Raw genomic sequence first — 56667 nt, forward strand, 5'->3', positions numbered from 1 at the left:
CCCGAGATCGCGTCGACGCCGTTCGCGACCAGATCCCACAAACCCTGCGCGGACTCCACATTGCCCGGATAACGGCACGACATTCCGACCACCGCAATGGGCTCATGCGCACGGTCGTCCGCCTCCTGGATCTGCCGTCGCGCAGATTGCAGTTCGACCGTGACCCGCTTGAGGTAGCCAAGCATTTTATCATCCGTCATGGAGCAACACACCCTAAAACGCGGTCTATGGAATTGGCGCGCCCAGCGAATACCCTGTCTGCGCCATATTTCCGGTGGCCAGAAGAGCGAACACCATAATTCGATCCCGTTCAATACCGCTCGGCGCGGGATCGGAAATAGGAGAACTGTTCCAGCAATCTACTCGCGCCGACCGACCACGGGCAAAGTAGCGACGCCATCGGCGGTACTGTGCCCGTGGTCCGAGAGATATCCGGCACCGGGCGGTTCCGCCCGCCGAGATCTACCGACGCCGGGAGACCGGCACACCGTGCCGGCGGCCTGCGCGGTTACGCCGACCTGAGTTCGGGACCGTGCCCCGCCTCGAGGACACCGGTTTCGCTGTCCTTCAGATGAAAACCACAGTTCGGACAGGTCGGTTTGGGGTCTGGCACGTCCTGGTCAGCTGGATCCGCCGGCGACACGATGGCGCTGTCACCATCGCGCGACCTCGCGGCCGCCTTGCGCCGCTCGGTACGCAACGCCTCCCGCAGACCGCGCACCGACAGTTTCGACTCATCGGCGTGGCGCAGCCAGCGATCCTGGTCCGCCTCCGGCAACGCGGCCACCTCCGCATGGTGACTCCACGACAGCCGCTCTCGCCGACGTCCCGTCGAGAAGCGTGACGCGACATAGGCCATATTCATCAGGCTTTGTACGTCATAACCGGTTATCCGCGCGGCTCGGCTATATTTCTCACCGAACTTGACATTGCCGAAGTTCACCCAGTCGCCGATCCACCACGCGGCCGCACGTCCGATGGTTCCCAGCTTTTCCCCGTGCCGTAGCCACTCTTCACAGTGTATCGCCGCGACCGGTTCCCAAGCCACCGCGCTCACCGATACGCGGGAGGGATTATTGCGCGCCAGCGCTCCTGGAAAGTCCGGTTGTGAGGAATTATTCATCATCGTCCCCCTCGGGGTTTCTCGAAAGAGCAAGCCGATCTTCCGGAGGCAACCGGATAGTAAAACCGGTCATCGCCGGGAACAGTGGCCAACGCCCCACCGTGCACCGGCTTGCTGCCGGAACCGGGAGAACGACCACCTCGGCCGGAATCAGGACGGTGCTGTGTCGGGCTCGTCGCCGAGCGGTGCGCGGTGAGGAAAGGGGTTGATTGTGGGTCGATGGATACTGTTGTGACGCGGCATCTTTGGGCTCGGCGTGTGAGGGCCCTACCCGACGGTAGTAGCTCCGGGGCGATCTGACGAGTCCCGGTGCCTAGCAGATTCCTGTGCCGGAACCGGCTCGCGGTCCAGCGGATTCCACCAATTCCAGCGCTTCATCAGTTGCATGGCAGCCGGCACGATGATCACCCGGACCAGGGTCGCGTCGATGGCCACCGCTACCGCCAGCCCGATGCCGAGCTGCTGGATCGGCATGATCCCAGCGAATCCGAACGCCCCGAAGACCACGATCATCAGGACCGCTGCGCCGGTGATCATCGGCGCTGTCCACGCCATCCCACGGGCAACAGCCTCTCTGTTGTCCCCGGTGCGCAGGTATTCCTCACGGACTCTGCTGAGCAGGAAGACCTCGTAGTCGGTACTCAGGCCGACGATCAGGGCGAGCACAACGAGCGGACCGATGAAGAACAGGGCACCGGCGTGGTCGAGTCCCAGCCAATCGGGGGCCCAGCCGTACTGGAAGATCATCACCAGCACGCCGAAAGTGGCACCGGCACTGAGCACATTGGTGGCAATAGCTTTGAGCGGCAGGAATACTGAGCGGAACGTCACCAGCAATACCAAGTACACCGCGACGAGCATCAGGGCGAACACCAACGGCAACGCGCGAGCGACCTCGGCGTTCGAGTCGTCACCGCGGGCGGTCTCACCGCCTACCACCTCGTCCAGCGATGGCACCTGTGCGGCCCGCGCCCGCACCCGGTCCAGCAGCTGCATGGTCTTGTCGTCGGAACTGGGCTGCGCGGGTATCACTTCCACGACGAAAGTGCGGTTGTCGTCGGCGGCATAGTGGCGCAAGCCGGCGCCGATATCGGGCGGAACACGGGCCGACACAGCGGGATCGAGCGCGGCGCTCGGATCCGACGGTGAGACTGCCCGGAGGAAGGGCACCGCCGAGTTCACCGCCGCGACGTCGGGCAGCGCGCGCAGATCGTCGGCGAGGCTCGTCAGGTCACCGATGGTCGCTGCGTCGGGCCGGTCGGTGCGCGCCTCGAGCACCACCACGATCGGGCTGGCGGCACCGGGCCCGAACTGTCGCGCGACAGTGTCGACGCCCGCACCCACGGTCGAGGTCGCGGGTAGAATCCGCGCGTCCGGGGTGAACAATCGCATGCCGAGGACCGGTATCGCCAGCGCTACGAGAATCGAGACGACCGCGGTCAGCCACCACACCGGCCGGTTCATCACCCGTTCGGTGATCCGATACCAGCGGCTCGTCTCCGGACGTACCTGGTCGTGGCGCAGCGCGGCCGGGAGCCACACACGTCCCGCGTCGATCCGGGTACCGATCAGATGTAACAGGGCCGGCAGTAGCAGCAGCGCGACCAGCATCGCCATCGCCACCGCGAGCGTGGCCCCGAGCGCCAGCGACGTCACTGTGTCCAGCGGCACCACGAACAGCGCTGCCACCGCGACGACGATCGTCAGCGCCGAAGCGATCACCGTGTGCCCCGCGGTGGCCACCGTACGTTCGACCGCCACACCCACCGGATTCCCGGCGCTCAGCTCCTGAGTGAAGCGCTTGAGCATGACCAGGGCATAGTCGACACCGACACCGAGGCCGAGCATCACGACGATGTTCTGGGCGAAGATGTTCAACTGCACGAATTGCGCCACGATATCGAGGACGCCGAGGGTCAGCACAACGCCGGTCATCGTGGTGGTCAGCGCGACCATGGTCGCCGTCACGCTACGGAAGAGCAGCAGTAGCACCACGACGATCGCCGGAAGCGCGATGATCTCCGCCTTGGCCAGCGCGGCGGCGCTTTCCTCGGTCAGTTCACCCTGGAATGCCTGGATATTGACGAGCGATACCTCGAGGCCCTGCGGCCGGAACCGATCGTCGAGCTCCTTTTGCAAGGACGGCAGTGTCGTGGTCGCCGCCGCGTCGTCGATGCCGATGCCGATGGAGGTGAGAACCGTTCTGCCGTCCTTGCCGACGAACGGGAGCCGTTGCTCCGGCGAGGCCGTATCCCAGCCGTAGCTGGTCGTCGCGCCCAGCCGGGGATCGCCGAGCACGGCGGTGATGGCGCCCCGGACCCGGCTGTCGAAGGCCGGTTCGCTCATATCATGGTCCTGGTCGCGCACCACCATGGCGATCGTGACCGCACTGCGCCCCTGAAACCCGTCCTCCAGCAGCGCATCTGCTTGCACACTGCCGGCCCCGGGCGGTGGTCCCGAGCCGGCACTCAGCCGATCCGCGAGCGACACCGCGCCCATGCCACCGAGGATCAGCAGGATCAACCAGACAGCCAGGATCATCCAGCGACCCCTACCACTGAGGTCCGCGACCGTGATGGCCCACTGCCGAGCTCCGGTTCCGGGTGAATCCGGTTCAGGATGCGAACGCATGTAGTACTCCCTCGATCTGCGATGGCCGACCTGGATCTGCGCCGGTGACAGCGTTGCCGTTGGAGCCTTACCGCATCCAAGGGTGCGCGGGCTTGCGACAGCCGACATCGTAACAAGCTCTTACACAACAGTTTTCGAGTTCGGCATAACCAACAATTGCTCCACCGCGCGCGGCGGGCCACCACGGGCGCGAATCAGCTGTCAGGCCCGCACTCCCGCCGCCACACCAGAGTGAAGACGAATCGCCGGACCCGCCAGCCCGCCGCCGTCCGCACGACCGCGGCCGTACAGTGCCCACCGATCGCGAATTGCGCCGACGAGTCCGCGTCACCGCGCACGTGCACGGCGGTGAGGTGTGCGGTCACGTCCGCCTTGTCTCCGTCGAGTACGACTCGGTGATTCGCCATGACGTGGTGTGTGTGGGCAGCGGCACTGTTGGCCATCTGTCCGAACTCGCTCAGCTCGGCGAGGCCGCGGTAGACACCGGTCGGGTAGACCACTTCGACGTCGTCGTCGAACACCGATGACAACCAGCTGTCGGTGTCTCTGCTGAAGTCGAGATGGTGAACGTAGAGATCGAGAACCTCGACCACATCGGCCTTGTCGAGCAGTGCGAGGACTCGATCGAATACAGCTTCCTTGGCGTCAGTCATAGTGTGCGAATTCCTGATTCAGCGAAACAGCGCCGGCGTTGAGGCACGACAGTAGCGTCCTGGCCTGCACATTCAGGTAGTGCCCGTGCCCGGCGAGCCAATTGAGCTGCGCGGGCGTAGCCCAGCAGTAGCCACGCGGCACCTCCAGCGGAATGTCGGCCTCGACGAACATGTAGCGGCTCTCCGCGTTCAGAAAGCGTCCGCCCTCCTCTGAGTGCACGACGTCATAGCGAACGCGGTCCGAACTCGCCTCGAGCACCAGCTCCAGATAGGGCGGTCGCTGGTCCCAATTCGACGGCACGCACTGCACCGTCGGCGCCAGCTCGACGGTGTCGAGGAATCCCGCCTCCAGTTTCGCCTGGACCAACAGGTGCGGCAGCCCGTCGATGCGGCGGAAGATGAACGCCGCGATCCCCTGTCCGATCGGTTCGAACAGCGGTTGTGTCCAGGTGGCGACCTCGCGGCTGCCTGCTTCTACTGCGACCGCGATGAGCCGGAAGTACTTCTCGTCGACTCGGCTCAGCTGTGACTCACCGAGTTCCCACCCCGAGACTTCGGCCAGCGGTATCCGCATGATCTCGACATCGTGGCCTGCCCGCTCGACGGTGAACCATGACTGCAGCTCGGCATCGGAGTGCAGGGCGACAGAGCTCGTCCCGTGCATCGGGAAGGTCGCGACCACCGTGCGCGAGTCCATGTTCACGACGTTGTCCTCGGACAGTAGCCGGCCGATCTGCCCCAGCGTGAGCCAGCAGAAATCGGGATGTGGCTCGACTTCGCTCATGGTCTCTACCAGCATGTTCCGATTCGATTTGCGATAGAACCAGGCGCCGTGCTCGGACTGGAGCACATCGGCAAGGACCTGACCCGCGCCGGAATCCGTGAAATATGAGAGGTACCGGACGTTTGTACCGCGGTGCACGCCGGTGTAGTTGCTTCTGGTGGCTTGCACAGTCGGGGAGAGCTGGAGCAGGTTGCGGTTGCCGGGCTCCATCTTCGCCTGCATCAGGAAGTGCAGAACGCCGTCGAACTCCTTGGCGAGGATGCCCAGGATTCCGACCTCGGGCTGGACGATGATCGGCTGCCGCCAGGAAGACACCACACCCTGTTCCACCTGCACCGACACCCCCTCCACGCTGAAGAACTTGCCGGTTCGGTGGTGCAAGTTCCCGGTGCCGGGCGCGAAAGACCATGCGTCCAGGTCGCGGAAGGGGATTCGCCGGACCTCGAACCGATTGGCCGCGGCCCGGCCCGCCAGCCATGCCGGGAAGTCGCTGGTGCGCATCCAAGCGCCGGCCCCGGTGGCCGCCGCCGACCGCGCCAACCGCTCCGACAGGTCCTGATCGGACCGGGTCCGCACCGAACGCGTACTCACAGCCCCGCCAGCACGGTCCGCAGTGCATCGATGACATGGTCCTGCTTCGACTCGGCGAGTGTCGGATACATCGGAAGGGAGAAGATTTCTTTGGCCAGGCGTTCGGTGACCGGCAGCTGCCCTTCGCGCCACCCCAGGTGGGCGAAGCCGGACATGGTGTGGACCGGCCACGGGTAGCTGATGTTGAGGGCGACGCCGTGCTCGTGCATCGCCTCGATGATCGCGTCGCGTTTCGGATGCCGCACGACGTACACGTAATAGACATGGGAGTTGCCCAGGTTCGTGCTCGGCAGCAGCAGTCCATGCGATTCGGCGAGGTCTCCAAGCCCCTTTTCATAGCGCCGGGCCACCGCGTTGCGGCCAGCGACATAGTCGTCCAGGCGAGTCAATTTGCGCCGCAGGATCTCTGCCTGTAGCTCGTCGAGGCGCGAGTTGTGACCGGGGCTACGGACGACGTAGTACACCTGTTCCATGCCGTAGTAGCGCAGCTGTTTCATGGCGTGGTCGACATCCGGGTCGGCAGTGACCACCGCGCCGCCGTCACCGTAGGCGCCGAGCACTTTGGTCGGGTAGAAGGAGAACGCCGCGGCATCGGACATGGTGCCCGCCAACCGATCTCCGTGCCGGGCACCATGTGCCTGCGCGCAGTCCTCGATGACGAGCAGCCCGAATTCGGCGGCCAGCCGCTCGATCGAGGACATATCCACACACTGGCCGTAAAGGTGTACCGGCACGATGGCTTTGGTGCGTGGGGTGATCGCCGCGCTGACCTGGTCGGTATCCATGAGAAAGTCGTCGGCACGTACATCGACGAATACCGGGGTCGCGCCCGCTCCCACTATCGCGATCACCGTCGGAGCGGCGGTATTCGATACCGTGATCACCTCGTCGCCCGGTCCGATCCCGAGCGCCTCGAGCGCCAGTTTCAACGCGTTGGTGCCGTTGTCTACCGCGGTGCAATGCGCGATGCCGTGATATGCGGCGAACTCTTTTTCGAAATTGCGGCCGCTGTCACCGAGGATCAGCTGGCCGGACTCGAAGACGGTGCGAACGGCGTCCGCGATATCTTCCTTTTCCTTCTCATATTCAGGGAGGTAGTCCCACACACGAATGCCCATCGGCGCACTCCTATACTCGTCGGCTAATAGTTTGTCGGCACAAACGCGGGCATTCGGTCAGCTGCCGCGACATTCATGATGTATTGACCGTACGGCGATTTCGCGAGCCGCCTGCCCAGTCGATGACACGACTCCTGGTCGATGTATCCCATGCGGAACGCGATTTCCTCGATGCACGCGATTCGGACACCCTGGCGACGTTCCATGATCTCGACGTATTGACCGGCCTCGATCAGCGCTTCATGGGTGCCGGTGTCCAGCCAGACGAAGCCGCGACCGAGTGACACCAGGCGAGCGCGGTTCTGCGCCAGGAAACTTCGATTGATATCGGTGATCTCGAGTTCGCCGCGCACGGAGGGCTGAAGATCCTTGGCAAGAGCGACCACGTCATTGTGGTAGAAGTACAGGCCGGTCACCGCGAGGTTCGACCGAGGACGTTCCGGTTTTTCCACGAGGTCGACCACATTGCCGTCGGCATCGATATCGGCGACACCATACCGCTGTGGATCGTGTACCGGATATCCGAACAGGATGCAACCGTCGACATCGCGGCTGTTCGTTTGCAGGATATCTATGAACCCGTGGCCATGAAAAATGTTGTCGCCGAGCACCAGAGCGACCGAGTCATCCCCGATATGACGCTCCGAGACCAGGAAGGCATCGGCTAGACCTCGTGGTTTCGCCTGCTCGGCATAGCTCAGGCACAGGCCGAGCGACGATCCGTCACCGAGCAGCGTTCGAAAGCGCGGTAGGTCCTCTGGTGTGGCGATTATTTCGATATCGGTGATACCCGCGAGCATGAGGACCGACAGCGGATAATAGATCATCGGCTTGTCATAAACCGGTAGCAGCTGCTTCGAAATAACGAGAGTGATCGGTTGCAGCCGTGTGCCACTGCCGCCGGCCAGAATGATCCCCTTCATAGAACGGCCTCCATATCTGCTTGCCCTGTCCGCCGGTCCAGACACTTTTCGAGAAAGCCGAAACATCGGAGATGGTAGGAGCTCGCGGCCCAGCCGAGGCTGATGTTGTGCCCTGCCCCGGGCGCCCGTTCGACCGAGACCGGGTGCGCCGAGGAGAAGTGGGAGGCCAAATCCCGGAGCGTGTCCGGGTCATGCCGCCACAGTGATTCGTGCTCGGCGAAGGTGAACCGAACCGGCACCGTGACCTTGGCGGCCAGTCGCGGGAAGATCATCGGCCACCGCAGCGCGATGCCCAATTCCAGCGGCGGGACGGGTGCGACGATCGCCGCACTGTCGCGGAAGGTCGACGGTGGGTAGAGCCGGGGTGGTCCCCAGCTACGCAGCGCCCGCCGCCGCACGTCCCGGAATTCGTGAATGTACGGATCGGGGCGGTGCCCGCATCCGGAGACATCGACGCCGAGCAATGGCACCGAGCCGAGCCCACGCTCCGCGGCGCGCAGCGCAAGCATCCCCCCGAAGGAATGCCCGAGCAGCAAGACGCCCGCGCCGATGTCCTGCGTGGCGGCGAAGTCGACGAGCGCCAACCGCAACGCGCGAGCCTGGGCGGTCAACGACCGCCCCTGCGGCCGGGAGCGGAAACGGCCGTACCCGGGCCGGTCCACCGCCAGCACCGCGTAACCGAGACGGGCTCCGGACGCCAGCAACGACACGTCGGGTGAGGCTTGGCCATCGAAATACGCCGCGGTCATACCGGTGCCGTGCAAGGCGACCACCGTCGCCCTCGGTGCCCCGGAAATAGGACGACTCAGCAAGGCCGACATCTTCATTGCCCCGGCCCGCAGCGTGATCGGGCGGACTTCCTCCGAGTGCGCGATCTGTGCGGTAGTCACTGTGCCAACTCCGGGTCGACCGCAATATCTGGTCCCGCGAGGGGATCAGTGGGAGTGCCGAACCACCGGTACAGAGCGGCGGTCAGGGTTGTGGCGTCACGATCGGCTCCGGCCGCCCAGGCGATATAGCCGTCCGGGCGAACCAGCAGCGCCGTGACATCGTCGAGGCCGGCGCGCTCTGCCCATTCGGCCCCGACAAACCGAACCCGGTCCCGCCATGGCGCGGCGACCTTGCCCAGCAAATCCTCGGTACCCAGATCCAGCAGCAATCCGCGCGCCGGATGAAGTAGTTCAGTCGTAGTGGTGCCCATCGCAGTGCGCAATCGCCGCGGCGGAAGCCGGCTGCCGGTCAGTGGATGCGAACCAGGGGCGCTCGGGTAGGTGATGTCAAGCCCGCTCACCGTCCCGGCCAAGTGCCTTTTGACCTCGTCGTAGCCGATCAGCTCCGTGAACAGCTCACGCACCGGGTCCGCCTCGGCTCCGGTGATGTACAGCATGCCCTGCACCCGAGTGTTGTCCAGTAGCCGCGCACCGACCGGATGGCGCTCGTCGTGATAGGTGTCGAGCAGGTCCGGCTCCGCCACGCCTCGAACCACGGCGCCGAGTTTCCATCCGAGGTTTGCCGCGTCCTGCACCCCGGTGCTCAAACCCTGCCCCCCGGCCGGAAGGTGAATATGAGCCGCGTCGCCTGCCAAAAGGACACGCCCCCGACGATATTCGGTGACCTGGCGCGTCGCGTCGGAGAACGAGCTGGCCCACTCGGCGCGCCCGTGCGCGATGGACTCGCCGGTGATGCGTTCCCAGGATGCGGCCAATTCGGTGAAGCTCACCTCGATCCCACGTTCGGCCACCGGGGCACCGAGCTCACACACCACCACCCGATCCACCGTCGGACCGAGCGCCATTGCCATGACCATGCCACCCGGGAGCCGTTCACCGAACGGACGTGGCCGGATATCACAGCCGACGATGTCGGCCAGGTACATGGCGCGGGTAGCCGGGGTCCCAGGAAATTCGAATCCGGCCAGTTTGCGCACCGCACTCTGACCGCCGTCGCAGCCGACCACATAGTCAGCCCGAAGGGCTGTCTCCCGACCGTCCGACCACGTCGTGACGGTGACCGCGGCGCCGTCGTCGACGAGACCGCGGACCTTCCAACCACGTCGGATGTCGGCACCGAGACCGTTGGCCCATTGGCCGAGTACCGCTTCGGTCTCGGACTGCGGAACTCCACGCGCACCGAAGTGACAGTCGTCGAGCACCGTGTAATCGAACAGAATGCCGCCGAAATGCCCCACCGGACTTGTTTCGAGTCCCTCGAAATCCGCGAGCAACCCGCGCTGATCGAAGGTTTCCACCGCGCGGGCGGTGAATCCGAGCCCGCGCGATTGCCGGGTCGGCTCCGACAGCTGATCCAGGACGATCACTCTCGCACCCGCCAGCCGCAGCTCGCCCGCCAGCATCAATCCGGTCGGTCCAGCGCCGACCACAATCACATCGGTGTCCATGTTCCCTCTCCGCCGTTTCCGCGCGGTTGTCAATTCACCGACCGTGGGGCGCCGAACCAGCGCCGCAGCCCGGCGCTCGGCGTCTCGTCCTCGGACCCGGCCCAGACCACATAGCCGTCCGGGCGAACAAGCAGGGCGTCGTCGCCGACGCGGTCATCCGGGCCCGCACTGACTACCTCGACCCGATGCGACCAGGGCCGCACCGCCGTTCGCAGCTCGGCGACGCGCTCATGTCGGAACCCGAGCATGACGGCACGGCCCTCGCGCGGCGTCGCGGCGGCGGTTGCGGCCACTCGCGGTAGATCCGGCAGCCGGGATCCGAGCCACGGGTGGCTGCCAGGTTCGGCGGGATACCGAATATCCACGCCGCTGATCATTCCGGCCAGATGCGCGCGCACCTGCTCCTGTGCGATCAGCTCACCCAATATGCGCCGTAGCGACTCGACCTGTGGTCCACCGAGCAGCAGTTCGGTCTGCACCCGGATATTCGCCAGGATCCGGGAGCCGACAGCATGGCGCTCTCCGTGATAACTGTCGAGCAGCTCATCGGCGGTGCCGTCGAGTCCGACCGCGAGCTTCCATCCCAGGTTCACGGCGTCCTGCAGGCCTAGATTCAACGCCTGACCGCCACTGGGCATCTGCTGGTGCGCGGCATCGCCGACAAAGAACACTCGACCGGTTCGGTATTCCCGCAACAGTCGACTGGTGTCGTCGAAAGCATTGACCCACAGAGCTCTTCCACGTCCGATGTCTTCTCCGGTGACCTCGTGCCAGGTCCGCACGACCTCGGCGAACGACGGCTCACCCGACCTCGCACCTACGGAGCAGCCGTAGCGGTGCACCATGAGTCGAGTGACACCTGCCGGATTTCGTGCGGCCACCGCGAAACCCCGCTCGAGCCGCTCGAACCGACGTGGCCGGATCTCGATGCCCACCACGTCGGCCCGCAGCAATTCACGGGTAGCCGATTCACCGACGCATTCGGCCCCGAGGAGCTCGCGCACCGTGGAGTCCGTACCGTCCGCGCCGACCACGAAAGCCGCTCGTAGCAGCCGGGTTCGGCCGTCGGCTTCGGCAGTGACCACGACGCCGTCACCATCGTCGCGCACCGCCGAGACCCGCCAGCCGCGCCGGAGGTCGGCACCGAGAGCGGTGGTCCAGGAGCACAGCAGTTCCTCGGTCCGTGTCTGGGGCACCTTCCACAGACCCGAAAAACGGCTCTCGACAGTGAGATCGAGCGGAATTCCGCCGAAATGTCCCATCTGCTCGTTCGCCGGCGCACCCAGGTCGTCGAGCAGCCCGCGCGCGTCGAATATCTCCATCGTCCGTGCGTGCAGCGTGGAGGCACGCGACTCTTCCGATATCTCCGTTCGCTGCTCCAGCACGATCACCTCGGCCCCGCCGAGCCGCAACTCGCCCGCGACCATGAGACCGACCGGGCCCGCACCGACAACGATGACCTGAGTCTGTTCGACCATCGGTCAACCACGGCCCTCGGCAAAGGCTTTCGCGTGCTGCAGCGTTGCCATGCTGTTGCCGCTCAGTGCTCGGTGTACGAATGCCTTGGCGTCGTCCACCGATTTGTCCGCACCCAGTATCGAAGCGATGTTCTCCGCGTTGATCGTGACGGTGTGCTCCGAGGTCGCCAGCACGCCGTCGGCATTCTCGACGAAGGACCATCGTCCGGTATGCAGCGACATCAGCGCGGGCAGTGTCACCTGCTTGTAGAAGATCGTGCGATGCGGGAAGGTCACCCGGTAGGACTTGGTGGTGTGCACCGAACCGTCGGCTGTCCTGGTGTCCATTTCCAGCATCTGCAGTCCCGGTGACGGTTGCGCGAAATCCACTCGTGCCACGTGGGGAAGTCGTTCAGGCCACAGTTGCGCCTCATCGATGAAGCCATAGGCGTCCGCAGCCGCGCCCGAGATTTGCAGTGAGTCCTCGAAGGTGAACGTGTAATCAGCTGCGGTATGGACGGATTCGACGTTTCTCCGCAGCCCGTCCAGTTCCCGGAGGGAGTTGGTGTTCACTGCTCTGTCGATCCAGTCGAGCCCGTCCGGATCATCGGCCACAGCGCAGTAGTTGTGTTGCAAACGCACCCGAGAGGAGCTCTCCGTCAGCGGCTCGATCAACCAGATTCCGCTCATCGACGCGACCGGCGGAGCCGAAACCTCCTGGTAAAAGGTGATCGTGCGGGCAGCCCGGTCGAAAACGCGACGTGAGGTCCAATTCTTCGCCGTGTCGTTGGCGGTTGCCCAGATCCGGATCCGTTCTTCGTCCCCGAAGGACTCGAGAATATCGACGTGGATCGTCGGTTCGAAAATTCGTGGCCAGCTGCCGACATCGGCGATGAGCCCGTAGACAGTGTCGGCGGGAGCGGCGATGTCGATCTCGTGCTCGACCTCTCGTAATGTGCTGGTAGTCATGGAAACTCCTCGTTCGCGGGTCTCAGAAATTGCCCAGTCCGCCACAGACGTTCAACGCCTGCGACGTAATGGACGCGGCGGTATCGGAAGCCAGGTAACCGACAAGCCCGGCCACCTCCTCCGGCGTCGAATAACGCCCGAGCGGAATCTTGGTCTGGAACTTCTCCAGCACGGCTGCCTCGGAGGTGCCGTAGGCCGCCGCGTACCGCTGACGCACCCGCGAGGCCATCGGGGTCTCCACGTAGCCGGGGCAGACAGCGTTGACGGTGATTCCGCTCGGAGCCAGCTCATTGCCCAGTGCCTTGGTGAATCCGACGACACCGTGCTTCGACGCCGAGTAGGGCGCGCCGAGCACCACGCCCTGCTTGCCCGCCGTGGAGGCGATATTGATGATGCGGCCCCGGCTCTTGACGCGCATACCGCCGGTGTTGAGTACCTCACGAGTCACTCGGAAGACGCCGGTGAGGTTGGTCTCGATAATGTCCTCCCACAGCTCGTCGGCGATATCCGCGGTTACTCCGCCACCGCTACGGCCCGCGTTGTTCACCAGCACATCGACAGATCCGAAGCGGTCGACAGCGGCCTGTACGAACTCACGCACAGCGTCACCCGAGCGGATATCCACCGGGGCGCCGTCCACGGTCAGATCCTCTGAGCACAACTGCTTCACCGTGGCGATCACGTCTTCCTCGGTGCGCGCACCGAGGAAGACCCGGTGTCCTTGACTGCCGAGCAGTCGGGCGACGGCCAATCCGATTCCACTGGTGGCCCCGGTGATCAGGGCAACCGGCATTTCGATTTCCGACATAGCGATCTCCGTTCAGGACACAGTGGTGAGGTGGGCGCGGACGGCGGCGATGAGAGCCGCCGGGGTGGTGGCGTCGAGCAGGGTGTCCTCGTCGAGCGAGATGCCGAGTTCCCGCTCGATCCGGCCGCTGGCCTCGAGCAACGCCAGCGAGTCGTAGCCCAGATCTTCGAACGGGGTGTCCATGACGCGATCGGTGAATTCCACGCCCTCGTCACCAGCTGCTTCGATCATGATCCGACCAAGGTCGGCCATGGTGAAGGTGTCTGCCATTGTCTTTCTCCTTCAGGATTGTGCGTTCGTGACGACGAGCGCGGAATTGAACCCGCCTTGACCGCGTGCCAGGATGAGCGCCGCGCCGATCGAGGCGGGCCGGGGATGAGCCACCACCAGGTCGAGACCGAGTTCCGGGTCCGGTTCGATATTCACTGTCGGCGGGATGAGTTCGTGCCGCATGGCGAGTAGCGCGGTGACCAGATCCAGTGGTCCCGCGCCCGAGTACAGGCGGCCGGTCATCGTCTTGGGCGCGGTCACCGGCACCGCCCGCTTTCCGAAGATCTTCGAGATGGCCTGTGCTTCGATGCGGTCGAGTGCAGAGATTCCCGCAGCGTCGGCGAAGACGACATCGATGTCGCCCGGGGTGAGCCGCGCGTCGGCCAAGGCGATCTCGATGGCTTTGTGCAGACCGGGTGCCGTCGCACCGTCGGCGAGGTCGAAGGTCGCGCCGTAGCCGGCGATCGTGCCGTAGGGGCTCGCACCACGTCGCGCGGCGCGCGCTGCCGATTCGACGATCAGTATCGCGCCGCCCTCGCCCGGCACATGGCCGTTGGCACGCACATCGAATGGCAGGTAGGCGGCCGACGGTTCCTCGCTGGTGCTGAGCCGCCCGCTCGCCTGTTGTCCCACCCAGCCCCACGAGCACATCGAAGAATCCACGGCGCCGGTAACGATCGTCTCGGTGCCGCGGCGGATCGCGCGCCGTGCCTGCGCTCCAGCATCGAGGCCACCGGCCTGATCGCTGACCAACACGCCCGCTGGACCCTTCATCCCATGGCGAATAGCGATCTGACCGCTGTTCACCGCATAGAACCAGGCAAAAGACTGATAGGCGCTGACATGGCGACCGCCACGACTCCACAGGTTCGCCAGCTCGCGCTGGCCGAATTCGAATCCACCCGAAGAACTGGCGGTGATCACGCCCATGTCGAATGCGGGAACCTCGCTCGGGGCGATGCCGGCGTCCGCGAGCGCCCAGTCCGTGGCCGAGAGCGCCAGCTGTGTCATCCGATCGGTCTGGGGCAGCAGTCTGCCCGGCAGATGATCGACGGCCACAAAGCCGGGAACCTCACCCGCGAGCTGAGCCGGATATCGACTCGGATCGAATCGGGTCACCCGGTCGATCGCGGATTTGCCCGCTACCGTGGCGTCCCAGAAGTCCTCGGTGCCCAATCCGTTCGGTGCGACCACACCGAACCCGGTCACAACCGCCGTCGTCATCGCACGCTCCGTTCGGGGCCGGCCAGCACCATGGCGCTCTGGAAGCCACCGAAGCCGCTGCCCACAGTGAGCACCGCGTCGGTCACATGGGCGCGGGCGTTCACGGGAACGTAATCGAGATCGCATTCAGGATCGGGGGTGTGCAGATTGGCTGTCGGCGGCACCGTATCGTGCTGCATAGCCAGAATCGAGGCCGCGATCTCGATCGAACCGATCGCGCCGAGCGAGTGCCCGATCATCGATTTGATCGAGCTCACCGGTACTCGGTACGCGTGCTCGGCCAAACTCCGTTTGAATGCTGCAGTCTCGTGCCGGTCGTTCTGTTTGGTGCCCGATCCGTGCGCGTTGATGTAATCGATTTCGTCCGCGTTCATGGTCGCTTCGTCGAGCGCGACACGGATGGCCTCGGCCATCTCGATGCCGTCCGGTCGAAGCCCGGTCATGTGGTAGGCATTGCTTCGCGTCGCGTAACCGGCGATCTCGGCGTAGATGCGGGCACCTCGACGCTTGGCCGATTCGAGTTCCTCCAGGACGAACATGGCCGCGCCCTCGCCGAGTACGAAGCCGTTGCGGGTGCCGTCGAACGGGCGAGACGCCGTATCCGGCTCCTCGTTGCGAGGTGTCGTCGCCTTGATGGCATCGAAACTCGCCACAGTGATCGGCGAGATCGGTGCATCGGTGGATCCGGCCACCATCACGTCGGCCGAACCCTCGCGGATCAGTTCTATCGCGTATCCGACCGCGTCGATACCGGACGTACAGCCAGTCGAGACCACCGTGCTCGCACCGCGCGCGCCGACCGAATTGGACACCTCCGCGGCGAACGAGCTCGGCACCAGGTAGTCGTACAGGTGCGGCACCGCATATCGATGATCGACGAGGTCCAACCGACCGCCATCACTGACGACGCGGTATTCCCAGTCGAGTCCGGTGGCCGCGCCGACAGCCGTCCCCACTGTGACCCCGACCCGATACGGGTCGTAACGATCGATATCGATCCCGCTGTCGGCCACCGCTGCCTTCGCCGCCACGACAGCGAACTGCGCCGCGCGGTCCATCCGCCGGATCTGCTGCGGGGTCAGACCGAGAGCGTCGGGATCGAAGTCCACCTCCGCCGCGATGCGGGAACGGAACTCGGAGGCGTCGAAGAACGTGATAGGGCGAGTCGCGGTGCGGCCCGAACTCAGCAGATCCCAGAACGCCTCCCGCCCGATCCCACCGGGCGCGAGCACTTCCAATCCGGTGACCACGACTCGTCGACGGTTCATGCGTCGGCTGCCCAACTGTAGAACCTCGTGGCCATCGCATCGGCCGGCGATCGCCAGTCAGGGCTGTATGCTTCGATGAATGGCTTCAGGTCGTCACTGATCTTGACGAAACGAGGATCTGCCTTCGCACTTTCGATCCGTTCGTTCCCATCTGCCGACTCGAAGTCTTGCAGATGAAAATACAGTCCGCGGTAGTAGAACAGCTGCCGACGGCGCGTCCCCATACGATGCGGCATCTCGGTGCCATCGAATTCGGCGAACAATCCCGATACTTCGGCGTGCCGTTCGGGCGCCATCCGCGCCACAATCAACGTGCTGTGCACTGGACTCTCCTTTTCTCGGCATCAACCCGCACAGTCGACGACAAACTCGTCTGAATTGGCAGTGATTCCGCTCTGTGCCGGATCAGTTGGCGGCTTCGCCCCTATGCCATTTCATGATCTGAGATAATTGCATCTTATTCAAGGTCCCGGCCGGTCAGAATAGTGTCAATTTCCCATCACGCCCGGTCCGGGAATTTGACACGGACTTGACACTTTGCACATACCCGCAGGTCAGCGCCGAGCCGTGCACCCTATCTGAACTTGACAAAGAATTGTCAAAAACATGGATCACCCAGGTGTTGCCAACCCGCCGAACGTTCCGACATCCTTGAGTAGCCAGCATCTCAGTCCAACACGACAATCCGAAGGCATTTATCGTGTTATTCACATTTTATGCAGTCGAATGTCCACCAGAAGATCGTCCGGGAGTGTAATGCGCTACCTGTTCACCACACTGCCCGGGATATCGCACCTCCTGCCGCTGATACCGTTCGCTCGCGCCGCAGCCGCAGCGGGTCACGAGGTACGAATCGCGTGCGCTGGTACCGCGTTACCTGCTGCTGTCGCAGCTGGATTTCCGGCAATAGCGATCGACGATGAATCAACCAAACCGTACGAGGAAATCGTGCGCCGTATCAGCGAAACCGAAATGACCCGAGAATTGCCGCCGGCCGAGCTGCACGCGCAATTCGCGGCGGCCTTCGGCGCGACCGGAAATCTCATGATCGACGGCCTCGTAGCGGGCATTCGCGAGTGGTACGCCGATGCTGTCGTCTACACACCCATGGCGGTTGCAGGCCTGGTCGCCGCACGCGCGACAGGCGCGACGGCCATCATGCACGGCCTCGGGACCCGATGGCCGACCTACGGTCCCGCGCTCGCACATCTTCGGGACGTCTCCCGTGAGCTGGGTGTCGAGCACTGCGACGAGGCCGATATCGAGATCGACGTCAGTCCCCCATCGCTCGAGCGCATCCACAGCCGGACCACCCCGGCACCGACGGAAACTTTCGCCGAGGTCGTCCATCCGATGCGATACCTGCCTTACAACGGCGGTGGGGAACTGCCCGGTTGGGTCCGCGAATCGCCGAGCCGCCCGCGCATCGTCGCGACGCTCGGATCGATGTCGGCCAGCTACGGCGACGGCACACTACTACGCCACATTATCGAAGCCAGTGCGGATCTCGACGTCGAGCTCGTCCTGATGACCGGCGGCAACGCCCCGCCTGATCCGCTGCCTGATCATGTGCGCTCGGTGCCTTGGGTACCGCTCAGAGCTGCCATGGACAACTGTTCGGCCGTCGTCCATCACGGCGGTTCGGGAACGACATACGCCGCCCTAGACGCTGGTGTCCCGCAGCTGGCGATACCCGATCGCGGCACCGACAGCGATACGACCGCGAGCGTCATCGCCGCACGCGGGGCCGGCCTGCGGCTCGATCCCGACAAGGTCACTGCGGCGACGGTCGCGCAACTGCTCGGCGAACTGCTCGACCCCGATGGCTGCCGCATCGCCTGTGCCGAAGTCGCGCGGGAATTGCACGACATGCCCGCGCCGAGCACGGTGCTCGATCGGGTGACCGCCACTGTGCGCGCCAACCGCGCGACCACCCGGACAGGGGCGTAATGGAAACACGACGACTGCGTATCGAGGGTGCGGTGGAATTCACCGCACCCGCCTATCGAGACGGCCGCGGAGTGTTCACCAGCCCGTTCCAAGGGGATGTGTTCGACGCCACGCTCGGACACGGCTTGTTCCCGGTGCGCGACATCAGCCACAACGTGTCCGCCCGCGGCGTGCTGCGCGGCATCCACTACACGACCACTCCACCCGGCCGGACGAAGTTCGTGTACTGCCCGCACGGCCGTGTCACGGACTACCTGGTCGATCTGCGCACTGGTTCGCCGACCTTCGGGCAATGGGAGAGTACGGAATTGGGCGGCGCCACCGTCCGCGCTCTGCTGATACCCATGGGCGTGGGACACGCCTTCCTCTCGCACGAGGCGGGATCGATCGTCGTCTACGTCATGTCCGAGGGGTACCGGGCGAGCAACGAGCTCGCGGTCGACGCGCTCGATCCCGAGATCGGGCTGCCGATGCCGCACGAACTCGCAGTACAGCAATCGGACCGAGACCGCAACGCGCCCACCATCGCGCAGGCTCGCGAGCGCGGGCTGCTCCCGAGCTACCAAGTATGCCAAGACGTGGAGGCGAAGCTGTGGCCATGACCGATCCCCTCGTCACCGTGCTCGGTGCCACCGGATTCGTCGGCTCCGCGGTAGTGCGGGAACTGGCCATGCGACCGATTCGGTTGCGTGCGGTAGCCAGACATCCGGCGCCGGTGCCGACCGGCACAACGGCGACGATCGAGGTCTGCGAACACGATCTCACCGCACCTGGTGCGGTGACCGAGGTCGTCGCGGACGCGGACATCGTGGTGCACTGCGTCGCCTACATCGCGGGCGCCTCGACGTGGCGGATCACCGAAGGCGACAATGCGGCCGAACGAGTCAACGTCGGCATCGCCGAAGAGCTCGCCAACGCACTGGGCCGGCGAACCACACCGACCGACGTCGTCTTCGCGGGCGCGGTATCCCAAGTGGGAGGCAGCGCACCGGAGACAGTCGATGGTACCGAGCAGGACAACCCGTCCGGCGAATACGACCGACAGAAGCTACGCGCGGAGCGCCTGCTGCTCGAGGCGACCACCGCGGGACCGCATCGCGCCACATCTATCCGGCTGCCAACGGTTTTCGGTTCCAGCGCGCGCTCGACAGCACGGGACAAAGGTGTCGTATCCATGATGATCCGGCGCGCGCTGGCCGGCGAGCCGCTCACCATGTGGCATGACGGCACCGTGCGACGCGATGTGGTCTTCGTCGATGACATCGCCCGCGCACTGGTCGCGGCCACCGACCACACCGGGAAACTGGCGGGCCGCGCGTGGGTGCTCGGATCCGGCCGAGGTATCCCGCTGGGCGAGCTGTTCGGCACCATCGCGGATCTGGTAGCCGAACGCACCGGCGTTCGCGTGCCTGTGGTCTCGGTGCCCCCACCGGCACATGTAGAAGCAGGCGATCTGCACAGTGTCACCGTCGATTCCACGGCTTTCCGCGCCATCACCGGCTGGCAGCCCACCGTCGAGCTGGAGACGGCACTGCGCCGAACCATCGAAGTCTGTGCGACCGCACAGGACCCGGCCCGTTCGCGGGCGACCTGATAACCGAGGCACCTGGCCTCGCGAACTCGACGAAACAGCGGGCTGCCCGACAGCTCGAGAACGGAGCGCACAAATGGATGTCGGTCTTGTCTTCGACCTGCGCAATCCCGCACAGTGGCAGCGGCCATGGGCCGATCACTATGCCCGCGCTCTCGAGTTCTGTGAGGAGGCGGATCACCGTGGGGCAGGCGGGATCTGGTTCACCGAACATCACCTGTTCGAGGACGGTTATCTGCCGCAGCCACTGACCTTCGCGGCAGCGGCCGCGGCACGGACACACCGTGTCCGCATCGGAACCGCCGTCGTCCTGCCCGCCCTTCGCAAGCCGGCCCAGCTCGCCGAAGAGGCAGCACTGGTGGACCTGATCAGCGGTGGCCGACTCGAACTCGGGCTGGGGGCCGGCTATCGAGTGCCCGAATACCAGCTCTTCGACGCTGAATTCAGCAAGCGGTTCCGGCGTACCGGCGAGACGATCGCGCAGATCCTGCGACTGTGGGAGACCGGCGGCGTCACCCCGGGTCCGATACAGGATCCGGTACCGGTGTGGGGCGGTTTCTACGGCCCCCGCGGTGCGCGGCTGGCTGGTCAGCTCGGCATCGGCCTGCTGCACATCTCGCATGAGATGTTCGCCCACTATCAGGCGGGTCTGGCGGAGGGCGGCCACAACCTCGACCTGGCCCAGGTCTCGGACCTGGTGCCGATCGTGCTGGCCGACGATCCGGACGCGGCGTGGGAGCGCATCGGCCCCCATCTGGCGCATCAGAAGAACACCTATCGTCGCTCCTCTGTCGAAGGCACCGACCGGCCGGCACCGCCCGTGTTGACCTCCGCGCAGCTGCGCGAACGGCCGGCCGACGGTTCATGGGCCGCCCTCGAGATCCTCACCCCGGAGCAGGCCGCGGTGCGCATCAACGACCGCATCGCGGGATTGCCTGTCCGACATCTGCTCTTCTGGGCCGATATCGCCGGAATGCCGGATGATCTGGTGGCCCGCAATATCGAGTTGGTGAGCCAACGCCTACCTGCCCTGCTCGCCGAGCAGCGCAGTACCGCGAACACTGCGCGATGACCGCGAGGTGGGTCAGATGAGTGGCGAACTCTACATCGCCGGTTGCGCGACCTGGCTGCCACCGGTGGTGACAACAGCACACGCCGTCGCGCGCGGCGAGTGCGAAGCGGGCCTGGCCGCGGCGACCGACATGGTGTCGGTCACCGTCGCGGAGAAGGAATCCGGACCGGAAATGGCCGCGCTCGCCGCGGCCACCGCACTCGACCGCGCGAGTATCGCCCCCGAGCGCATCGATCTGATCCTGCACGCCAACCTCTATTTCCAGGGACACCACCTGTGGTCTCCCGCGTCCTACATCCAGCGGGTGGCGGTCGGAAACCACTGCCCCGCGATGGAGATCCGTCAGGTGTCGAACGGCGCAATGGCGGCGTTGGAGTTGGCCAGTGCCTACCTCACCGCATCCGGCGAGCGCGACAGCGCGCTCATCACCAGCGGTGACCGCATGAGTCCACCCGGGTTCGACCGCTGGCGCAGCGACCCAGGAACCGTCTATGCGGACGGCGGAACAGCACTCATCGTCTCGCGCCGCGCCGGCTTCGCGATTGTGCGCAGTGTCCACACCGTCTCCGACCCGGAATTGGAGGGCATGCACAGAGCCGGCGGGCCGGGCGGGGCTCCGACTCCGACCGATCAGCCGGTCGTCGATCTCGAGGCACACAAGCGTGAGTTCGTCGCCGCCCGAGGTCGTGCCTTCAGTGCCGCACGGGTCGCAGCAGGCCAGAAGGCCGCACTGTTCGGCGCCCTCGCCGCTGCCGATGTCGAACTCGCGCAGATTGCGCGAATCTCGTTGCCGCACATGGGATGGCGACGCATCAAGGCCGGCGTTCTCGCCCAATTCGACATCGATCCAGCGATCACCACATGGTCGTGGAGTCGCACCATCGGTCACCTCGGCGCCGGTGACCCGATCGCCGGACTCGACCACCTCGTCACCACCGGCGCCGTCGGGCCAGGAGACCTCTGCCTGTTGGTCAGTGTCGGTGCCGGCTTCAGTTGGTCCTGCGCCGTAGTCGAAATCGTGGAACGCCCACCGTGGGTGGACAACTCTGAGAGCAGACCCGATGAATAGCCCAACACTGGCAATGATGTTCCCCGGCCAGGGTTCGCAGTATACGCGGATGGCCGCCGACCTGTATCGACGCGAGCCGACCTTCACCTGTGCCATGGACGAGGTCTTCGAGGCTATCGGTGCCGACGGCGGACGGATGTGCGACGACTGGCGCGCTGAAGAACCCGCTGTTCCCATCGACCATGTAACGCGCGCTCAGCCGCTCTTGTTCGCCGTCGACTATGCACTCGGCCGCATGGTTATGAACTGGGGGTTTCGACCTGACGTTCTCATCGGGCACAGTATCGGTGAGATGGTGGCCGCCGTATTCGCCGAGATCTTCTCGCTGCAAGAGGCCGTGGGCATAGTCCTCGACCGTGTGCGGCGGCTGGCCGACGCGCCGCCGGGCGGGATGCTCGCGGTCGCCGCGGCGGTCGATGAGGTCGAGCGATATCTCTCGCAGTTGACCGCGGTCGCAGCGGTCAACGCGCCGAAACAGACCATCCTCGCAGGACCAAGTGCTGAACTCGACGTCATCGCCGCTGAACTGCGAACGGCCGGGAAGGCAAGCCGACGCGTGCCATCCCTCACGGCCTTCCACAGTCCTGTCTTGGCGCCCGCAGCCGCGGGCAGCGCGGCCTACCTTCGATCTACGAATCCGAGGCCGCCCCGGATACCGGTCTTTTCGTGCTACACAACCGACCCGCTGGACGAGCGAACCGCGACAGATCGTGACTACTGGGTACGCCAACCCGTCGACACGGTGCGGTTCTGGCCGACCCTCGACAAGCTGATGGCCAGTTACAACGATCTGATCTGCGTCGAGGTCGGCCCGGGGCGTGGCCTGTCCATGCTCGCGCTCCGTCACCCTGCCGTGCGCGAAGGGCGCGTTCCTGTAGTGGCGGTCTCCCCCGCGCGACCCGGCATCGGCGACGGCGACTGGAGAACCGCCGCCGCGGCTTTCGCGTCACTCAGCACCCTCTTCCAGCTTCCGCGCTGAGGACAGCTCGGCGTCGATGCTGATTACGGAGTCACTCATGGTCGATATTTCAGTCTGGCACCCCGGTACGGATATCCAAGCACCCACCGAACAGTCGAACCCCAACGTGGGCACACTACGGCTCGGGCATCGCGAACGCTTACTCATCGAACTATTGATGGAAGGCTGCACCGATGCGGCAATCGCTCGCCGGATGTGTTTGTCCGAACGCACCGTTCGGCGAATAACTGCGCGGCTCATGGCCTCTCTCGGCGCGCGCAGCAGGTTCGAAGCCGGTGTCCGAGCCGCCCAGGCAGGCTGGTGTACCGGGTCGCCCAGTAAAGGCATACGCCGTGAACGCCGATGACCGACGCCAAGCCGTCGGGCTCCACGGCTGCGGCGAAGCCTCCGTAGTCGACGGTGACAACGGCAGAGTCGAATCGGTAGATGGATGGTGACAGGGCACTGCATGGTGCGCCACGGTTCGCTCGTCCCGGTCTGGTTCCACCGCCCACGCAGCAAGTGGTCACCCCGCCTCACCACCGTCTACGCCATCTACGTGCGATAGCCTCCAGAGGCTGGGCGCCGGCTCCCGGACCCTTGATGCCACGTCGGCCGGTCTGGTCGGGTGCCTGAAATCTCTGCTCACCGCGTGATCCATCGACCTTCCCATCCGAGAAATTCGAGCACGGAGGCAACCAGATGAGTTCGACACAGGCGTCATGGGCCGACGGAACGCGGCTCTACGAGTTCGTCGAGAATTACGCGGGAATGGGCGAGCATCGCACCGGCACCGATGTCGACCACGACACCATCGCGCTGTTCGCCGATGAACTGACTCGCCTCGGCGCGAGCATCGAATACCAGTCGTTCACCTTCGACCGATACGCCCCGAACACCCAGGTGACCATCGGTGGCGAGCTCGTCGAGTCGGAAGCGCTGTATTACCAGAGCGTCGGCGTGCTCGACACCGACTTCCCGAGTACGGCCGCCGTGCACGCCACCGAGGGCGACCGCACCTCCGACGAACTCGATGCCGCGATCACCACCGCCGAGAACGCGGGGGCGCCGGCCGCGGTGATCGCGACCCTCAACCCGCTGGGTCAGCTCGTGCTGCCGAACCGCTATCCCACCGTTGTCGGCCGGATGCCGGTGGTCCTGGTCCCCGGTCGGGTGGCCGATGACCTCGCATCCAAGCCGGTCCGCCTGCGTTTCTCCGCCGACGTCGTCGCGGGCTCGAGTACGAACGTGATCGCCACCTTCGCCGCCGCGGACAACGCCGATGCCAAGCCGCTCCTGCTGGCGACACCGCTCAGTGGCTGGTTCGGTTGCGCGGCCGAACGCGCGACCGGTATCGCCGTCGCGTTCGCCCTCGCCGAGCGATTCGCCGGGCAACGCCCGGTGGTCGTGGTCGGCGCACCTGGACACGAGATCCTGCACCACATCGGTCTGGAGCACTATCTACGCACCTTCGAGTTGGATCCGGCACTGATCGTGCACCTGGGCGCCAATGTCGCGCTCGGCGTTCGGAAAACACCCGAGGGCCCCGTCGAACTCGCGCCGTCGGTCACCGATCCGCACCACATCCCGAACGTCGGGCGTTCATTGTTCGTCAGGATGGACGAGGTTCGATACGGCCCGGTCGAGCAGGCACTGGCCACTGCGGGACTGGCACCGATCCTCAACCCCCCTAAGTGGTTCGGTGAAGGTGAGCTGTGGGCTGATGCGAGCCCGGCACCATTGATGTCGTTCGTCGGGATCACCCCGGCCTTTCACACCCCGGCCGACACCCCTGCCGACACTACTTCCCCCGCAGCGTTGGCGATCGTCGCTCGGGCCGTGGGTACGGCCGTCGACCGTTACCTCGACCAGAGTTGACCGATCGGCCCAACTCCTTTGCTCACATCGTTGTTCGAATGTTCTTGCCTGCCCCAGAGACCGACTGATCTCGATCGCCGTTATTTCCGCAGGATTTGCTGGAGCGGCAAGGTTCGTTGTCGAGTTGTGGTCGTCCCGGGAAAGGTTGTGGGACGGAACAAATCCCCGAAACCACAGGAAGCAACGATGATCATCACAGCTCGATTCACGACAAGACGCATGCGTCGATACGCCCGCGCGGTGGGGATCACCGCGGTCGCCACGGTGCTCACGCTCAGCTCCGCGGCGTGCGCCACCGACACCACGGGCGAAGAGGTGCCCTCGTATGCTGTTGCGACCAAGGGTGATCCGGACTTCGACAAGACCTTCCGGCACGAATTCGCCGATGTCGACGGTGTTCGTATGCACTACGTGACCGGTGGCAGCGGCACACCGGTGGTGCTGATCCACGGCTGGCCGCAGACCTGGTACGGCTGGTGGGAGATCATGCCCGCGCTGGCCGAGAAGCACACCGTCTACGCCGTCGACCTGCCCGGATTGGGCGACAGCACCGGCTCACCGAGCGACTACAGCAAGGCCGGCCTGGCGCGCTACGTCCACACCCTCGTGGCCGATCGGCTCGGGGTGCGCGACGCGCGGGTCATCGGACACGACTTCGGCGCGGCGGTCGCGTTTCACTACGCGAGTCAGTTCCCCGACGACACCGCGAGCCTCGGCTACCTCGACCTGCCACTGCCGGGGCCCGCGGTCGATGCGGCCACCTACCGTTCGATGAGCTGGCACATCGCTTTCCACTCCCAGCCGAGGGTTCCCGAAGCGGTGGTCGGCGACGATGTCCGTGACTACCTCGCCCTGTTCTACCCCCAGGTCTCCTACGGCGGAACGGCTTTCGGCGGCACCTCACAGCAGTCGCCGTTCACCGACGCCGATATCGACGAGTACGCGAGGACCTACGCCCGCCCGGAGAACCTGACGGGCGGTTTCGAGCTGTACCGGACCCTCGACCAGGACGTCCGCGATTCGGCCGCGGCGGCCCCGACACCCGTTCCGACCCTGCTCCTGACGGCGCAGGGACAGGTCGAACCGGTGCGGGCGAGCACGGCCGGCCGGCTGACGAACATCGTGCGCGCGGTGGATGTGCCCAACGCCGGGCACTGGCTCGTCGAGGAGAACCCGCAGTTCGTCACCGCGGAACTGCTGGAATTCCTCGATGACTGAGCGGCCGGCGGTGTGCACGTCGGCCGACGCCCGCCGGGACGCCCCTGAACGGTCTCCGAGACGAGGCGGTCAGTAGTCGAGGGCGTGTTCTGGCTGGCAGACGTCCAAGGGCGACGGCAGGTAGCGGACGACGGCGTCCAGGAGTGGGGCGATGTCGTCGCTCGCGAGGGGAGCGACGCACAGGATGGGCACGATGTCGCCGTTGCGGGTGCGGCGGCGGATGCGGTTGTGCAGGTCCCGAAGGGTGAGCGAGCCCAGCTCCGCGGGGTCTGGTTCGGTCAGTGCCTCGACGAGGGCCCGGCACCAGCGTCCGGCGGGTTCCCCAGGGATTCCGACAGCCGCGAGCGCCGCCGGCGAAACCAGTTCGATGGCGCCGTCGAACTCGGTGCCGGTGCCGGCCGGGACCTGCAGTACCAGCGGCGCTGCCCCGCGAGTGTCGGCGACCGTGCGGACACAGCGGTCGAAGTCAGCGGCGGGTTGATCGAGTCCGTTGACCAGGCACAGACGGGCGACCTGGTGGTCGTCGGCGACTCGCAACATGGTTTCCAGCCGCGGGGTGCTGTGCGCGGCGGCGTTCACGACCACGATGACCCCGTCGGCTACGCGGATGCAGCGTTCCAGGTCGGCGATGCGGGCATCGCTCGACAGCGCGGCGACGCGAATCGTGTGTTCGACACCGTCCGTCGACCAGTGGACCGTGTTCTCCGTGTCGCCGAAACATCGGCGCAGGCGGTGGACCACCTGTGTCGCCCCGGCCGGATCGCCGATGATCGTGACGTTGCGGACCGACTGCGGGTCAATTGCTTTGGTGCCCATCGCGTTGCGGTACTCCAGATCGACGTCATCGCATCCCCGATGCGCCCACCGTACCTGCGACCGAGCAGCTCTGGAACGGAATTCCGCCCCAAAGTAGAACGTGTTCCTATACCGTCGGCCACGTGCAGAAAGAACAACGCCCCGCCGTGGCTGACTGGTTCACTGCGGACGACGGCCAGGTACGCCTCAAAGGAACCCGCTGCAATGACTGCGGCACGCCGTACTTCCCGAAGAACACCCTGGCCTGCCGCAACCCGAAGTGCACAGGCACCCACGACGGCACCGAGCTGGTCGAGTACCTGTTCTCCACACGCGGGCGGATCTGGTCGTACGCGGACGCGCGGTACAAGCCGCCCGCGCCCTACGTCTCGGCCGATCCGTTCGTGCCCTACATCGTCGCGGCGGTGGAGCTCGAGGTCGAGCAGATGGTGATTCTCGGGCAGGTCGTGCGCGGCCTCACGGTGGACGACCTGGCCGTCGGCATGCCGGTCGAACTGACCGTCGGCACGCTGTACGAGGACGACGACGCCGAGCACACGGTGTGGATGTGGAGGCCGGTCAATGACTGATACGAACAATCGCGACATCGCCGTCCTCGGTGCGGGCATGCACCCGTGGGGCAAGTGGGGCCGCAATTTCGTCGAATACGGTCTGGTGGCGGCGCGGGCGGCGCTGGCCGATGCCGGGTTGAACCACCGCGACGTCGGCTACATCGCCGGCGCGGACACCATCCGCAACGGGTACCCCGGTTTCGTCTCGGGGGCGACTTTCGCCCAGGCGCTCGGCTGGTCGGGTGCGCAGATCTCGAGTAGCTACGCCGCCTGTGCCTCCGGTGCGCAGGCCATCGCCAACGCGCGTGCGCAGATCCTGGCCGGACTGTGCGAGGTCGCGCTGGTGGTCGGCGCGGATACCACACCGAAGGGCTTCTTCCAGCCGGTCGGTGGCGAGCGCCGCGACGACCCGGACTGGCTTCGCTTCCACCTGCTCGGCGCCACCAACCCCATCTATTTCGCGCTGTACGCCCGTCGCCGGATGGCGTTGCACGGTGCCACGCTCGACGACTTCGCCGCCGTCAAGGTGAAGAACTCCCGGCACGGCCTGAACAACCCGAATGCCCGCTACCGCAAGGAAGTCTCGGTCGAGGAGATCTCCGCCTCGGCGATCGTGTCGGACCCCCTGCGGTTGCTCGACATCTGCGCGACCAGTGACGGTGGCGCCGCTGTGGTGCTCACGTCGATGGATTACGCCCGTCGTCACGGCATCGCCGATCCGGTGCGTATCTCAGCGCTGTCGACGGTCACGCCGACGTTCCCCAAGACCGTGCTCGATCTGCCGGATTTCTCGACGGATTCGGCCGTGGCCGTCGAGCCACCGTCGCGCACGTTCCGGTCGGCCATCGCGCACGCCGCCTATGAAGAGGCCGGTCTCGGTCCCGAAGACCTGTCCCTGGCGGAGGTCTATGACCTGTCCACCGCGCTGGAACTGGACTGGTACGAAGACATCGGGCTCTGCGAGACAGGTGCGGCAGAATCTCTGCTGCGCAGTGGCGCAACGACATTGGGCGGACGAATCCCGGTGAATCCCAGCGGCGGTCTGGCCTGCTTCGGCGAAGCCATCCCCGCACAGGCCATCTCCCAGATCTGCGAGCTCACCTGGCAGCTGCGCGGCCGGGCCGAGGGCCGCCAGGTGGACAACGCCCGAGCGGGCATCGCGGTGAACCAAGGTCTCTTCGGCCACGGATCGGCCATCATCGCCACGCGCTGACCCACCACATCATCGAGGTCGGCTCACCGATACCCCGGTCCCTATCAGGGGTTTCGGTGATCACCCGCACCGGCGCCGTCGCTTCAGCCCGCTACCTCGGCTGCTTGCCGCTCGCCTGTCAGGTCGGCTACCCGGTTTCGGGCGCGTTCGAGAGACCGCTGTAGGCGCTCCCCGCCGAATTCGTCGTTGCCCGTGTAGACGAACTCGACGTCGTCGATGCCGATGAAACCCAGCGCCGTGCGCAAGTACGGTTCGACGTGATTCATGCTCGCCAGCGGACCGCCCGTCTCGTAACCGGCGTCGCCGGTGCCGACGATGACGAAGGCACGCTTGCCCGAGGTGAGTGGTGTGTACGGTGCCGCGGCCGCCGGGTCGAAGGAGAAGGTGCGCCCGACCCGAACGATCTGGTCGATGTAGGCCTTCAGCATCGCCGGAACCCCGAAGTTGTACATGGGAACTCCGAGCACCAGCACGTCGGCGGCGAACAGCTCGTCCACCAACTGGTCGCTGTAGGCCAGGGCCGCGCGCATCGGTGGGGTGCGCCGGCTCGGTGGGGTGAAGGCGGCGGCGATCCAGTCCTCGGTGATGTGCGGAGGCGGTTCGTGGCCGAGGTCGCGGCGGATCACCCGGTCGCCGGGCCGGCCCTCGCTCCAGCGCGCGACGAACTCGGCGACCAGCGTGCGAGTGTGGGAGCGCGACCGGCGCGGGCTGGCATCGAGCTGAAGTAGCTGGGCCATCTGAAACTCCTGTCGGGACTGTGTCGGCTTGTGACACCGAGCCTGCCCGACGGCGAACATCAGCGTAAGAACGCACATTTCTGTAACCCGGTACCCTTTTCCATACCTTTGCCGGTGAGACGAGGATGTGGCATGGCGACACGTAAGCAGGATCTCGATTTCGACTGCCCGGTCGAGGTCACCCTCGATGTGATCGGCGGCAAATGGAAGGGCATGATCATCTTCCGGCTGAGCGAGGGAGCGGCGCGGTTCAACGAGATGCGCCGCGCCATGCCGCACGTGACCCAGCGAATGCTCACCGCGCAACTGCGCGAACTCGAGCGCGACGGTGTACTCACCCGCACCGTGTATCCGGAGGTCCCACCCCGGGTCGAGTACGAGCTGACCGACTTCGGCCGCGGTCTCGTCCCGATCATCCTGCTGATGGAGACCTGGGGCGAGCAGTACCGGGAACAACTCCGTCAGGCCGGATAGACACCCCGACCGCCTCGTAGTCCTCCGGAAACGCTGAGCAGAGCCGTTTCGACCTGGAAACAACCATCCGTTGCGGTGCCCTGCCCTCTTGTGAGAGTCTATCTCTCATTAAGAGGTACTACCTCTAAGGAGGGCACACGTTGCGAGTAGTCCAGTGGGCCACCGGCGGAGTCGGCAAGGCGGCGATCGAGGCGGTGCAGGCTCATCCCGAGCTGGACCTGGTCAGTTGCTATGTCCATTCCGAAGCCGAGAGCGTACGACCGACCTGCATCCGCTGGTGCTCTCGGTGATGGCGCCGAAGGTGGGTCGCGCGTGAGTGAATCGTTGCGGGACCGGCAGAAGGCACAGATCCGTGCGGACATTCAACGGGCGGCAGTGCGACTGTTCGCCGAGCGCGGTTTCGACGCGGTGACCACCCAGGAGATCGCGGCGACCGCGGGTGTCGGGCACAGCACCTACTTTCGGTATGTGACCAGCAAAGAGGACCTGCTGCTCGGCATTCTCCGCCGGGCCGGCGCGGCCATCGTCGCCAACCTGCAGGCGCGGCCTCGCAATGAGTCGGCCGAAGAAGCGCTGTGCCAGGCGAGCCTGCGGTGGAGCCAGGCCTTCGTCGCCGAGGAGGAGGCATTGGACTACTGGCGCACCGCGATTCGCACCGCACCGCAGGCGCTCGACCGAGTGTCGGTGGTCGGCCGGTCCGAGCGCGCGCAGCTGACCGAACTCGTCGGCGACCGGATGGGCGCGCGACCCGACGAGGACATCCGGCCCGGCCTGCTAGTCCACACCGTGCTCGCCGCCGCCGAGTTCGCCTTCTTGCGCTGGCTCGACAACGACGATCCTCGTGACCCCACCCTGCATCAGCTCACCGAACAAGCTTTCGAAGGAACCAGAACCCAATGCTGGAAGTAACCGAATCCACGGCGGCACACCCTGTGCGCGGCGCCGGTGTTCTCCGTGTCTGGATGGTGGTCGCCGCGTTCGTCGTAGTCGGCGCCGCGGTACCCATTTCCCTGCATTTCGCGCGATACGGCCTCAACGTGGGGCAGATCATTCTGGTCACCTTCACGTGGATCAACGTGATGATCGCGCTGTGGGAGATCTCGCTGAATCTGCGCATCTCCCTGATCGAGCGCCAGCACGAGCAATTCGTCGAGGAGTACCGCGGACGCGAACTCGACCGGGTGATCGACTTCTTCACCGCCCGTATCCGGGTCCGTGAGATCCTGCGCCCCAGTACCTGGGCGCAGGTCTGGTCGTCGTACTCGCTGTTCGATCCCGCCTACGCCAACCGGAAGTCGTTCGGGTTCTGGGTGGACTCCGGCAACGGGTACGTGACACTGATCCCGTCGCTGCTGTTCATCTACGGTCTCACCTTCGACATCGTGCCGGCGCGCACGCTGGGGATCGTGGGCCTGATCGTCTTCTGGATGATGTTCTACGGCACGGTCATCTACTACGCGGCCTACTTCTTCAACAAAGAGTACGTCGGGCACACCAGACGCAACCTCGCGCTGTTCATCGGCGGAACGAACAGCCTGTGGATCTTCGCACCGGCATGGGGCATTGTCGCCAGCATCATCCTGATCAACACCGACTCCTACGGGTTCCTCCGGTAACGCCTCGGAATCGCTACTTCTCCTTCGCGAGCGCACCGAGGAACTGCCCTTTTCAGCGCACACGCCGTAGTGCTCGTTCGGCCGCGTTGGCCCCGCACATACCGTGCGCGCCGGGGCCGGGTGGGGTCGCTGCCGAGCAGATGTAGTGGCCGCGGACGCCGGTGTCGTAGGGCTGCAGGGTCTTTCGCGGGCCGAACACGAGCTGAGGGATGTCCTTGGCGCCGGTCATGATGTTGCCGCCGACGTAGTTCGGGTTGTAGTCGGCGAATTCTGTTGTGGTGCGGGTGGACCGGCCGATTATGCGGTCTCGGAAGCCTGGCGCGAAACGTTGGATCTGGGCGATGATCGCTTCGGTGGCATCACCGGTGTAGCCATTAGGGACGTGAGCGTAGGTCCAGACGGGATGTACCGAGCCCGCGGATCGCTGAGGGTCGGCGAGGTATTGCTGGCCTACCAGGACGAAGGGGCGCTGCGGCATTCGGCCCGCGTGGATGGCGCGTTCACCCGCGGCGATCTCGGCGAAGGAACCACCCAGGTGCACTGTGCCCGCGCGGCGGGCAGCCTCGGCCACCCACGGGATGCCGCCCTCGACGGCGAAGTCGACCTTGAAAGCGCCGGGCCCGTAGCGGAATCGGCGGTAAGAACGCGCGATTCGGGCGGGGAGCCGGTCACCGAGGATTTCCGCGACCGCCGTCGGGGCCAGGTCCCAGACGGTGATGTCGGACGGCGGTAGGTCAGCGACAGAGCGTACGTGGACGCCGGTCTCGACCTTTCCGCCATGGTCGGCCAGTACCGCGACCATGCTGTCGGCGATCTGCTGGGACCCGCCGACCGCCACCGCCCACCCGAATCGGTGTCCCGCCGTCAGAATGCCGAGCCCGATACTGGCGCTCAGCGGGCGCTCGAGCGGATGGAAGGCATGTGCGGCGACGCCGCCGAACAGTGCCCGTCCGGCCTCGGTGCGGAACGCTCGCGCCAGCAGCGTCGCGGGTGCGGTCGCCGGAATACCGAAGCGTGCCAAGTGGATCGGGTGCCGAGGGATCCGCAACAGTGGGCGCATGATGTCGGCGCCGAACCGGTCGTAGTTCGCTACCGGGCGCTCGAAAAGTCTTCGCCACAGTCGTTCATCGGCGCCCAGCCCCGTGGCGGTCTCGGCGACCGAGCGGTGCAGCACTGCGGCAGTGCCGTCGTCGAGCGGGTGAACGCAATCGAGCTCCGCCGACGCCCAACGCAATCCGTACCGTTGCAGGTCGACGGCCCGCAGGAACGGCGAGCCCACGGCCATCGGGTGGACGGCCGAGCAGTGGTCGTGCAGCAGGCCGGGCAGGATCGCCTCGCTAGAGCGGGTGCCGCCGCCGATCGTGTCGGCCGCTTCGAGGACCGTCACCTCCACGCCCGCTCGGGCCAGCGTGATCGCCGCGGCCAGGCCGTTGGGGCCGCTGCCGACCACTGTCGCCGTTGTCATCGACTTGCCTTTCTGTTGTTCGAGATGATCTCCGGTACTCGGGCTATTCGGCCGGAACCACCACGTCCTCGTACGGTGCGGTGACCGCGCCGGTGACGTCTGCCCGCCGCCAGGTCACGGTGTGCGGAATGGGACCGTCCGGCAGCCACGGCATCGCCTCGACCGCGTCGGCCACCTCCCATGTTCCGCGTTCGAGGACGCCCAGTGCCGCGTCGACCACCATGTACTGCTGCGTGCTCTTGTGTACCGGTTGCGACTCCACCCACACCACGACCCATTCTCCCGGAGCGAACCCGACCCGTGCTTGGACGGCGTCGATCAGGTCGAGGTTGTGCAGGTGGCCGTCGCCGAAGTTGAAGCCGATCAGCGAGTTGCAGGCGAACTCGGCTTCGCGCACGGTCCAGCGGTCGATATCGGGCAGATGCTTGTACAGCAGGGAGAACAGGCCCCGGCCCTGACTGTGCATGGACCGCCAGGCGATGGTCTGCTGCATGGTGATCTCAGCGACTGCCGGCGGGTAGCCCATGGCCAGCAGCTGGTCGACCTGGTTGTCGGCGGGCCGGTGCGCGATGGTGTTGAGCTTCGCCTCGGCCCCCGGCGCGAAGGCCCACAGCGCCGAGGCCCAGTTGCCCGCGTATTGACGCATCGACGGCAGGAACGACACCAGGTCCGGGCGCAGATTGCCGAGGACGGGGAAGAAGGCCAGTCCGGCCGCGATCGCCACCGTCAGCCATGGCGAGGACATGTCGAAAACCCCGTAGCCCGCCGAATTCGGGAAACCGAGGAACAAGAACACCGTGAGGTAGGCGAACAGGATGTTCCACTCCAGTGGCACGGCCAGCGGGAAGGTGGAGGTAATGAAAAGGTGGAAGATCACCATCATCGCGACACCTGCCAGCGTCAGCCAGTGGTTCGTCGAGAACAGCAACACGATCGGGGTGACCACCTCGACCGCGGTACCACCGACATGGGCCATGAACGCCGCCACCCGCGACGGTCGGATGTCGCGCGGGAAGTCGCGGTAATGGGCGCGTTTGATCGACCGGAACGGCATCGCCGGACTGTTGGACACCATCGGGGGCACCACATTGGCGAAGTGCTTGCCGAACTTGGAGGCACCCGCGCCGACCCACACGATCACGATCAGCAGCTTGGCCGCGATGATCATGTCGGTGAACGGCAACACCGCGAAGAACAGCAACGCGGGCAGATACTGTTCGCCGCGAGCCGCCAGGAAGATCGTCTTGTCTCGCAGACCGCACAGGATGTAGAGCACGATCGGCGCGATCAGCAGCACCGGCCGGACCAGCCCGGAAGTGTTGTCGGGCAGCGCTTCCAGCAGTGCTGCGGTGGTCCGCCCCGGCGCGACCAGGGCGATCACCAGCGAGGCGAGAAAGCCGAGGTAGAGGACCACGTCGACAGTGGTACGCGAATCACCGTTGGTGAACGGTACCCGGTACCAGGGCCGCAATCGGATACTTCCCCGTCGGGCGAAGTACCCGATGCCACCCGTCATCGGCTTGAACTTGCCCGCCAGCGGGCCCCACGAGCCCGCGACGCCGATCGCTTCGAGCAGCACCGTCCACAGGACCAGCTTCTGGTAGACGACGGGCTGGTTCCACCACTGCGCCACATCCCAGAACGGTCCGGTGCCCGAGGTGGCCGTCGCGATCGCGATGCCGCCGATGATGTAGAGCACGAGCACTTTCACGAGATACACGGTGTGGATCATCTTCGGCGTACCGAATCCGAATTCCGCCCAGTGCAGTGCCAGTGTTCGTATACGTTCGCGCAACGGCAGATCCAAGAATTTCTCGGTGTCCACCGGCGGGAAGTCTCCCGTCTTGAATCCCATGGCTCGATCCCCTTCTTCCGGCTTCCGGGCGCGACTGATCGCGACCGAAAGGAGTCTTTCGTTCGAATTGAAATGCGGTGCTGAACTGTTCAGGTGCGCGCGGCCGCGACCCGCAGCTGCTTCTTGTCGATCTTGCCGACCGGATTGCGTGGCATCTCCGCGGTCAACACGATGGCGGCGGGCACCTTGAACGCGGCGAGTTCGGCGCGGCAGTGCTCGGTCAGCTCTTCGGCGGTGACCGTGGCCTGTGGCGCGGTGACCACATGGGCGACCGGCACCTCGCCCAGCACGGCGTCGGGCACACCGACGACCGCGGCTTCGTGGACGGCGGGGTGCCGATAGAGTGCGTTCTCGATTTCCTTGGGGTACAGGTTCTCCCCCGCCCGGATGATCATGTCCTTGATCCGGTCGACCAGGACCAGGTAGCCGTCGGCATCGACGTAGCCGACATCGCCGGTGCGCAGCCAGCCGTCCACAACGGTCTCGGCCGTCTCCGTCGGCCTGCCGAGGTAGCCGCGCATCACGTTCGCTCCGCGGATGACGACTTCGCCGGGTTCACCGGGGGCCGACAACACGCCCGCGTCGTCCATGATCGCGACGGTCTGACCGGGCAGGGGCAGCCCGACAGTACCCGGCTTCCGTTGGCCTGCTATCGGATTGAGGGTCGATGCGCAGGTTCCCTCGGACAGACCGTATCCCTCGACGATCGGCACACCGAAGCGCTGCTCGAACCGGGCGATGAGCTCGACGGGCATCGGCGCGGCACCGCAGATCGCCACGCGCAACGAGGAGCTGTCGGGGCGCGGACCGTCGGGCTGGGCCACCAGCATCGCGTAGATGGCGGGCACCGCCGAGAAGTAGGTCGGCCGGATTCGCGTCACCGTGTCGAAAAAGCCTGAAGCGGAGAACTTTCCGGCGATGGTGGTGCGTCCGCCCGCCAACAGGGGCGACAGCACACTGACCACGATGCCGTTGACGTGGAACAGCGGCAGGATCAGCAGGCTGTGGTCGGTCTCGTTCAAGCCGAGAGCGTCGATGATCATCGCGCACATGGCGGCGAGGTTCTCGTGACCGAGCTGCACGCCCTTGGGCCTGCCCGTGGTGCCGCTGGTGTAGATGATCAGGGCGAGATCGCCGGCAGACGCGACGGTCGCAGCAGGGCCGGCGGGCTGGGCCAGCGCGGCGATATCGAGAGTGGTTGCCGGCCTGTCGGATTCGCCGACGACGAGGGCGGCGCCGGAGTCTTCGACTTGGTACCGGATGTCGTCGTCGGTGAGCCCGGGGTTGACGGGAGTGACCGCGGCACCGAGCCGCCAGGCCGCGAACAGGACCACCACGAGGTCTACCCGGTTGGGCAGCACGATCGCGACGACGTCGCCGGACCGCAGGCCCGCACAGTGCAGGACCGCCGCGGCGGCGTCGACCCGAGCGTGGAATTCCGTGTTGGACAGTGTGACGGTGTCGTCGGCGATGCAGTGTCCGTGTGGGTCGGCAACCGCCCTGACCTCGGGCAATTCGGCGATGTGTCGCATAATTCCTCACCGGTGGTAAATGTGATCTGGGTTACAACACTCACGGTAAGGCCCCGATCCGACGCCGACTACGGGCCCGTAGCCCAGCGTTACGCCGACGTGTTGTGCCACGGGCACAAACCGCGCCACCGACGCGAGCGGCGGATGTACTGTCTGCGGCCATGGCCCACGACAACGATCCACTGGTGCGTGCGGTGGCGAGCCGGGTCAAAGCCGACCTGGACCACCTGGCACCGACGATGATCACGATGTTCACCGAGGTCATCCCCGAATTCCGGCACGATGACGAAATACGCAGGCTGATGGTGGCCAGCACCGAGTCCAACCTGTCCGCGATCCTGGACATGCTCACCCTGGCCATCGGCCTCGATGACATCACCGTGCCACCCGCCGCCGCCGAGTACGCCCGCCGCTTCGCCCAGCGCGACCTGTCACTGGAGGCACTACTGCGCGCCTACCGGCTCGGCGAGAACATGTTCGTCCAGTGGACGATGACGCTGCTGGCCGAGCTGAACCCGCCCACCGATGTCGCGATGGCCACCGCGGCCCGCATCGCCCACCTGGTGAACGGTTATATCGACCAAGTGATCGAGGGCTTGATCGATATCTACGAGAGTGAGCGCCGCCGCTGGGACGCGCGCACCGACGCTGCCCGGGCCGCGCAGGTGCGCGCCGTCGTCGACGCCGACGACTTGGATGTGGGCTCGGCCGAGCAGATGCTGTCGGCCTCCCTGCGCGGCTGGCACCAGTTCGCGATGCTGTGGGCGCCCCCGGGAACCCGCGATCCGCGCGCGCACTTGCGCGCGGGCACCGCCTTGCTGGCCGCCGCGACCGGCAAGACGCCGATGACCGTGGAGGTCGACGATCACAACCGGTGGGTGTGGATCTCCTCGGTGGCCCGGCCCGCGCTCGACACCGAGCAGCTCGCTCTCGATCTTCGCGCGCATCCGAACCTTTCCATCGCCCTGGGCGATCCGGGCACCGGCCTCGAAGGGTTCCGTCAGGCCTTCCGCGACGCACAGCAAGCCCGCGCCGTCGCACTGAACAGGCGAGAGCACGGCCTCACCGTCCATTCCGATGTGGCGTTGACCGCCCTGTTCGCCGACCGGGTACCCGAGATGCGGCTGTGGGCCGAGCGGGTACTCGGCGCCCTGATGGGCACCGACGAGACAGCGGCACGACTACGCAGAACCGTCCGCGCGTTCCTCGATGCCCGCGGTAGCTACACCGACGCCGCCGCCCGGCTCCACGTCCACAAGAACACCGTCCATTACCGGGTACGCAAAGCCGAAGAGCTACTCGGACATCCGCTCGGCGAGCGCAGACTCGACATCGAAGTGGCCCTGCTGACCTGCGCCCAGCTCGGAATCCCGGAGGCTCCTCCCGAGCCACAACGTGGCCGGCGCCGGCCGGCAGAGACGACAGTGGCCGGCGATACCTGACATCGCACGCCTCCCCGGGCCCTCGACCACGACAAGTTGCTTGTCCTTCGACAACGCACCCGGCTCAGCGTCAACGCCGCCGAATGACGACTCCGCTCATCCCCGAGATCGCCCCGACCAACCGGATCACCTGACCGCCGAGACGTTTCGGAGGCCCCGCTTTGTCCTTCACACTCGACCAGCCGATCACGTCGACACCGCTGGTGTCGATCACGTGGTCGGCACCGAGCATCAACTTGACCGTCGACACCGACACCTGAAGTTCGATATCTACACTGGGCCCGAGGAATTCGGCATTGACGAAATTCAGGTCGATCGTCCCCCACGAACCGGTGACGAGGATCCGCGCGGGCACCTGCCAGACGCCTTTGCGCCGGACCGTGGTCCAATCGGCCGCGATCTCCATCGGCTGCACGCCAAGCGGAACGGGCACTACCGGAGCCGCCCGCGAGACCGCATCGGGAAACAACTGCCCGGCAACGGGAAGCTGCGCAAGCACCCCGCGCAGCTCACCGCGGGTCCGCGCGCTGTAGGCCACCATCGACCGTTCCTCGAACTCGGAGATCTCCAGATACCCCGCCGAGAACGCGTCATTGAGCAATGCGATGGCGCGTTCACGCTCCGGATTGCCGACCCGTAGGTCGTCGTCAGGGAGTGCTTCGGCCATGCGACACACCCTAACGAAGCGTGTCGGCGGGGCATAACGGTCCAGGTCGGCACGATGTGGCAGGTGTCACACCCGTGCGGACGATGAGTTCCCAGCGTGCGGATGGTCTCTACTGCAGAGGCTGCGATCAATCGAAGGAGCGACCGTGAACGACGTTGTCTGGTCCATGGTGCACGAGGAACGTGCGGCGCTGATCGAGGACCTCGCGGTGATCGAGGAAGCGCAATGGGGTACCCCGTCGCTCTGTGATGGGTGGACCGTGCACCACGTCGTCGCTCACCTGGTCGACAGCGCTCGCGCGACGCGCATCGGTTTCGTGGCCGGCATGGTCCGTGCCGGTTTCGACTTCGATCGCCAGAACGCACGTGGTGTGGAACGCGAGCGTGCGGCCACGCCGCACGAGACATTGGCGCGACTACGTCAGGTGGCATCGCGCAGGTCGACACCACCGGCCCCGCTCGACAGCCGACTCGTCGAAGCGGTCGTGCACGGTGAGGACATCCGCAGGCCCTTGGGGCTCACCCGTGTCTATCCGTTGGAGGCCGTCGTCCGAGCACTCCGCCTGCAGACTCGTACCCCGGAGTCTTTCGGCGGAGCCAAGAAACTGGCGTCCCGGGTCCGGCTCTCGGCAACCGACACCGACCTGTCGATCGGGCACGGCCCGGAAATCAGCGGCACGGCGCTCGCGCTCCTCCTGACCGTCTCCGGGCGCCGTGTCTCACCGGACGAACTCGCCGGCCCCGGAGTCGGCCGATGACATCAGCGACGGGCAGCGAAAGTGCGCAGCGCGAGGACGAGACGCAAGAGCATCAGCAGTAACCCCAGCGCAAGAACGGTGAACAACAAGACCGCGATATCGGGAGTCCACAAAGTGAGCTGGGGTAGTCCGACACCCACACTCCTGGGCAACGCGATACCCAGACCTGCCAGGACCGGACCGAGCACGAGTAGCCAGGCAGCGAGGTTGATGGCCGCTCGTCGTCGAGACGTCACCGCGGGCCGCCCGAGTAACCGGATGCAGCGAATCACCGCGGCGAGACAGATCATCACCGCTGCGACGAACCCGGCGAGAACTGTCCGGTAGGAGTTCGAGTCCGGCGCCGGCGCGGGTTCGTGCCCGATTGTGCGCGCCGCGATCCCGAACCCGATATCGAGGAGAGCGGATTCCTGAAAGGTTCCGTAGGCGTTCGCGCTGAAGACGACGGCGTGCTCCGGCAGCAGGATCACCTGGGACGAATAGCCGGGTAGGGCACCGCCGTGCCAGACCATCGGGATATCGGTGCCCTCGACCGACCATCGTCGCCAGCCGAGACCGTATCCTCTACCGTCGCCGGTCGGCACCGCTGCCTCCAGCACACTCTCGTCACCGAGACTGGCCCGCGCGAAAGCGGCGAGGTCCTCGATCGTGCCGCCCAGATACCCGTACGCCACTCCCGCCGGGTCGAACGGTGTGGCGAACGACATCGGACGGCCGAAGACGAAGCGATGCCCGTCGGGAACCACCGCAGCGGCCCGCTCGGCGGATAGCACGGCCGTATGCATACCGATGGGTTCGGTTACGCGCTCAGCCAGCACGTCCGCGAACAACCGGCCGGTGACGGACTCGACCACCGCCGCGAGCAGCAGGTAATTCGTACTCGAATAGCGATGAGTGACGCCGGGTTCACCGGCCAGCGACTCGTGTGCGAGTTCAGCCACCACATCACCCGGCCTGCGGTCCGCATCGGTGCGGTCGGTATGACGGGTCGAAGTGGGTAGTCCACTGGTGTGGTTCAGCAAGTGCCGCAGCGTGACTCGTGCCGACAAGGCATCGTTTCTGGTCCGGAAGGCCGGCACATAGGTGGTGACCGCCTCGTCGAGACGCAACTCACCTGCCGCCACCATCGTCGAGATCAGGCGAGCTGTCACGGGTTTGGCCACTGAACCCCACAGGAACGGCGTCGCCTGGGTGACGGGCTCGCCCGAGCCGTCGGTGCCGAACGTGCCGGCATGTCGAATGCCGGCACGGTCGAGCACCGCGTACGCGGCTCCCGGAATCCGGGTCTCGGCCATCCGCTCACGTACGAACGCGTCCAATCCCGCGCTCGGGCCCGTCAGTCCGTCCGCGACCGGGCTCGGGACGGGCGCGCACCCCGCGAGCACCAGTACCGAGATCAGCAGAATCTGCCACCGTTCCAATATGGTCATATTGGAACGGTAACCATATATGTATATTGTTGTCCATGCCCCGAGTCGCCGATCATGACCAACGACGTTCGGCGATGATGCACGCCTTCCAGCGGCTACTGGCGGCCGAGGGACTGCAGCGCGTGACGTTCAGCAAAGTGGCGGCCGAGGCCGGATTCTCGGTCGGCCTGATCCAGCACTACTTCGCGAACAAAGATGAGCTGCTGCGGTTCTCGTATGCGGACTGCCTACGCCGCAGCGCCGACCGAGTCGCCGAACACATCAGCACCGGCGAAGCGGCCGGCCAGCCGATCTCGGCGATGCTGATGGCGGGCCTGACCGAACTACTGCCGCTCGATCCGGAGCGGCAGCTGGAATTCCGGGTCGAACGCAGCCTGTGGACCCAGTCGCTGAACGACCCCGAGCTCGCCCAGGTGGCCCGGCGAGCACACCACGAACTGCATGACCGGATCGCCACCGCCATCGAGAACGGCAAGGAATGCGGCGAAGTCGACGCTGAGGTCGACAGTGCCACCACCGCGACGATGATCACCGCCACCGCCCGCGGCCTCGCCGACACCGTCTCGATCGAATCAGCACCCGCCGATCCCGAGGCGATCGAGGCAGTACTGCGGCCTGTCATAGACAGCGTCTTCACCGGACGCTGCCGTCACTTCGACCGCTGAAACACACCCGAGGCCATCGATCCGCCTCCTGAGAACCACGATTACCGAGGATGCGGCTGCGGTTACCGGGCGGCCGCGCCGGTTGTGGTCGTTGCCGAGATACTGCCGCGAGGATGTAGGACCACCGGTAGGGCCGAGGGAGAGAGGACGAAATCCCGATTCGAGGCGCGGACTCGGGGTTTGGGGGTCGCGGCCGGGCGCCAGCGAGTCAGGAGAGCAGCGGTGGCCAGGGCGATTTCGAGCATGGCGAAGTGGTCGCCCAGACAGCGGCGGCGGCCTACGCCGAAGGAGAGACTGGCCACCTTGGCGGCGTCACCGGCGCGGTCGGGGTCCCAGCGGGCGGGATCGAAGGATTCCGGGTTGGGGAAATAGCGAGGGTCGTGCTGGACCATGTAGGGGCTGAACATGATCGGGGAGCCCGCCGGGATCGTCAGCGCGCCTAGGTGGATGTCTTCGGTGGCGTTGGCGGCGCTGATCCACGGGCCCCAGAAGCGGATGGTCTCCGCTACCACCTGTTTGAGGTACGGCAGGTCGGGGAGGTGTTCGGGAGTTACCGGGGCGGAACCGATCACCGTGTCGAGTTCGGTGTAGAGGCGGTCGGCTACGTCGGGGTGACGCATCACCTCGTGCCAGAGCCAGCCTGCCAGGGAGGCCATGGAACCCACGCCGCCGGCCAGCATGAGGATCGCCTCGTCGATGATGTGCTCATCGGAGAGCGTCGCGCCGGTTTCGCTGTCGGTGTGGCGTATGAGCGCGGAGACCACGTCGTTGAAATCTTCGTCGCGGCGGCGATATTCGGTGATCACCGCGCCTACAGCGGTGCGCAGGTGGCGGGCCTTGGTCTGCCAGCGGTAGTTGGCGATTACGCGCAGGCGGCGCAGCTGCGGGGGTAGGGCGGTGCGCATGATCACCTGACTCAGCAGCCAGGGAACATTGTCACGGATCTCGCGGCGGGCGGTGGCGCCGAAGTCCGCTGTGAACAAGGTCGCCGAGACGGTGTCGAGGACCAGGCCGTGGGCTTCGTCCATGAGGTTCACCCGTGTGCCCGCGGGGAGTCCGGCGGCCCAGGTGTTGGCGATATCGGCCGCGGAATGGGCGTATTCGGCCAGGCGCGTTTGACGCAGCGCGGGCGAGATCATTCTGCGGCGGAGTTTGTGCTCCTCACCGCGCAGGACATTGACCGAGCCGCCCGCTACATCCTCGATCGCCTCACGGAGGTCTTCTCGGTCGAATTCGGCTGTGCTCAGCGCTACTTCGCGGACCAGTTCGGCAGTGGTGAGGAGATAGCCGGTTTTGTTGCCGAAGCGGACTCGGACGATAGGGCCAAGGGCGGAGAGCGAGGTGACGAAGCCGGGGGCGTCGGTGAGTGCGCGCAGACTGTGGCCGAGGAGGGGCAGCTCTCCCGGAGCGGTGGGGACCTCCGCGAGGGTGCGCGGCAGTGGCTGATCGGCGTGCGGGGTATTCGTTTCGCCTGCGCGGCGGTAGATCTCGACAACCGCATCGATCTGTCCGGACTGCCGCACCGAATCCGCCCGCTCCCCCACGATCTTTCGCATACCCGCCAGCGCCGATCGATCGGCGGCCAGCCTCGCCAGGGTCTCGGTGAGCGCTTCGCGGGACGGGTCGATCGAACGCACGCCGCCACCGGTGGGAACGGTCTCGTCGAGTGCCGGATCGCAGTAGACGATCGGCAGACCCACCGCCAGCGCCTCGAGCAGCACCATGCCCTGGGTGTCGAAACCATGGGACGGGAACAACAGCGCATCGGCCGCGGCCATGGCCTCCAGGCATTCGATCTGAGTCGCGCGTCCGTGCAATCGGATTCGATCCGCCAGCCGGTACGAAGCTATGAGGTCCCCGGCGGGTCCGCGCAGATCACCCTCCCCGTAGATATCGAGGGTGCAGTTGTCGGTGCGCCGCACCGCCTCTATCGACTCGAGGAGGCGCTTTTCCGGCGAGAACCGCCCGCACCAGACCAGGCGGAGCGGGCCGTCCGGCGCGGGCTCCGGCGCGGAAATGGTTTCGAGCAGTGCGTCATCGACACCGTTGGAAATCACCCGGATCGGGCGGGTGAGCCCGTGCTCGACCATGAGGTCGGCGAAGTGACGGGTCGGGGCTATCACCTGATCGGCGGCTTGTCCCTGTGCCACGATCGTCCACCAGGCGTGGCGGGCGGCTCGGCTCTCCAACCGACGCGGCATGTGGTGGCCATGCGGTACAAAGCGTCCGTGCAACGCGCGCAAGCCCAATGCCGCCGGATACGGGGCGGGTGCATTGTGCTCGATGAACGCGTCGTCACGACTCTGCGCGGTGTGCACCAGCGGAATGCGGTGCCGTCGCGCGGCTTTCATGCCGGCGATCGAAACGCCGTAAGTTGTGTGGGTGTGCACGACATCGACCGGACCGCGCGCGGCGAACACCGAGTCGATCAGCTTGTCATTGCGACCGGTGGGCGGCACCACCGCGAAGCCGTTCACCACCAGTCCCAAAAGTGGCCGCAACTGCACGACATCCGGATCGTCGGACGTCAGCCCCGGCGATGGCGCGACGAACAGCGTGACGCGATGACCGGCCCGCTCGAGCCCACGACGCAAGCCCTCGACCGCGGTCTGGACGCCACCGAGCGTGGCCGGGTGATAATCCACGAACATCGCGATATGCATCAATGCCATGCTACGGATGCCGGACATCATCTGGAATGCCCCTATTTCCTGGGTCTGGACGGTGTACTGAGCAACACACACTGTCGACAGGTCCCACTCCCACGCCGAAAGATGCACCTTGCGTATAGCGATACCGCTCACCGGAACCCGTGGCGACGTGCACCCCATCGTGGCGCTGGGACTGGAGTTACGGCGGCGTGGTCACGATGTGCTGATCGGAGCCCCGCCGAACCTGGTCGAGTTCGTCACCGCCGCCGGGCTCGAGGCCCGCGCCTGCGGGCCCGATGTGCAGCAACTGTACAGCTCTGAGGAGGGGCAGCGAGCGCTGGCGACGGGCAACACTCTGCGGTTGATGCAGTTGGTCGCGAAACAGATGTCGGGGTATGCCCGGCAGATGAATCGCGAAGTCATCGAGGTGTGCGCGGGCGCCGACCTGATCGTCGCGAGCACGGTGACCGAGGATCGGGCGAGTTCGGTGGCCGAGGCCATGGGTGTGCCGCTGGTCGTCGTGCACTACTTCCCGATCAGAGCCAACAGCGCCTACCCGTTTCCCGGTTCGCTGCCGCCGCGGTGGAATCCGCCTGCCGCGATCAATCGGGCCACGTGGACGCTCGCGGAGAATCTGCGCCGCGTGGTGTTCGCGCGCTACCTCAATGATCTGCGATACATGCTGGGCCTGAAGAAGTCGTTCGCCAGCCCGGCCGCCACCCTCGCTCGCACGGACGTCACCGAGATCCAGATCTACGATCCCGTCTTGGTGCCGGGCCTGCGCGAACAGTGGGACGAGCGCCGACCCTTCACCGGCTTTCTTACCCTTGATCACGACACTCGGGCGGCCGTCGGTGATCTGGCGGGCGATCACGACGGCATTCTCTCCTGGATCGACGAGGGCGAACCGCCGGTCTTCTTCGGCTTCGGCAGCATGCCCATTCGCGATGCCGGCGCCGTGCTGGCCATGGTCGATGAGGTCTCCGCCCGGCTGGGCGTGCGCGCGCTGGTGAGTGCGGGCTGGAGTGATCTGGACACCGGGACGGCGCGCGCGGGCGCACAGGTCAAGATTGTCGGCCCGTTCGCCCACGACACAGTGTTCCCACGCTGCGCCGCCGCGGTCCATCACGGCGGAATCGGCACCCTGTTCGAGAGCTTGCGCGCCGGATTACCGACCCTCGTGTGCTCGGTATCGTTCGAGCAGCCCCTGTGGGGCGCGCAGGTCGAACGGCTCGGGCTCGGCGCGCATCTGCCGTTCACGAAACTCACCTCGGCTCGTCTGGAGCAGAAGCTGGCCCCGCTGCTCACCGCCGAGCGGCGCACTCGGGTGGCGGAGTTCGCACGCACGCTGCGCACCGAGGGCACTACCGACTATGCCGCCGACCTCATCGAGGCCGCCGCGAAGTGACGACGCCCGTGATCCTCGCCGATACGTTCGTCATGTTCCGGCGCTGTGCTCGGCGGACGCTGCGCAGCACGGACACGCTGATCATCTCGCTGACCATGCCGATTCTGGTCATGCTGTTGTTCACCTACGTATTCGGCGGGGCCATCGATGTGGGTGGGCCGTACCTGGACTACGTGGTGCCGGGAATCATGCTGCTCTGCACCGGATTCGGCGCGTCGATCACCGCAACCGCCGTCTGCGCCGACATGACGAAGGGCAGTATCGATCGCTTTCGGACCCTGCCCATGTTCCGGCAGGCCCTGATCGCCGGACATGTCGCCGAGGGCCTGATTCGGACCATGGCGGCCATCGGCATCGCGGTCGGCGTGGCGGTGGCGCTCGGGTATCGCCCGGCCGCTGGTCCGCTCGGCTGGTTGGGGGCGTTCGCGGTCATCACGCTGTTCGTGGTGGCCATCACCTGGATTGCCGTCGCACTCGGGATGGCCGTGGACAATCCGGAAGCGGCGGGCGGGCTCACCTACGCGATCACCTTCATTCCCTATGTCAGCAGCGCATTCGTGCGGACCACCACCATGCCGAGTTGGATGCAAGGCTTCGCCGAACACCAGCCCGCGACGCCGATTGTGGACACGGTGCGCGGGCAGTTGGACGCGACGGGCGCTGGGCAGTGGGTCGTCGCGCTGGTGTGGTGTGTCGTGCTCGCGGGGGCTGGCTTCGCCGGTGCCGCGATCGTTTATGGGCGACTGGCGCACCGCTGACGGATCAGGTCAGGACGAGCGCCTGGGCGATGAGTGTGCTGTACAGGGCCAGGATGAAAAGGACCGCGGGCACCACCGGGTAGTCCTGCTCGTCCGAGCGTAGGAACTTCCAAGCACCGGCTGCGGGAATCAGCAACAGCGCCAACGGGATCCAGCCGATCCAGGCGGCGGAACCGCTGTGGTCCCATGGCCGCACCACCAGTACTTCGCACACCACCGCCACGATCGCGAGCAGCAGCGAGAGGGCCGCGGCGGCGTTCGCTCCCAGCGCGTTCGAGTACAGCAGCTCCCCTGGCCGGTAGCTCCGTGACGTCTTGCGCGCGAACTCGAACTGCAAGAACGCACCCGCGAACACCACCACTGTCGCCGCGACCCGCCGGCTCGACCCGACCTCTCCGGTATCCATGGCCGACAGCACCACATAGCCGGTCACGAGCAGCTGAACCGGATACGTCACAACGAGATTCAGCAAGATGTTCGTGCGCACGGTCGCCGACAGCCGCTCCAATCCCCACAGCAGCAGCCCGTATACGAGCACAGCGGCGATCATGACCGCCGAGGTCACCGACAGCGCCAGGCTGCCGATGATCGCACCGACCGCGACAACGCCCATGGCGCTGCGCAACTCGACCGCACTGATCGCCCCGGTGACCAGGGGACGATCGGGATTGTGCACGCGGTCGTACTGCAGGTCCTTCTGCTCGTCGACCATACGGAGATAGAGCAATACGACCGCCACGACAGCGATACGCGCGACTGTCGCACCGGTCGGATGCCACGCTGTCTCCGGTGGTGAGACAAGCGCTGCCGTGCCTTCCAGAGCCAGCACCCACAGCACCCCGTAGAGCAGGTAGTGCGGTTTGTACATCACCCGGGTGAACCGCACGATCCGCCCGATGGATGCGACAGGGTTCGGGCGGACCGGGGTTTCGGCGACTCCGGTCACGACTGCCTCTTCGGCATCGGCCCGTCCCACCCATCCCACCCGGTGACCTCGGCCGCCGGCGTGCGCCGCGGCGCGGGTTTGTGCGCACCCGGCAGCAGGTGCGCCACCGGCAACAGCGCCACCTGAGTGGCTTCGCCGGGAATGCCGAGCAGCTCGGCGACTTCACGCTCATATACCAGATGCGCGGTGGTCATGGTGGATCCGAGGCCGCGTTCGTGCAGGGCCAGCATGAAGTTCCACACCGCCGGATAGATCGACCCGTAGAAGCTGGCCGATCGCAGCGCGGAGGGCTCGGCCGGCGGGCGGCCGAGGGCGCAGACCACCACCAGTGCGGGGACTTCGTGCAGATGCTCGGCCAGATACCGGCCGGAGGCCAGGTCCGCGAGCTGATCCGGTCGCGGCGTGCGGGCGGACAGATAGGCGCCGAAGCCTCGTCGGTAGTAGTCGGCGAGCTGCCGTTTCAGCTCCGGATCCTGCACCACCACGAAGCGCCACGGCTGGCGGTTGGTGCCGCTGGGGGCGTGCACCGCAATGTCCAAGCAATCGAGCAGATCCGCGCGCGAGACCTCGCGGTGCAGATCCAAGCGCCGTCGGAAGGCCCGCGTGGTGGTCAGGAGCTCGACACCCATCAACGGTCGGCCTCGGCGCCGCCGGCGAATTCGAGATCGATGCGAGCCGCCACCGCGCCCTGCTGCCTGATCTCACATCGCACCACGGTCGAATCGACGCCCGGGTCCGCGATCTCGGCGACACATTCCGCAGGCTGATCCAGCTCGACGAAGCAATCGAAAGTACTTGTCACACTGATCAGTCTGCGCAGTTCGGGTTGCAGCGCGGCCAGCGCGGTCTGCCTGCACGCTTCGATGAGCAGATTGCCGGGAATGTGGTCGAGTTCGTGGTCGAACAGAATCGGATGCGAGGTATCGGCAACCAGCGCCGCGCGGGTGCTGCCGCCGCTGGAAGCCGGCGGTCCGATCACCACATTGCGCGAGTTCTCCCGGCCGACGAGAGCCGCGGGCGCGCGCTCACCCACCGGTGCGGCGCTGTGAAAAGCGCCTAGCCCCAGCTGTTTCCGAAAACCGGTCCGAATTCCCGCCCATTGGCTCGGCGACACCCAGGAGAACGATCCGTCCACGGTCGTCAGAGGCACACCAGCGCAACTGATATCTAGCACCAGGTCCAGACCCTGTAGGTCATCGCCCCGATAGTGCGTGCGCAGTGCCCGCACCTGCATGACCAGATCCGCCGGTGTGGTGCCGATATCCCAGGCGGTGGTGTCGGGCCCGGTGCCGTTGAAGGTGCGGACCAGGAACGCCCGATCGGTGGGGACGCCATAGAACTCGTGGGTCACCGCGAGTGAGGCCTGCCGGGCCGCCTCCATGACGAGCACCAGATCGTGGCGCAGGCTCAGTACACCTGTGTGATCGCCGTAATGCGCGTGCATGCGCGGCAATTGCGCGCCGACCACGAAGGTGTCGGGCGCGACCGCGTCCAGGGAGGTCACGAATACCTCGGCGACCGCCTGCCGGTGTGCGAGGGCCCGCGCGACGGTGCGGACGTGCGTGGCCGTCACGGCTCGGGTGTGCGTCACGGTCGTGCCTCCAACCAATCGTTGACGCTGACCGGCCGCAAAGTTTGTGCCTGCGACCCGACGCGCATGGGGAAAACGTAGGACCCGAGCACGATGACCGACCAGGCATCCAGGTCCCGGCCTGCCGTCCACGCCGCTTCCAGCAGCTCGGCGCAGTCCGCGTCGGAGTCCGGCTCCGGCGTCTCGAGCTCACCGCACACGCGGGTGAGCGCTTCCGCGCGGTCGAAACCGCGCGCTGGGGCGGCGGCATAGAGCTCGTGTGCGAGCGCCGTGGCCGTCGCCGTCTGGTCCGTACCCGTGAGCGCCTGGGTGAGCACCTGCGACCTCGTCCGCTCATCGAAGTAGATGGCGAGTTCGCGCAGTACATCGGCGGGATCGTCCGGCGAATGTACGAGATTGAGCAGGTAACTGTGCCGGCCGAGCAGATACCGCAGCTCGCCCGGCTGCCGCTTGCGTGGATCGGTCGCCCCCTTGGCCGCGGTGAGCCGGACCGAAACCGGTGGTTCCGTGGCCGGGCTGTGGACGACCAGCAGCAGCACATCGGAAATGCCCACCAGCAGATCGGCCAGGCGGCGACGTTGCGGCGAGGCGATATTCCAGGCGAAGTACCACAGGGCGCGGGCCAGGTGCCGGTCCACCGCTAGGCGCCGCGCGGCGACCACGCGGAAACCGTTCTCGTCCAGCCATTGCAGGGTGGGTTCGATGGCGCGGGCGACTATCGCGTCGGGTTTGAGCAGCAGCAGCGAATGCTCCTTGGCGAAGGTCGCCGCATCCGTCCCCATTCGCTCGAGCTGCTCGACGGTCTCGAGCAGATAGGTGTCCGCGACGTAGGCGTCGACTTTCGGCTCGGACGGGGTCAGCTGCGAGAGCAGTTCGCGGATCGGATCGGCCGTCATGCTCGACCGCCGATCTCGGTGCGCGCCAGCATTTCCGCGATCGACACCAGCGGCACCCCCAGATAGCCCGACTCCAAGCAATAGTCCAGTAGCACGCGCAGATAGTCCTTCCCGGTGGCCGGCGCGGGCCGGCCGAGAACCGAATCGGCCGCGGCGGTGTCGAACATCGTGCGGCGCTTGAAATAGCTGGTGTAGAGCGAGCCGATGCGCAGGTAGTACTCGCGTTCGATGGCATCGAGCTCGGCGGCGCGGAAGGTGGTTTCCGGGACGAAGGTGGCCACCGCGAAGGACGGGTACTCCGCGAGCACATCGGAGACCTCACGCAGGGAGAGTGTGTCCCGGCCGAGGGCGTGCAGGGTGCGGCCATCGACGTTGTCGAAATCCAGTGCGGCAGTGGCGATCACGTCGGCCACATGATCGACCGGCGCGAGTGACAGCGTCGCATCGTATCGGCCGGGCAGGGTGCGCAGCTTGCCTTCGACCATGAGCTTGACGACGGTGTAGAGGTTCTTGTACTCGCGGATCACACCGGTCGTGCTGTCTCCGGTGACGATGCCCGGCCGCACGATCGCCCAGCGCAGACCCCGGCCGCCCGCGGCACGAACCAGCGACTCGGCGCGGAACTTGCTCTCCTCGTAGCCGTTTCCGAATGCGTGACCGGCGGGTAGTTCTTCCTCGGCAACAGTGCCGCCGCGCATGCCACAGACGTAGGCGGTGCTCACGTGCACGAGCGGCACGCCCCATTCGAGGGCCAGGTCGATGGCGTTGGCCGTGCCGCGCACATTCAGTTCTTCGTAGGCGGTGTCGGTGGCGTCGAAGGCGGTGGTCGCCGCGGAGTGCACGATCATCCCTACGCGTTCGGAAAGCTCGGCTCTGTCGTGCGGCAGAATTCCGAAGCCCGGTGTGCGGATATCACCCGCGACCCGAAGTTCAACCTCGGCAGCCGAGCCGTCGTTGCGGACTATCGACGAATTGCTGTGCAGTACCGCGGCCACAGGACGACCGGCGGCATTGCACCGAGCCACCACCTCCGCGCCGACCAGGCCGCTGGCACCGGTGACCAGCACCAGGTCGCGCGCACTCATGCCGACACCGTTCGGGCCACCAGCTCGATGACCTGGTCCACCCGCAGCACGCCGACAAGTTCCTCTGGCCGGTATCGAGGCAACTCGAAGGTGCGTTCCAGCACCACGGTGAGCTCCATGAGACGCAATGAGTCGTAGCCGAGATCCTCGATGAGTCTTTGGGTATCGGCCAGTTCCGCGGGCGGCTGCGGCGCCATGGCGGCGACGATATCGCGAATGCGGGCGGCGGGATCGGTGCTCATGAGTGCTCGCTTTCGCGGAGATGGGGTTGCTGTCCGCCGCTGGCGAGCAGGTCGCGCATTTCGTCCAGGGGAAGTTCGGTTTTCAGGTAGCCCGCTATGCGTAGCCAGTCGTATCCGATGGCGAGCGTGCGCTGCCACTGCTCACGGGAATCGAACGAGGCGGGGAAACCGTTAACAGAGTCCGGTTCTCCGGCAACACGACGTGCCAGGGTGACGAAGTCGTCCAGGACGGCGAGGCCTTCGAGGGGGTCGGCGCCGGTGGCAATGAGCATCGAAAACCGCACTCGCCGTGCTGCTTCCAACCTGGCGAGCAGTTCCTCGCGGTGCAAGGCCTGCGTGGGCAGCAGTCGACGTACGGTTTCGAAGGGGGCGACATCCGCGGACAGCGGCTGGATACCGAACGCGGACAGCACCACCCGCACGCACATGGCGGTGAGACGGTGTCCCGCGATATCGGCGACCGCACCCTGGGCGCTCTTGATGGCTCCGACGAGGTCTTCGCGGGCGTTCTCCAGCACCACGTTGGAGAACACCAGGTTCAGCCCGCATTCGGTGAATCTGGTGGCGGAAAGCGGTACGAGGCAGGCGATTGCGTTTTCCGATGCCGCGCCGGTCAGGCCGAGCGCGGGCGCGGCCGCGCTCGGGACCGGGGTATAGGGCTGCACCGGTTTACACATGGCCAGTGCGGGCTCGATGACTTCGCCGCCGCGCCACTGCAATCCGACCAGACCGAGCCGGACGAATTCGGCCAGCGATCCACCGATGTCGTCACGCGCGCGGCCCAGCACATCGCGCACGGAATGCCGGAACACCACCGAACGCCAGGCGACGGCGGCATCCTCGGAGAGGGCGAAGACCTCGTTGTCCGCGCGCAGCACGTGCACGCGGTTGCCGATGGACCACGTCGTGACCTGCGGCCTGCGCGCGAAGACGATGCGGTGCGGGTCGTCGACGATTTCGGTGATGCCGAGCGCGGTCGCCAGGGCCAGCAGCTGTTCCCAGTGCGTCCGCTCGCAACGATCGGCCGATTCGGTCAGTGCCCGGTACCGGTCGATCAGCGCATGGGAACCGATGCGATCGAGCTGCGTGGGCAACCACTTGGTCTCGATATAGGTCTCGCCGTGGCGCGCTGCCCAGCTCTTCATGGCCTGGAGCAGACCGTCTGCGGCCCATTCGTCGGCCTCAGCGCGGGCCCCGAAGGCGCGTAGGGCGACGGCGAAGCGCAGGGCCTGGGTGGCGCGGGCGGCCCACCAGCCGGCGGTCACCGCGCTGAAATCGGGGTAGGCGATGATCGAGCGCAGTGCATCGAGATCGACCGTTCCGGCCCGCAGCACCGTCGCCCGCAGGAACCGCTGGCAGCGGTTGAGCAGATCCTCACTCGGCTCGGCCGCGACCTGCTCGAGTTGCCGCCGCAGTTGCGCCGCCGATCGGGTGCGCACCTCCACCCGACGGCCGTCGAGAAACAGCACCGTCGGCAGTGTCGGCAGTTCTTCGGCACCCGGGGCGATGACGAGGAAGTCGATATCGGAGCCCTCATTGCCGAATCCCTCGGCGAGCGAGCCTTCGAAGAGCACGGCCGCATCGGCGGGCACCGCCACGGCGTCGAGCGCGGCGTCGAGCAGCCTTCGTACCCGCTCTTCGGGCAGTCCGGGCTGGGCAGTCCCCCCGGTGGGTGCCGCCTCGGCATCGTGCACAACCGCACCGTCGAGCGCGCCATCGCGCAGCAGCTGCCACATGTGGCGGCGACGCGGCTTGCCACTCGACGTGCGCCGAATGAGGCCACGTGGACCCGTGACGATGTTGACGGTATGCGCGGGTCCGAGTTGACCACGGATGATCTTGCGGGCCTCGGTGATCCAGTCACCGGCGGCCGTCTCGGCGAACAGCGCGATACCCCGCTCCCCCGCATCGCTGATGCCGACCGCGGCGAGCTTGCCCTTGGTGATTCCGGTGTCCTGTGCGACCCGGGATTCGATGTCCTCCATGAACACCGACCGTCCGCGCACCTTCAGGCTCGAACCCATCCGGCCGAGGACGAACACCTCATCGCGATAACGGAATCCGGCGTCTCCGGTGAACAGCTTGCCATCGCTGATGTCAGTGGAAGAGCCCGCGCCGGAGGGACTCGAGTAGCCCAGCGCCACCGAACCACCGGTCACCACCATCTCACCGAGTACGCCGTCGGGGAGTTCGCGGCCCTCGTCGTCGACCACGGTGACCGTCGATTCGGGGGTGGAGTATCCGAGGCCGGTGATCCAGCCCGCGCCCTCGATCCGGCGGGTGTCATCGATCCGCGCTTCTTCCAGCACTGGAACCGGCCGGCCGAAACGAAGATTCGGGTTGTCGATGCGCAGTGCGGTGATCGGCCGCCGGGTGGGCGAGGAGGTCACCATGAGCGTCGCCTCGGCGAGGCCGTAGGCCAGTGTGTAGGAGCCCATGGAAAAGCCTCGGGGGCCGGTGAGATTCGCGAACGACACCAGGTCCGAGACCTCGACCGGTTCGGAACCGATCGCCAGGGTCCGCCAGCCGGACAGGTCCAGATCCGCGATCTCCTCGGGCCGAACCCGGTGCGCCACGTAGCCGAGCGCGAAGGACGGCGAAAGCGAGTGCTCGGCGTGCGTCATGGCCCGCAGCCAGCGGGCAGGGTCGCGCACGAATTGGTCGGGACGCATGAGGTAGAGCCCGCCCTGATTGGTCACCGTGGTGAGGAACGCGCCGACCAGGCCCATATCGTGGTAGAGCGGCAGCCACGACACCATGACTTCACCCGGCCGCCATTGCAGTAGGCGGGTGATCATGGCGATATTGTTGGTGAGGTTTCCCCAGCTCACCCGCACGCCACGGGGCGTCCCGGTCGATCCGGAGGTGAACTGCAGCAGCGCGACCTCGTCCGGTGCGCCGAATTCTCTTATCTCTCCGGCTGGTTCGAGAGTCGCGGTATCGATCACCAGCACGACCTCGCCGTAACCCGCACGGTCCGCGGCCTGACGCACGAAGGTTTCGAACTCCGGCGAAGTCACCACCAGGCGTGGTGTGGCCTGCTCCAGGATGGCCGCGATATGGGCGACGATCTGTTCGAGATCGCCGAACATGGGCGGAGCCACCGGGGTGAAGACGCCACCGCAGGCCCACACCGCGTAAAAAGCGGCGAAGCAGGGGAATCCGGTCGGCATGATGACACACGCCCCGTCACCGCCGCCGAGTCCGTGCGTGCGCATGAGCGCCGCGATCGACCAGGTTTGTTCGGCCAGTTCACGGTAACTGCGGTACTCCCAGCCGTCAGCTTCATCGGCCAGGTAGATGCCGCTCGTTTCCGCCGGGTGGGCGAGCCAACCCCGGACAGCCGCACAATCTTCAGACACCTTCATCGGCCCGATCTCCTTCGGCGAGCACGGTGACCGTGCCGTTGACCCCGTCCACGCGAATGCGCATTCCCGTACGCAATCGAGTCGCGGCGTTCTTGACCTGGACCACGGTGGGCACCCCCAGTTCGCGCGCCACAATGGCCACATGGGTGAGCGGGCTGCCCCGCTCGATGACCAGCGCGGTAGCCGACGGCAGGGCTGCCACCCAGCCGGGATCGGTGCGATAGGCGACCAGAATGCCACCCGCCACATCGCGCGGTTCGTCGACGACAACCGCCGAGCCCTCGACTACGCCTGCGGCAGAGGGTGTCCCGGTGAGCACCGTGCCCACCGTCGCGGCCGCGGTGGTGGTGATGGGCACCCACCCCTGTCCCGCCAGCTCCGCACGGCCCAGTCGCGGACCGACGGTGCGGAATCGAGCGGGTGCGACGAGTGCGGAGTCTTTGGCCCGCAGTGTTTTTCGACCCGCAACGAGCACACGTAGATCCGCGGTGTCCCGACCCTCGTAGCAGCCGCGCAGTTCGTCGTTGGTCAGGTAGAACACGTCCGCGAATTCATCGAGCACCCCGCGTGTCACCAGATCGCGGCCCATGACGCGGATCATGCGTTTGATCATTCCGAAGGCGCGGGTCCGGCAGAAGCGCAGTCGCTCGCGGTGTGCGGCACAGCGGGAAGCCTTGGTACGCAGTCGTTCGTAGAGGCGGCGGCGCAGGCCGCGCAGGTTCGCGTCCAAATAGGCGTCGGCCTCCACCGAGCGGCTCGCGGTGGCGGCATCACCGACGCGACTCGAGGCACTGCGCAGCATGACGAACAGGCTCGCCGGATCCTCGCGCAGATCCGGGGTCTCCAGCTTCAGCTCATCGAGACTGCGGTATCCGTAGCGCTCGATGTAGTCGTCCACCCGGGCGAGGAAGTCTTCCCGGCCGGCCTGTTGCAACTCGATGTAGATGTGTTCCGGTGCGGTGGAATTGACGAGTTCGGTCAGCTCCGGTTTCGCGCGCACCAACCGTGCCAGTTCGGTCATGGCGCGGGCCGGCTCGGCCGATTCGACATCAGCTCCTGGGCCCACCACCGCGTAGAGGAACCACTCCGGTGCCTTGGGCAGGAACAGCTTGGTGAGCAGATAGGTGAACCCGGTGAGGGTGAGCAGAATCGCGTCCAGGACCATGAGCGGGCCCCAGCGCTCGACCAGGTCCTTGTCGACCTTGCGGTAGGCCTCGTACGCCTGCGGACCGGTCAGCGTGGCGTAGTCCAGGGCATCGTATTCGTCGTAGACCCGGTAGAACTCGTCGCTGAAACGTTCGACCATGCCATCGATGCCGATGAGCCGCTGTACGTACGTCACCGTGGTCAGCGTGCGCGAGCGCAGCCGGGCGCTACGACTCCGGAATACGAACGGGCGCAATGTTTTTGCTATGTCCTCTTCGAGGGGCTCGTCCACCCCGAGCGCAGCTTCGAGGACCTTGCGGTTGAGCGGATAGCCGGGCGCGATGCCGACCATGCGATACCAGTGCAGCAGGTTGTAGTAGACGTGTCCGTGAAAAGTGCCCAGCAGCACCGAGGTCCACGCATCGGTCTGGCGCAATTGTTCTTCGGGCACCCGCAGTGATCGTGCGTAGCCCCGGTAGACACGGCCGTAGATGTCGGCCGCGGTGGTGTAGGTCAGCGGGGAGGTGACGCCGTTGAAGCTCTCGATGATGTTGGAGTTGTCCCATATTCGCAGCTCACCGGCCGGGATGGTCTCCCCCGCACCACGCAGTTCGACCGTGCGCCCAGGAGCGGGCGGTGCTTCGAGGGTGGTGATCGAGCGGGACTGCAACACCCAGATGCCGGTGTCGTCGATCGCCCACTCGATGTCCTGCGGTGCATCCCAGTGTGTTTCGAGCTTGCGCCCGACCTCGGTCAGTGCGGCGACCTCGGTATCGTCGAGTACGGCGACACCGCGTTGTTCGGCGTCTACCTCGACCATCTCCCAGCCCTGTTCCCCCACGGGTTCGAAGCGACGGTCCTTGTCGCCCAGCACAATCTCGAGCACGGCGCCGTCGGCCTTGTCGACGGTCACCGAATCAGCGTCGACCGCGCCCGATACCAGGCCCTCCCCCAGCCCGTACACCGCGCTGATCACCACTTCGTCTCGCGCGCCCGTGGTGGGGTTCGCGGTGAACACCACCCCGCTCGCACGCGGGGTGATCAGCCGCTGCAACACCACCGCCGGCCCGGCGGCGCGGGGCAGCTCGCGCGCGAAGGCATAGCGAATCGCCCGCTCGGAGAAGGCCGACACCCAGCAATCACGCACACGCGCGGCGATCGCCTCGACCCCGTGCACATTCAAGAAGGTATCGAACTGTCCCGCATACGAATGTTCCGCACCGTCTTCGGCCTGCACCGACGACCGCACCGCGACAGGGCCGGCGCCGAGCCGCTCGCTCGCCTGCGCGACCAGCTGCCGCACCGCGTCGGGTAGGGGCGCGGCCAGCAGTGCGGCACGCAATTCGGCTCCGCTGATCACCGCCTGCTCCAGATCGGTGAGCGCGGCGAACTTCGTTATCGCA

Annotated in this window: 51 protein-coding genes and 1 pseudogene (1 of these 52 only partly in view); 20 read left to right on the top strand and 32 right to left on the bottom strand. The window is 66.0% G+C overall.

Annotation, left to right across the window (positions count from 1 at the left end; genetic code table 11):
• The 16 genes from ACFO5K_RS08615 to ACFO5K_RS08690 all read right to left on the bottom strand — a co-directional run.
• The coding region (locus ACFO5K_RS08615) for a polyketide synthase docking domain-containing protein (RefSeq protein ID WP_378558609.1) at positions 1-200 on the bottom strand (200 nt) is incomplete at its 3' end.
• A 308-nt stretch (positions 201-508) separates the two neighbouring features.
• Complete coding sequence (locus ACFO5K_RS08620; protein WP_378558613.1) at positions 509-1126, bottom strand: hypothetical protein; 618 nt, start codon at positions 1124-1126, stop codon at positions 509-511.
• 264 nt (positions 1127-1390) lie between these two features.
• Positions 1391-3664, bottom strand: a complete 2274-nt coding sequence (locus ACFO5K_RS08625) for an MMPL family transporter (protein ID WP_378558617.1) — start codon at positions 3662-3664, stop codon at positions 1391-1393.
• Positions 3665-3948: 284 nt separating this feature from the next.
• On the bottom strand, positions 3949-4407 hold the full coding sequence (locus ACFO5K_RS08630) for a nuclear transport factor 2 family protein (RefSeq protein ID WP_378558621.1): 459 nt from the start codon (positions 4405-4407) through the stop codon (positions 3949-3951).
• Positions 4400-5782 (bottom strand): NDP-hexose 2,3-dehydratase family protein, encoded by a 1383-nt coding sequence (locus ACFO5K_RS08635; RefSeq protein WP_378558625.1) that lies wholly within the window; start codon positions 5780-5782, stop codon positions 4400-4402. The genes ACFO5K_RS08630 and ACFO5K_RS08635 overlap by 8 nt, the downstream gene beginning before the upstream one ends.
• Positions 5779-6900, bottom strand: a complete 1122-nt coding sequence (locus ACFO5K_RS08640; RefSeq protein WP_378558629.1) for a DegT/DnrJ/EryC1/StrS family aminotransferase — start codon at positions 6898-6900, stop codon at positions 5779-5781. The genes ACFO5K_RS08635 and ACFO5K_RS08640 overlap by 4 nt, the downstream gene beginning before the upstream one ends.
• A gap of 23 nt (positions 6901-6923) precedes the next feature.
• Positions 6924-7823 carry a glucose-1-phosphate thymidylyltransferase RfbA gene (gene rfbA / locus ACFO5K_RS08645; RefSeq protein WP_378558633.1) on the bottom strand — a complete coding sequence of 300 codons (900 nt, stop codon included), beginning with the start codon at positions 7821-7823 and terminating at the stop codon, positions 6924-6926.
• Positions 7820-8713 (bottom strand): alpha/beta fold hydrolase, encoded by an 894-nt coding sequence (locus ACFO5K_RS08650; RefSeq protein ID WP_378558637.1) that lies wholly within the window; start codon positions 8711-8713, stop codon positions 7820-7822. Before ACFO5K_RS08650 ends, rfbA begins: the two co-directional genes overlap by 4 nt.
• Positions 8710-10221 (bottom strand): FAD-dependent monooxygenase, encoded by a 1512-nt coding sequence (locus ACFO5K_RS08655; protein ID WP_378558640.1) that lies wholly within the window; start codon positions 10219-10221, stop codon positions 8710-8712. Before ACFO5K_RS08655 ends, ACFO5K_RS08650 begins: the two co-directional genes overlap by 4 nt.
• A gap of 29 nt (positions 10222-10250) precedes the next feature.
• Positions 10251-11699 (bottom strand): FAD-dependent monooxygenase, encoded by a 1449-nt coding sequence (locus ACFO5K_RS08660; RefSeq protein WP_378558643.1) that lies wholly within the window; start codon positions 11697-11699, stop codon positions 10251-10253.
• 3 nt (positions 11700-11702) lie between these two features.
• On the bottom strand, positions 11703-12692 hold the full coding sequence (locus ACFO5K_RS08665; protein ID WP_378558646.1) for an aromatase/cyclase: 990 nt from the start codon (positions 12690-12692) through the stop codon (positions 11703-11705).
• A complete protein-coding gene (locus ACFO5K_RS08670) occupies positions 12670-13455 on the bottom strand; it encodes an SDR family NAD(P)-dependent oxidoreductase (RefSeq protein ID WP_378558650.1) in 786 nt (261 codons plus the stop codon). The genes ACFO5K_RS08665 and ACFO5K_RS08670 overlap by 23 nt, the downstream gene beginning before the upstream one ends.
• Before the next feature lie 12 nt (positions 13456-13467).
• Positions 13468-13725: an acyl carrier protein gene (locus tag ACFO5K_RS08675; RefSeq protein WP_378558653.1), complete on the bottom strand. Its 258-nt coding sequence runs from the start codon at positions 13723-13725 to the stop codon at positions 13468-13470.
• A 12-nt stretch (positions 13726-13737) separates the two neighbouring features.
• Positions 13738-14949 (bottom strand): ketosynthase chain-length factor, encoded by a 1212-nt coding sequence (locus ACFO5K_RS08680; RefSeq protein ID WP_378558656.1) that lies wholly within the window; start codon positions 14947-14949, stop codon positions 13738-13740.
• The gene (locus ACFO5K_RS08685) at positions 14946-16217 is read right to left on the bottom strand and encodes a beta-ketoacyl-[acyl-carrier-protein] synthase family protein (protein ID WP_378558659.1); all 1272 of its coding nucleotides are present in this window, start codon (positions 16215-16217) and stop codon (positions 14946-14948) included. Before ACFO5K_RS08685 ends, ACFO5K_RS08680 begins: the two co-directional genes overlap by 4 nt.
• Positions 16214-16540 (bottom strand): TcmI family type II polyketide cyclase, encoded by a 327-nt coding sequence (locus ACFO5K_RS08690; RefSeq protein ID WP_378558664.1) that lies wholly within the window; start codon positions 16538-16540, stop codon positions 16214-16216. Before ACFO5K_RS08690 ends, ACFO5K_RS08685 begins: the two co-directional genes overlap by 4 nt.
• Positions 16541-16823: 283 nt before the next feature.
• Here ACFO5K_RS08690 and ACFO5K_RS08695 point away from each other — a divergent pair, with 283 nt between their 5' ends.
• The 9 genes from ACFO5K_RS08695 (at position 16824) to ACFO5K_RS08735 (ending at position 25953) form a co-directional block, all read left to right on the top strand.
• Positions 16824-18167 carry a nucleotide disphospho-sugar-binding domain-containing protein gene (locus ACFO5K_RS08695; protein WP_378558667.1) on the top strand — a complete coding sequence of 448 codons (1344 nt, stop codon included), beginning with the start codon at positions 16824-16826 and terminating at the stop codon, positions 18165-18167.
• Positions 18167-18769, top strand: coding sequence for a dTDP-4-dehydrorhamnose 3,5-epimerase family protein (locus tag ACFO5K_RS08700; RefSeq protein WP_378558671.1), 603 nt, complete (start codon positions 18167-18169; stop codon positions 18767-18769). Before ACFO5K_RS08695 ends, ACFO5K_RS08700 begins: the two co-directional genes overlap by 1 nt.
• The gene (locus ACFO5K_RS08705) at positions 18766-19761 is read left to right on the top strand and encodes an NAD-dependent epimerase/dehydratase family protein (RefSeq protein WP_378558674.1); all 996 of its coding nucleotides are present in this window, start codon (positions 18766-18768) and stop codon (positions 19759-19761) included. Before ACFO5K_RS08700 ends, ACFO5K_RS08705 begins: the two co-directional genes overlap by 4 nt.
• A 73-nt stretch (positions 19762-19834) precedes the next feature.
• Complete coding sequence (locus ACFO5K_RS08710; protein ID WP_378558677.1) at positions 19835-20830, top strand: LLM class flavin-dependent oxidoreductase; 996 nt, start codon at positions 19835-19837, stop codon at positions 20828-20830.
• A gap of 16 nt (positions 20831-20846) precedes the next feature.
• Complete coding sequence (locus ACFO5K_RS08715; RefSeq protein WP_378558680.1) at positions 20847-21899, top strand: ketoacyl-ACP synthase III family protein; 1053 nt, start codon at positions 20847-20849, stop codon at positions 21897-21899.
• Between the two features lie 16 nt (positions 21900-21915).
• Positions 21916-22878: an acyltransferase domain-containing protein gene (locus ACFO5K_RS08720; RefSeq protein WP_378559000.1), complete on the top strand. Its 963-nt coding sequence runs from the start codon at positions 21916-21918 to the stop codon at positions 22876-22878.
• Between the two features lie 37 nt (positions 22879-22915).
• The gene (locus ACFO5K_RS08725) at positions 22916-23224 is read left to right on the top strand and encodes a response regulator transcription factor (RefSeq protein WP_378558684.1); all 309 of its coding nucleotides are present in this window, start codon (positions 22916-22918) and stop codon (positions 23222-23224) included.
• A 335-nt stretch (positions 23225-23559) separates the two neighbouring features.
• On the top strand, positions 23560-24735 hold the full coding sequence (locus ACFO5K_RS08730) for a hypothetical protein (RefSeq protein ID WP_378558686.1): 1176 nt from the start codon (positions 23560-23562) through the stop codon (positions 24733-24735).
• Positions 24736-24921: 186 nt separating this feature from the next.
• Positions 24922-25953, top strand: coding sequence for an alpha/beta fold hydrolase (locus ACFO5K_RS08735; RefSeq protein WP_378558689.1), 1032 nt, complete (start codon positions 24922-24924; stop codon positions 25951-25953).
• A 69-nt stretch (positions 25954-26022) separates the two neighbouring features.
• On the opposite strand, the gene ACFO5K_RS08740 is transcribed toward ACFO5K_RS08735, so the two are convergent.
• Entirely contained in the window at positions 26023-26769 is a 747-nt protein-coding gene (locus tag ACFO5K_RS08740) for a GTP-binding protein (protein WP_378558691.1), read from the bottom strand.
• Between the two features lie 122 nt (positions 26770-26891).
• Here ACFO5K_RS08740 and ACFO5K_RS08745 point away from each other — a divergent pair, with 122 nt between their 5' ends.
• The gene (locus tag ACFO5K_RS08745; RefSeq protein WP_378558693.1) at positions 26892-27338 is read left to right on the top strand and encodes a Zn-ribbon domain-containing OB-fold protein; all 447 of its coding nucleotides are present in this window, start codon (positions 26892-26894) and stop codon (positions 27336-27338) included.
• Positions 27331-28533 (top strand): lipid-transfer protein, encoded by a 1203-nt coding sequence (locus tag ACFO5K_RS08750; RefSeq protein WP_378558695.1) that lies wholly within the window; start codon positions 27331-27333, stop codon positions 28531-28533. Before ACFO5K_RS08745 ends, ACFO5K_RS08750 begins: the two co-directional genes overlap by 8 nt.
• An 83-nt stretch (positions 28534-28616) precedes the next feature.
• On the opposite strand, the gene ACFO5K_RS08755 is transcribed toward ACFO5K_RS08750, so the two are convergent.
• A complete protein-coding gene (locus tag ACFO5K_RS08755) occupies positions 28617-29270 on the bottom strand; it encodes an FMN-dependent NADH-azoreductase (protein ID WP_378558699.1) in 654 nt (217 codons plus the stop codon).
• 132 nt (positions 29271-29402) lie between these two features.
• Between ACFO5K_RS08755 and ACFO5K_RS08760 the strand changes: the two genes are divergently transcribed.
• From ACFO5K_RS08760 to ACFO5K_RS08775, 4 genes and pseudogenes are all read left to right on the top strand, one after another.
• Positions 29403-29744, top strand: a complete 342-nt coding sequence (locus ACFO5K_RS08760; protein ID WP_378558702.1) for a winged helix-turn-helix transcriptional regulator — start codon at positions 29403-29405, stop codon at positions 29742-29744.
• Positions 29745-29884: 140 nt separating this feature from the next.
• Positions 29885-30004, top strand: a pseudogene (locus tag ACFO5K_RS08765) (dihydrodipicolinate reductase); the annotation flags it as partial.
• A 52-nt stretch (positions 30005-30056) separates the two neighbouring features.
• Positions 30057-30653 (top strand): TetR family transcriptional regulator, encoded by a 597-nt coding sequence (locus tag ACFO5K_RS08770; protein WP_378558707.1) that lies wholly within the window; start codon positions 30057-30059, stop codon positions 30651-30653.
• Positions 30641-31360 (top strand): hypothetical protein, encoded by a 720-nt coding sequence (locus ACFO5K_RS08775; protein WP_378558710.1) that lies wholly within the window; start codon positions 30641-30643, stop codon positions 31358-31360. The genes ACFO5K_RS08770 and ACFO5K_RS08775 overlap by 13 nt, the downstream gene beginning before the upstream one ends.
• Before the next feature lie 52 nt (positions 31361-31412).
• Here ACFO5K_RS08775 and ACFO5K_RS08780 read toward each other — a convergent pair whose 3' ends face one another.
• From ACFO5K_RS08780 to ACFO5K_RS08790, 3 genes are all read right to left on the bottom strand, one after another.
• A complete protein-coding gene (locus ACFO5K_RS08780) occupies positions 31413-32825 on the bottom strand; it encodes a phytoene desaturase family protein (protein ID WP_378558714.1) in 1413 nt (470 codons plus the stop codon).
• 43 nt (positions 32826-32868) lie between these two features.
• A complete protein-coding gene (locus ACFO5K_RS08785) occupies positions 32869-34680 on the bottom strand; it encodes a DUF3556 domain-containing protein (RefSeq protein WP_378558718.1) in 1812 nt (603 codons plus the stop codon).
• Positions 34681-34769: 89 nt separating this feature from the next.
• Positions 34770-36212, bottom strand: a complete 1443-nt coding sequence (locus ACFO5K_RS08790) for a class I adenylate-forming enzyme family protein (RefSeq protein WP_378558722.1) — start codon at positions 36210-36212, stop codon at positions 34770-34772.
• Between the two features lie 161 nt (positions 36213-36373).
• On the opposite strand from ACFO5K_RS08790, the gene ACFO5K_RS08795 reads away from it, so the two are divergent.
• A complete protein-coding gene (locus tag ACFO5K_RS08795; RefSeq protein ID WP_378558727.1) occupies positions 36374-37654 on the top strand; it encodes a helix-turn-helix domain-containing protein in 1281 nt (426 codons plus the stop codon).
• Positions 37655-37724: 70 nt separating this feature from the next.
• Here ACFO5K_RS08795 and ACFO5K_RS08800 read toward each other — a convergent pair whose 3' ends face one another.
• Positions 37725-38321, bottom strand: a complete 597-nt coding sequence (locus tag ACFO5K_RS08800) for a DUF1707 SHOCT-like domain-containing protein (RefSeq protein WP_378558730.1) — start codon at positions 38319-38321, stop codon at positions 37725-37727.
• 166 nt (positions 38322-38487) lie between these two features.
• Between ACFO5K_RS08800 and ACFO5K_RS08805 the strand changes: the two genes are divergently transcribed.
• Positions 38488-39078 carry a maleylpyruvate isomerase family mycothiol-dependent enzyme gene (locus ACFO5K_RS08805; RefSeq protein ID WP_378559004.1) on the top strand — a complete coding sequence of 197 codons (591 nt, stop codon included), beginning with the start codon at positions 38488-38490 and terminating at the stop codon, positions 39076-39078.
• Positions 39079-39080: 2 nt separating this feature from the next.
• Here the strand turns inward: ACFO5K_RS08805 and ACFO5K_RS08810 are convergent, their stop codons facing one another.
• Positions 39081-40508 carry a serine hydrolase domain-containing protein gene (locus ACFO5K_RS08810; protein ID WP_378558733.1) on the bottom strand — a complete coding sequence of 476 codons (1428 nt, stop codon included), beginning with the start codon at positions 40506-40508 and terminating at the stop codon, positions 39081-39083.
• A 35-nt stretch (positions 40509-40543) separates the two neighbouring features.
• On the opposite strand from ACFO5K_RS08810, the gene ACFO5K_RS08815 reads away from it, so the two are divergent.
• The gene (locus ACFO5K_RS08815; RefSeq protein ID WP_378558736.1) at positions 40544-41173 is read left to right on the top strand and encodes a TetR/AcrR family transcriptional regulator; all 630 of its coding nucleotides are present in this window, start codon (positions 40544-40546) and stop codon (positions 41171-41173) included.
• A gap of 62 nt (positions 41174-41235) precedes the next feature.
• On the opposite strand, the gene ACFO5K_RS08820 is transcribed toward ACFO5K_RS08815, so the two are convergent.
• The gene (locus ACFO5K_RS08820; protein ID WP_378558741.1) at positions 41236-43836 is read right to left on the bottom strand and encodes a cytochrome P450; all 2601 of its coding nucleotides are present in this window, start codon (positions 43834-43836) and stop codon (positions 41236-41238) included.
• Positions 43837-43954: 118 nt separating this feature from the next.
• Here ACFO5K_RS08820 and ACFO5K_RS08825 point away from each other — a divergent pair, with 118 nt between their 5' ends.
• The gene (locus ACFO5K_RS08825) at positions 43955-45232 is read left to right on the top strand and encodes a glycosyltransferase (RefSeq protein WP_378558746.1); all 1278 of its coding nucleotides are present in this window, start codon (positions 43955-43957) and stop codon (positions 45230-45232) included.
• Complete coding sequence (locus ACFO5K_RS08830) at positions 45229-45990, top strand: ABC transporter permease (RefSeq protein ID WP_378558750.1); 762 nt, start codon at positions 45229-45231, stop codon at positions 45988-45990. Before ACFO5K_RS08825 ends, ACFO5K_RS08830 begins: the two co-directional genes overlap by 4 nt.
• A gap of 4 nt (positions 45991-45994) precedes the next feature.
• Here ACFO5K_RS08830 and ACFO5K_RS08835 read toward each other — a convergent pair whose 3' ends face one another.
• The 8 genes in view from ACFO5K_RS08835 to ACFO5K_RS08870 are tightly spaced (each overlapping or abutting the next) and all read right to left on the bottom strand, a layout consistent with a single transcriptional unit that may run on beyond the window.
• Positions 45995-46936, bottom strand: coding sequence for a hypothetical protein (locus tag ACFO5K_RS08835; RefSeq protein ID WP_378558754.1), 942 nt, complete (start codon positions 46934-46936; stop codon positions 45995-45997).
• Positions 46933-47565: a nitroreductase family protein gene (locus ACFO5K_RS08840; protein ID WP_378558758.1), complete on the bottom strand. Its 633-nt coding sequence runs from the start codon at positions 47563-47565 to the stop codon at positions 46933-46935. The genes ACFO5K_RS08835 and ACFO5K_RS08840 overlap by 4 nt, the downstream gene beginning before the upstream one ends.
• On the bottom strand, positions 47565-48527 hold the full coding sequence (locus tag ACFO5K_RS08845) for a ScbA/BarX family gamma-butyrolactone biosynthesis protein (protein WP_378558762.1): 963 nt from the start codon (positions 48525-48527) through the stop codon (positions 47565-47567). The genes ACFO5K_RS08840 and ACFO5K_RS08845 overlap by 1 nt, the downstream gene beginning before the upstream one ends.
• Entirely contained in the window at positions 48524-49423 is a 900-nt protein-coding gene (locus ACFO5K_RS08850; protein WP_378558766.1) for a nucleoside-diphosphate kinase, read from the bottom strand. Before ACFO5K_RS08850 ends, ACFO5K_RS08845 begins: the two co-directional genes overlap by 4 nt.
• On the bottom strand, positions 49420-50508 hold the full coding sequence (locus ACFO5K_RS08855) for an SDR family oxidoreductase (RefSeq protein WP_378558769.1): 1089 nt from the start codon (positions 50506-50508) through the stop codon (positions 49420-49422). Before ACFO5K_RS08855 ends, ACFO5K_RS08850 begins: the two co-directional genes overlap by 4 nt.
• Positions 50505-50750, bottom strand: coding sequence for an acyl carrier protein (locus ACFO5K_RS08860; RefSeq protein ID WP_378558772.1), 246 nt, complete (start codon positions 50748-50750; stop codon positions 50505-50507). The genes ACFO5K_RS08855 and ACFO5K_RS08860 overlap by 4 nt, the downstream gene beginning before the upstream one ends.
• Positions 50747-54118 carry an AMP-binding protein gene (locus ACFO5K_RS08865; RefSeq protein ID WP_378558775.1) on the bottom strand — a complete coding sequence of 1124 codons (3372 nt, stop codon included), beginning with the start codon at positions 54116-54118 and terminating at the stop codon, positions 50747-50749. The genes ACFO5K_RS08860 and ACFO5K_RS08865 overlap by 4 nt, the downstream gene beginning before the upstream one ends.
• Positions 54105-56667, bottom strand: the 3' portion of a protein-coding gene (locus ACFO5K_RS08870) for a phosphoenolpyruvate synthase (protein ID WP_378558780.1). The gene runs 134 nt beyond the window's last position; only the last 2563 of its 2697 coding nucleotides appear in the window; the start codon falls outside the window, past its right edge; its stop codon occupies positions 54105-54107. Before ACFO5K_RS08870 ends, ACFO5K_RS08865 begins: the two co-directional genes overlap by 14 nt.

Source organism: Nocardia halotolerans (genome assembly GCF_042650145.1).
Classification (GTDB): domain Bacteria; phylum Actinomycetota; class Actinomycetes; order Mycobacteriales; family Mycobacteriaceae; genus Nocardia; species Nocardia halotolerans.

What these genes read in the sequence shown, in the direction of transcription:
- ACFO5K_RS08620 (WP_378558613.1), bottom strand. Translation starts at nt 1,126, where the DNA reads ATGATGAATAATTCCTCACAACCGGACTTTCCAGGAGCGCTGGCGCGC.
- ACFO5K_RS08625 (WP_378558617.1), bottom strand. Translation starts at nt 3,664, where the DNA reads ATGATCCTGGCTGTCTGGTTGATCCTGCTGATCCTCGGTGGCATGGGC.
- ACFO5K_RS08630 (WP_378558621.1), bottom strand. Translation starts at nt 4,407, where the DNA reads ATGACTGACGCCAAGGAAGCTGTATTCGATCGAGTCCTCGCACTGCTC.
- ACFO5K_RS08640 (WP_378558629.1), bottom strand. Translation starts at nt 6,900, where the DNA reads ATGGGCATTCGTGTGTGGGACTACCTCCCTGAATATGAGAAGGAAAAG.
- rfbA (WP_378558633.1), bottom strand. Translation starts at nt 7,823, where the DNA reads ATGAAGGGGATCATTCTGGCCGGCGGCAGTGGCACACGGCTGCAACCG.
- ACFO5K_RS08655 (WP_378558640.1), bottom strand. Translation starts at nt 10,221, where the DNA reads ATGGACACCGATGTGATTGTGGTCGGCGCTGGACCGACCGGATTGATG.
- ACFO5K_RS08660 (WP_378558643.1), bottom strand. Translation starts at nt 11,699, where the DNA reads ATGGTCGAACAGACTCAGGTCATCGTTGTCGGTGCGGGCCCGGTCGGT.
- ACFO5K_RS08670 (WP_378558650.1), bottom strand. Translation starts at nt 13,455, where the DNA reads ATGTCGGAAATCGAAATGCCGGTTGCCCTGATCACCGGGGCCACCAGT.
- ACFO5K_RS08675 (WP_378558653.1), bottom strand. Translation starts at nt 13,725, where the DNA reads ATGGCAGACACCTTCACCATGGCCGACCTTGGTCGGATCATGATCGAA.
- ACFO5K_RS08680 (WP_378558656.1), bottom strand. Translation starts at nt 14,949, where the DNA reads ATGACGACGGCGGTTGTGACCGGGTTCGGTGTGGTCGCACCGAACGGA.
- ACFO5K_RS08685 (WP_378558659.1), bottom strand. Translation starts at nt 16,217, where the DNA reads ATGAACCGTCGACGAGTCGTGGTCACCGGATTGGAAGTGCTCGCGCCC.
- ACFO5K_RS08695 (WP_378558667.1), top strand. Translation starts at nt 16,824, where the DNA reads ATGGATCACCCAGGTGTTGCCAACCCGCCGAACGTTCCGACATCCTTG.
- ACFO5K_RS08700 (WP_378558671.1), top strand. Translation starts at nt 18,167, where the DNA reads ATGGAAACACGACGACTGCGTATCGAGGGTGCGGTGGAATTCACCGCA.
- ACFO5K_RS08705 (WP_378558674.1), top strand. Translation starts at nt 18,766, where the DNA reads ATGACCGATCCCCTCGTCACCGTGCTCGGTGCCACCGGATTCGTCGGC.
- ACFO5K_RS08710 (WP_378558677.1), top strand. Translation starts at nt 19,835, where the DNA reads ATGGATGTCGGTCTTGTCTTCGACCTGCGCAATCCCGCACAGTGGCAG.
- ACFO5K_RS08715 (WP_378558680.1), top strand. Translation starts at nt 20,847, where the DNA reads ATGAGTGGCGAACTCTACATCGCCGGTTGCGCGACCTGGCTGCCACCG.
- ACFO5K_RS08720 (WP_378559000.1), top strand. Translation starts at nt 21,916, where the DNA reads ATGTTCCCCGGCCAGGGTTCGCAGTATACGCGGATGGCCGCCGACCTG.
- ACFO5K_RS08725 (WP_378558684.1), top strand. Translation starts at nt 22,916, where the DNA reads ATGGTCGATATTTCAGTCTGGCACCCCGGTACGGATATCCAAGCACCC.
- ACFO5K_RS08730 (WP_378558686.1), top strand. Translation starts at nt 23,560, where the DNA reads ATGAGTTCGACACAGGCGTCATGGGCCGACGGAACGCGGCTCTACGAG.
- ACFO5K_RS08735 (WP_378558689.1), top strand. Translation starts at nt 24,922, where the DNA reads ATGATCATCACAGCTCGATTCACGACAAGACGCATGCGTCGATACGCC.
- ACFO5K_RS08740 (WP_378558691.1), bottom strand. Translation starts at nt 26,769, where the DNA reads ATGGGCACCAAAGCAATTGACCCGCAGTCGGTCCGCAACGTCACGATC.
- ACFO5K_RS08750 (WP_378558695.1), top strand. Translation starts at nt 27,331, where the DNA reads ATGACTGATACGAACAATCGCGACATCGCCGTCCTCGGTGCGGGCATG.
- ACFO5K_RS08755 (WP_378558699.1), bottom strand. Translation starts at nt 29,270, where the DNA reads ATGGCCCAGCTACTTCAGCTCGATGCCAGCCCGCGCCGGTCGCGCTCC.
- ACFO5K_RS08760 (WP_378558702.1), top strand. Translation starts at nt 29,403, where the DNA reads ATGGCGACACGTAAGCAGGATCTCGATTTCGACTGCCCGGTCGAGGTC.
- ACFO5K_RS08775 (WP_378558710.1), top strand. Translation starts at nt 30,641, where the DNA reads ATGCTGGAAGTAACCGAATCCACGGCGGCACACCCTGTGCGCGGCGCC.
- ACFO5K_RS08780 (WP_378558714.1), bottom strand. Translation starts at nt 32,825, where the DNA reads ATGACAACGGCGACAGTGGTCGGCAGCGGCCCCAACGGCCTGGCCGCG.
- ACFO5K_RS08785 (WP_378558718.1), bottom strand. Translation starts at nt 34,680, where the DNA reads ATGGGATTCAAGACGGGAGACTTCCCGCCGGTGGACACCGAGAAATTC.
- ACFO5K_RS08790 (WP_378558722.1), bottom strand. Translation starts at nt 36,212, where the DNA reads ATGCGACACATCGCCGAATTGCCCGAGGTCAGGGCGGTTGCCGACCCA.
- ACFO5K_RS08795 (WP_378558727.1), top strand. Translation starts at nt 36,374, where the DNA reads ATGGCCCACGACAACGATCCACTGGTGCGTGCGGTGGCGAGCCGGGTC.
- ACFO5K_RS08800 (WP_378558730.1), bottom strand. Translation starts at nt 38,321, where the DNA reads ATGGCCGAAGCACTCCCTGACGACGACCTACGGGTCGGCAATCCGGAG.
- ACFO5K_RS08805 (WP_378559004.1), top strand. Translation starts at nt 38,488, where the DNA reads ATGGTGCACGAGGAACGTGCGGCGCTGATCGAGGACCTCGCGGTGATC.
- ACFO5K_RS08810 (WP_378558733.1), bottom strand. Translation starts at nt 40,508, where the DNA reads ATGACCATATTGGAACGGTGGCAGATTCTGCTGATCTCGGTACTGGTG.
- ACFO5K_RS08815 (WP_378558736.1), top strand. Translation starts at nt 40,544, where the DNA reads ATGCCCCGAGTCGCCGATCATGACCAACGACGTTCGGCGATGATGCAC.
- ACFO5K_RS08820 (WP_378558741.1), bottom strand. Translation starts at nt 43,836, where the DNA reads ATGCATATCGCGATGTTCGTGGATTATCACCCGGCCACGCTCGGTGGC.
- ACFO5K_RS08840 (WP_378558758.1), bottom strand. Translation starts at nt 47,565, where the DNA reads ATGGGTGTCGAGCTCCTGACCACCACGCGGGCCTTCCGACGGCGCTTG.
- ACFO5K_RS08850 (WP_378558766.1), bottom strand. Translation starts at nt 49,423, where the DNA reads ATGACGGCCGATCCGATCCGCGAACTGCTCTCGCAGCTGACCCCGTCC.
- ACFO5K_RS08855 (WP_378558769.1), bottom strand. Translation starts at nt 50,508, where the DNA reads ATGAGTGCGCGCGACCTGGTGCTGGTCACCGGTGCCAGCGGCCTGGTC.
- ACFO5K_RS08860 (WP_378558772.1), bottom strand. Translation starts at nt 50,750, where the DNA reads ATGAGCACCGATCCCGCCGCCCGCATTCGCGATATCGTCGCCGCCATG.
- ACFO5K_RS08865 (WP_378558775.1), bottom strand. Translation starts at nt 54,118, where the DNA reads ATGAAGGTGTCTGAAGATTGTGCGGCTGTCCGGGGTTGGCTCGCCCAC.